This is a genomic window from Streptococcus criceti HS-6, from assembly GCF_000187975.2.
GTDB classification, from domain to species: domain Bacteria; phylum Bacillota; class Bacilli; order Lactobacillales; family Streptococcaceae; genus Streptococcus; species Streptococcus criceti.
This window is the reverse complement of record NZ_AEUV02000002.1, coordinates 461,049-518,719: the sequence shown is the minus strand read 5'-3', so window position 1 is coordinate 518,719 and position 57,671 is coordinate 461,049. Positions and strand designations below refer to the sequence as shown.

The 57,671-nt window shown below is 42.3% G+C and carries 56 protein-coding genes, 13 tRNA genes, 3 rRNA genes and 4 pseudogenes (2 of these 76 cut by a window edge); 2 read left to right on the top strand and 74 right to left on the bottom strand.

All coding sequences use genetic code 11. The features are described 5' to 3' along the window. From rpoB to pbp1b, 3 genes are all read right to left on the bottom strand, one after another. Positions 1-3,394, bottom strand: partial view of a DNA-directed RNA polymerase subunit beta gene (gene rpoB / locus STRCR_RS02625; RefSeq protein WP_004229085.1) — the 5' portion only. The gene continues 185 nt to the left of window position 1, outside the view; the window shows 3,394 of its 3,579 coding nt (coding positions 1-3,394); the start codon lies at positions 3,392-3,394; its stop codon lies off the left edge, out of view. A 1,189-nt stretch (positions 3,395-4,583) separates the two neighbouring features. After that, complete coding sequence (locus STRCR_RS02620) at positions 4,584-4,946, bottom strand: hypothetical protein (RefSeq protein WP_040804368.1); 363 nt, start codon at positions 4,944-4,946, stop codon at positions 4,584-4,586. A gap of 218 nt (positions 4,947-5,164) precedes the next feature. After that, positions 5,165-7,405: a penicillin-binding protein PBP1B gene (gene pbp1b, locus STRCR_RS02615; protein ID WP_420805015.1), complete on the bottom strand. Its 2,241-nt coding sequence runs from the start codon at positions 7,403-7,405 to the stop codon at positions 5,165-5,167. Positions 7,406-7,678: 273 nt separating this feature from the next. Between pbp1b and tyrS the strand changes: the two genes are divergently transcribed. Beyond that, the gene (gene tyrS, locus STRCR_RS02610; protein ID WP_004226960.1) at positions 7,679-8,935 is read left to right on the top strand and encodes a tyrosine--tRNA ligase; all 1,257 of its coding nucleotides are present in this window, start codon (positions 7,679-7,681) and stop codon (positions 8,933-8,935) included. Between the two features lie 438 nt (positions 8,936-9,373). Here the strand turns inward: tyrS and STRCR_RS02605 are convergent, their stop codons facing one another. From STRCR_RS02605 to STRCR_RS02310, 62 genes and pseudogenes are all read right to left on the bottom strand, one after another. Next, positions 9,374-10,180 carry a metal ABC transporter permease gene (locus STRCR_RS02605; RefSeq protein ID WP_004227771.1) on the bottom strand — a complete coding sequence of 269 codons (807 nt, stop codon included), beginning with the start codon at positions 10,178-10,180 and terminating at the stop codon, positions 9,374-9,376. Continuing rightward, the gene (locus tag STRCR_RS02600) at positions 10,173-10,877 is read right to left on the bottom strand and encodes a metal ABC transporter ATP-binding protein (RefSeq protein WP_004227514.1); all 705 of its coding nucleotides are present in this window, start codon (positions 10,875-10,877) and stop codon (positions 10,173-10,175) included. Before STRCR_RS02600 ends, STRCR_RS02605 begins: the two co-directional genes overlap by 8 nt. Continuing rightward, entirely contained in the window at positions 10,877-11,320 is a 444-nt protein-coding gene (locus STRCR_RS02595; RefSeq protein ID WP_004226131.1) for a zinc-dependent MarR family transcriptional regulator, read from the bottom strand. Before STRCR_RS02595 ends, STRCR_RS02600 begins: the two co-directional genes overlap by 1 nt. A 501-nt stretch (positions 11,321-11,821) precedes the next feature. Beyond that, positions 11,822-12,208, bottom strand: coding sequence for a 50S ribosomal protein L17 (gene rplQ, locus STRCR_RS02590; RefSeq protein ID WP_004227274.1), 387 nt, complete (start codon positions 12,206-12,208; stop codon positions 11,822-11,824). 15 nt (positions 12,209-12,223) lie between these two features. After that, complete coding sequence (locus STRCR_RS02585; RefSeq protein ID WP_004226536.1) at positions 12,224-13,162, bottom strand: DNA-directed RNA polymerase subunit alpha; 939 nt, start codon at positions 13,160-13,162, stop codon at positions 12,224-12,226. A gap of 51 nt (positions 13,163-13,213) precedes the next feature. Beyond that, complete coding sequence (rpsK, locus tag STRCR_RS02580; RefSeq protein ID WP_002959353.1) at positions 13,214-13,597, bottom strand: 30S ribosomal protein S11; 384 nt, start codon at positions 13,595-13,597, stop codon at positions 13,214-13,216. Between the two features lie 25 nt (positions 13,598-13,622). Next, positions 13,623-13,988: a 30S ribosomal protein S13 gene (rpsM, locus tag STRCR_RS02575; RefSeq protein WP_004229861.1), complete on the bottom strand. Its 366-nt coding sequence runs from the start codon at positions 13,986-13,988 to the stop codon at positions 13,623-13,625. A gap of 17 nt (positions 13,989-14,005) precedes the next feature. Next, the gene (gene rpmJ, locus STRCR_RS11495; protein ID WP_002959355.1) at positions 14,006-14,122 is read right to left on the bottom strand and encodes a 50S ribosomal protein L36; all 117 of its coding nucleotides are present in this window, start codon (positions 14,120-14,122) and stop codon (positions 14,006-14,008) included. A 25-nt stretch (positions 14,123-14,147) separates the two neighbouring features. After that, positions 14,148-14,366, bottom strand: a complete 219-nt coding sequence (gene infA, locus STRCR_RS02570) for a translation initiation factor IF-1 (RefSeq protein ID WP_001040189.1) — start codon at positions 14,364-14,366, stop codon at positions 14,148-14,150. Positions 14,367-14,481: 115 nt separating this feature from the next. Further along, positions 14,482-15,120 carry an adenylate kinase gene (locus STRCR_RS02565; protein WP_004227276.1) on the bottom strand — a complete coding sequence of 213 codons (639 nt, stop codon included), beginning with the start codon at positions 15,118-15,120 and terminating at the stop codon, positions 14,482-14,484. Between the two features lie 93 nt (positions 15,121-15,213). After that, the gene (gene secY / locus STRCR_RS02560; protein ID WP_004228821.1) at positions 15,214-16,518 is read right to left on the bottom strand and encodes a preprotein translocase subunit SecY; all 1,305 of its coding nucleotides are present in this window, start codon (positions 16,516-16,518) and stop codon (positions 15,214-15,216) included. 15 nt (positions 16,519-16,533) lie between these two features. Next, the gene (gene rplO / locus STRCR_RS02555; RefSeq protein WP_004225266.1) at positions 16,534-16,974 is read right to left on the bottom strand and encodes a 50S ribosomal protein L15; all 441 of its coding nucleotides are present in this window, start codon (positions 16,972-16,974) and stop codon (positions 16,534-16,536) included. Positions 16,975-17,108: 134 nt separating this feature from the next. Continuing rightward, positions 17,109-17,291, bottom strand: coding sequence for a 50S ribosomal protein L30 (rpmD, locus tag STRCR_RS02550; RefSeq protein WP_004226678.1), 183 nt, complete (start codon positions 17,289-17,291; stop codon positions 17,109-17,111). A 14-nt stretch (positions 17,292-17,305) separates the two neighbouring features. Further along, complete coding sequence (rpsE, locus tag STRCR_RS02545; protein WP_004227507.1) at positions 17,306-17,800, bottom strand: 30S ribosomal protein S5; 495 nt, start codon at positions 17,798-17,800, stop codon at positions 17,306-17,308. A gap of 17 nt (positions 17,801-17,817) precedes the next feature. Continuing rightward, positions 17,818-18,174 carry a 50S ribosomal protein L18 gene (gene rplR, locus STRCR_RS02540; RefSeq protein WP_003001342.1) on the bottom strand — a complete coding sequence of 119 codons (357 nt, stop codon included), beginning with the start codon at positions 18,172-18,174 and terminating at the stop codon, positions 17,818-17,820. A 100-nt stretch (positions 18,175-18,274) separates the two neighbouring features. Beyond that, positions 18,275-18,811 carry a 50S ribosomal protein L6 gene (rplF, locus tag STRCR_RS02535; RefSeq protein ID WP_004226133.1) on the bottom strand — a complete coding sequence of 179 codons (537 nt, stop codon included), beginning with the start codon at positions 18,809-18,811 and terminating at the stop codon, positions 18,275-18,277. A 206-nt stretch (positions 18,812-19,017) separates the two neighbouring features. Then, positions 19,018-19,416 carry a 30S ribosomal protein S8 gene (gene rpsH, locus STRCR_RS02530; protein WP_004227018.1) on the bottom strand — a complete coding sequence of 133 codons (399 nt, stop codon included), beginning with the start codon at positions 19,414-19,416 and terminating at the stop codon, positions 19,018-19,020. A gap of 458 nt (positions 19,417-19,874) precedes the next feature. Beyond that, positions 19,875-20,060, bottom strand: a complete 186-nt coding sequence (locus STRCR_RS02525; protein WP_002959375.1) for a type Z 30S ribosomal protein S14 — start codon at positions 20,058-20,060, stop codon at positions 19,875-19,877. A gap of 17 nt (positions 20,061-20,077) precedes the next feature. Beyond that, the gene (gene rplE / locus STRCR_RS02520) at positions 20,078-20,620 is read right to left on the bottom strand and encodes a 50S ribosomal protein L5 (protein ID WP_004227682.1); all 543 of its coding nucleotides are present in this window, start codon (positions 20,618-20,620) and stop codon (positions 20,078-20,080) included. A gap of 26 nt (positions 20,621-20,646) precedes the next feature. Next, complete coding sequence (gene rplX / locus STRCR_RS02515; protein WP_004229339.1) at positions 20,647-20,952, bottom strand: 50S ribosomal protein L24; 306 nt, start codon at positions 20,950-20,952, stop codon at positions 20,647-20,649. Between the two features lie 96 nt (positions 20,953-21,048). Beyond that, positions 21,049-21,417 (bottom strand): 50S ribosomal protein L14, encoded by a 369-nt coding sequence (rplN, locus tag STRCR_RS02510; RefSeq protein WP_002959382.1) that lies wholly within the window; start codon positions 21,415-21,417, stop codon positions 21,049-21,051. A gap of 24 nt (positions 21,418-21,441) precedes the next feature. Then, a complete protein-coding gene (rpsQ, locus tag STRCR_RS02505; RefSeq protein ID WP_004226848.1) occupies positions 21,442-21,702 on the bottom strand; it encodes a 30S ribosomal protein S17 in 261 nt (86 codons plus the stop codon). A gap of 26 nt (positions 21,703-21,728) precedes the next feature. Further along, positions 21,729-21,935 (bottom strand): 50S ribosomal protein L29, encoded by a 207-nt coding sequence (rpmC, locus tag STRCR_RS02500; protein ID WP_004230098.1) that lies wholly within the window; start codon positions 21,933-21,935, stop codon positions 21,729-21,731. Positions 21,936-21,944: 9 nt separating this feature from the next. Then, positions 21,945-22,358 (bottom strand): 50S ribosomal protein L16, encoded by a 414-nt coding sequence (gene rplP, locus STRCR_RS02495; protein WP_004225809.1) that lies wholly within the window; start codon positions 22,356-22,358, stop codon positions 21,945-21,947. Between the two features lie 3 nt (positions 22,359-22,361). Continuing rightward, a complete protein-coding gene (gene rpsC / locus STRCR_RS02490; RefSeq protein WP_004226514.1) occupies positions 22,362-23,015 on the bottom strand; it encodes a 30S ribosomal protein S3 in 654 nt (217 codons plus the stop codon). A gap of 12 nt (positions 23,016-23,027) precedes the next feature. Next, positions 23,028-23,372: a 50S ribosomal protein L22 gene (gene rplV / locus STRCR_RS02485; protein WP_004228640.1), complete on the bottom strand. Its 345-nt coding sequence runs from the start codon at positions 23,370-23,372 to the stop codon at positions 23,028-23,030. Between the two features lie 15 nt (positions 23,373-23,387). Then, positions 23,388-23,663 carry a 30S ribosomal protein S19 gene (rpsS, locus tag STRCR_RS02480; protein WP_002959393.1) on the bottom strand — a complete coding sequence of 92 codons (276 nt, stop codon included), beginning with the start codon at positions 23,661-23,663 and terminating at the stop codon, positions 23,388-23,390. Positions 23,664-23,997: 334 nt separating this feature from the next. After that, positions 23,998-24,831, bottom strand: a complete 834-nt coding sequence (rplB, locus tag STRCR_RS02475; RefSeq protein WP_004229613.1) for a 50S ribosomal protein L2 — start codon at positions 24,829-24,831, stop codon at positions 23,998-24,000. A 17-nt stretch (positions 24,832-24,848) separates the two neighbouring features. Beyond that, positions 24,849-25,145: a 50S ribosomal protein L23 gene (locus STRCR_RS02470; protein WP_002959398.1), complete on the bottom strand. Its 297-nt coding sequence runs from the start codon at positions 25,143-25,145 to the stop codon at positions 24,849-24,851. Then, on the bottom strand, positions 25,145-25,768 hold the full coding sequence (gene rplD / locus STRCR_RS02465) for a 50S ribosomal protein L4 (RefSeq protein WP_004229607.1): 624 nt from the start codon (positions 25,766-25,768) through the stop codon (positions 25,145-25,147). The genes STRCR_RS02470 and rplD overlap by 1 nt, the downstream gene beginning before the upstream one ends. Positions 25,769-25,791: 23 nt before the next feature. Continuing rightward, entirely contained in the window at positions 25,792-26,418 is a 627-nt protein-coding gene (gene rplC / locus STRCR_RS02460; protein WP_004229536.1) for a 50S ribosomal protein L3, read from the bottom strand. 106 nt (positions 26,419-26,524) lie between these two features. After that, positions 26,525-26,833 carry a 30S ribosomal protein S10 gene (gene rpsJ / locus STRCR_RS02455; protein WP_002959404.1) on the bottom strand — a complete coding sequence of 103 codons (309 nt, stop codon included), beginning with the start codon at positions 26,831-26,833 and terminating at the stop codon, positions 26,525-26,527. A gap of 324 nt (positions 26,834-27,157) precedes the next feature. After that, positions 27,158-27,946 (bottom strand): acetoin reductase, encoded by a 789-nt coding sequence (locus STRCR_RS02450; protein ID WP_004226331.1) that lies wholly within the window; start codon positions 27,944-27,946, stop codon positions 27,158-27,160. A gap of 135 nt (positions 27,947-28,081) precedes the next feature. Next, on the bottom strand, positions 28,082-29,365 hold the full coding sequence (locus STRCR_RS02445; RefSeq protein ID WP_040804784.1) for an MATE family efflux transporter: 1,284 nt from the start codon (positions 29,363-29,365) through the stop codon (positions 28,082-28,084). A 34-nt stretch (positions 29,366-29,399) separates the two neighbouring features. After that, a complete protein-coding gene (gene thrC / locus STRCR_RS02440; protein WP_004229889.1) occupies positions 29,400-30,884 on the bottom strand; it encodes a threonine synthase in 1,485 nt (494 codons plus the stop codon). A 426-nt stretch (positions 30,885-31,310) separates the two neighbouring features. After that, positions 31,311-32,417, bottom strand: coding sequence for a hypothetical protein (locus STRCR_RS02435; RefSeq protein WP_004229972.1), 1,107 nt, complete (start codon positions 32,415-32,417; stop codon positions 31,311-31,313). Positions 32,418-32,547: 130 nt separating this feature from the next. Then, a complete protein-coding gene (locus STRCR_RS02430) occupies positions 32,548-33,294 on the bottom strand; it encodes a flagellar basal body-associated FliL family protein (protein WP_004227975.1) in 747 nt (248 codons plus the stop codon). 157 nt (positions 33,295-33,451) lie between these two features. Continuing rightward, positions 33,452-34,225: a hypothetical protein gene (locus STRCR_RS02425; protein WP_004227118.1), complete on the bottom strand. Its 774-nt coding sequence runs from the start codon at positions 34,223-34,225 to the stop codon at positions 33,452-33,454. 95 nt (positions 34,226-34,320) lie between these two features. Continuing rightward, positions 34,321-36,099: an acyltransferase family protein gene (locus tag STRCR_RS02420; protein WP_004226309.1), complete on the bottom strand. Its 1,779-nt coding sequence runs from the start codon at positions 36,097-36,099 to the stop codon at positions 34,321-34,323. Next, positions 36,096-36,494 carry an MORN repeat-containing protein gene (locus STRCR_RS02415; RefSeq protein WP_004230002.1) on the bottom strand — a complete coding sequence of 133 codons (399 nt, stop codon included), beginning with the start codon at positions 36,492-36,494 and terminating at the stop codon, positions 36,096-36,098. The genes STRCR_RS02420 and STRCR_RS02415 overlap by 4 nt, the downstream gene beginning before the upstream one ends. 10 nt (positions 36,495-36,504) lie before the next feature. After that, positions 36,505-36,930, bottom strand: a complete 426-nt coding sequence (locus tag STRCR_RS02410) for a low molecular weight protein-tyrosine-phosphatase (protein WP_004226622.1) — start codon at positions 36,928-36,930, stop codon at positions 36,505-36,507. Between the two features lie 45 nt (positions 36,931-36,975). Then, positions 36,976-37,974 (bottom strand): Holliday junction branch migration DNA helicase RuvB, encoded by a 999-nt coding sequence (gene ruvB, locus STRCR_RS02405; protein WP_004225173.1) that lies wholly within the window; start codon positions 37,972-37,974, stop codon positions 36,976-36,978. A 250-nt stretch (positions 37,975-38,224) separates the two neighbouring features. Further along, the gene (gene rpsI, locus STRCR_RS02400) at positions 38,225-38,617 is read right to left on the bottom strand and encodes a 30S ribosomal protein S9 (RefSeq protein ID WP_004229517.1); all 393 of its coding nucleotides are present in this window, start codon (positions 38,615-38,617) and stop codon (positions 38,225-38,227) included. Positions 38,618-38,636: 19 nt separating this feature from the next. Next, positions 38,637-39,083, bottom strand: coding sequence for a 50S ribosomal protein L13 (gene rplM, locus STRCR_RS02395; RefSeq protein ID WP_002962718.1), 447 nt, complete (start codon positions 39,081-39,083; stop codon positions 38,637-38,639). Between the two features lie 214 nt (positions 39,084-39,297). Continuing rightward, a complete protein-coding gene (locus STRCR_RS02390; RefSeq protein ID WP_004229318.1) occupies positions 39,298-39,924 on the bottom strand; it encodes a sigma-70 RNA polymerase sigma factor region 4 domain-containing protein in 627 nt (208 codons plus the stop codon). 231 nt (positions 39,925-40,155) lie between these two features. Then, positions 40,156-40,299: pseudogene (locus STRCR_RS11950) on the bottom strand (IS982 family transposase); the annotation flags it as partial. 129 nt (positions 40,300-40,428) lie between these two features. Continuing rightward, positions 40,429-40,512, bottom strand: a tRNA-Leu gene (locus tag STRCR_RS02385). Positions 40,513-40,527: 15 nt separating this feature from the next. Then, positions 40,528-40,599 (bottom strand) — tRNA-Gln (locus STRCR_RS02380). Between the two features lie 5 nt (positions 40,600-40,604). Next, positions 40,605-40,677, bottom strand: a tRNA-His gene (locus STRCR_RS02375). Between the two features lie 6 nt (positions 40,678-40,683). Further along, positions 40,684-40,754, bottom strand: a tRNA-Trp gene (locus tag STRCR_RS02370). Positions 40,755-40,760: 6 nt separating this feature from the next. After that, positions 40,761-40,841 (bottom strand) — tRNA-Tyr (locus STRCR_RS02365). A gap of 17 nt (positions 40,842-40,858) precedes the next feature. Next, positions 40,859-40,931: transfer RNA gene (locus STRCR_RS02360), tRNA-Phe, on the bottom strand. 18 nt (positions 40,932-40,949) lie between these two features. Further along, positions 40,950-41,023: transfer RNA gene (locus STRCR_RS02355), tRNA-Met, on the bottom strand. Positions 41,024-41,033: 10 nt separating this feature from the next. Then, a tRNA-Ser gene (locus STRCR_RS02350) sits at positions 41,034-41,123 on the bottom strand. Positions 41,124-41,128: 5 nt separating this feature from the next. Next, positions 41,129-41,200 (bottom strand) — tRNA-Glu (locus STRCR_RS02345). Between the two features lie 11 nt (positions 41,201-41,211). Continuing rightward, a tRNA-Ile gene (locus STRCR_RS02340) sits at positions 41,212-41,285 on the bottom strand. Between the two features lie 33 nt (positions 41,286-41,318). After that, positions 41,319-41,389: transfer RNA gene (locus tag STRCR_RS02335), tRNA-Gly, on the bottom strand. 5 nt (positions 41,390-41,394) lie between these two features. After that, a tRNA-Val gene (locus STRCR_RS02330) sits at positions 41,395-41,467 on the bottom strand. A 93-nt stretch (positions 41,468-41,560) separates the two neighbouring features. Then, positions 41,561-41,676, bottom strand: a 5S ribosomal RNA gene (gene rrf, locus STRCR_RS02325). A gap of 129 nt (positions 41,677-41,805) precedes the next feature. Then, a 23S ribosomal RNA gene (locus tag STRCR_RS02320) occupies positions 41,806-44,711 on the bottom strand. Positions 44,712-45,065: 354 nt separating this feature from the next. Then, positions 45,066-45,138, bottom strand: a tRNA-Ala gene (locus tag STRCR_RS02315). 202 nt (positions 45,139-45,340) lie between these two features. Then, a 16S ribosomal RNA gene (locus STRCR_RS02310) occupies positions 45,341-46,897 on the bottom strand. Together the 16S, 23S and 5S rRNA genes with 13 tRNA genes alongside form the textbook arrangement of a ribosomal RNA operon. 317 nt (positions 46,898-47,214) lie before the next feature. Between STRCR_RS02310 and STRCR_RS02305 the strand changes: the two genes are divergently transcribed. Beyond that, positions 47,215-48,588 (top strand): NAD-dependent succinate-semialdehyde dehydrogenase, encoded by a 1,374-nt coding sequence (locus STRCR_RS02305; RefSeq protein WP_004228228.1) that lies wholly within the window; start codon positions 47,215-47,217, stop codon positions 48,586-48,588. Positions 48,589-48,689: 101 nt separating this feature from the next. Here STRCR_RS02305 and purB read toward each other — a convergent pair whose 3' ends face one another. The 9 genes and pseudogenes from purB to STRCR_RS02265 form a co-directional block, all read right to left on the bottom strand. Next, positions 48,690-49,988 (bottom strand): adenylosuccinate lyase, encoded by a 1,299-nt coding sequence (gene purB / locus STRCR_RS02300; RefSeq protein WP_004228680.1) that lies wholly within the window; start codon positions 49,986-49,988, stop codon positions 48,690-48,692. A gap of 14 nt (positions 49,989-50,002) precedes the next feature. Then, positions 50,003-51,739: an Abi family protein gene (locus STRCR_RS02295; RefSeq protein ID WP_004230079.1), complete on the bottom strand. Its 1,737-nt coding sequence runs from the start codon at positions 51,737-51,739 to the stop codon at positions 50,003-50,005. Between the two features lie 150 nt (positions 51,740-51,889). Beyond that, positions 51,890-51,976, bottom strand: a pseudogene (locus STRCR_RS12170) (hypothetical protein); the annotation flags it as partial. Between the two features lie 33 nt (positions 51,977-52,009). Next, positions 52,010-52,621: pseudogene (locus tag STRCR_RS02290) on the bottom strand (CPBP family intramembrane glutamic endopeptidase). Positions 52,622-52,688: 67 nt separating this feature from the next. Further along, positions 52,689-53,381 (bottom strand): aspartate/glutamate racemase family protein, encoded by a 693-nt coding sequence (locus tag STRCR_RS02285; protein ID WP_004225868.1) that lies wholly within the window; start codon positions 53,379-53,381, stop codon positions 52,689-52,691. 15 nt (positions 53,382-53,396) lie between these two features. Then, on the bottom strand, positions 53,397-55,106 hold the full coding sequence (locus STRCR_RS02280; protein WP_004227721.1) for an Abi family protein: 1,710 nt from the start codon (positions 55,104-55,106) through the stop codon (positions 53,397-53,399). Further along, the gene (gene purK, locus STRCR_RS02275; RefSeq protein WP_004226714.1) at positions 55,107-56,198 is read right to left on the bottom strand and encodes a 5-(carboxyamino)imidazole ribonucleotide synthase; all 1,092 of its coding nucleotides are present in this window, start codon (positions 56,196-56,198) and stop codon (positions 55,107-55,109) included. It lies immediately after the preceding gene. Next, the gene (gene purE, locus STRCR_RS02270) at positions 56,185-56,673 is read right to left on the bottom strand and encodes a 5-(carboxyamino)imidazole ribonucleotide mutase (protein WP_004226150.1); all 489 of its coding nucleotides are present in this window, start codon (positions 56,671-56,673) and stop codon (positions 56,185-56,187) included. The genes purK and purE overlap by 14 nt, the downstream gene beginning before the upstream one ends. Before the next feature lie 289 nt (positions 56,674-56,962). Beyond that, positions 56,963-57,671: pseudogene (locus STRCR_RS02265) on the bottom strand (ATP-grasp domain-containing protein); it runs 472 nt beyond the window's last position.

The window sequence follows — 57,671 nt, the reverse complement described above, 5'->3', positions numbered from 1 at the left end:
GCAGTTCCTTAACCAAGACACGGAAGGACTCCGGCACCCCTGGTTTTGGAATTGGTTTACCCTTAGTAATAGCTTCATAAGCTTTAAGGCGGCCATTCACATCATCCGACTTGTAAGTCAGGATTTCTTGCAAGACATTTGAAGCCCCATAAGCTTCCAGAGCCCAAACTTCCATTTCCCCGAAACGTTGACCACCGAACTGAGCTTTACCACCCAGAGGTTGTTGGGTAACAAGTGAGTAAGGACCAGTGGAACGGGCGTGAAGCTTATCATCAACCATGTGGTGGAGCTTAATCATGTACATAACCCCAACAGATACACGGTTGTCAAATGGTTCACCGGTACGACCATCGTAAAGGACGGTCTTAGCATCACTAGCCATACCAGCCTCTTCAACGGTTTCCCAAAGATCTTCAGAAGTCGCCCCGTCAAAGACTGGCGTTGCAATATGGATTCCTAGATTACGAGCCGCCATACCCAAGTGGAGTTCCATAACTTGTCCAATATTCATCCGAGATGGCACACCCAATGGATTCAGCATGATATCAACAGGTGTTCCGTCAGGCAGATAAGGCATGTCTTCGACCGGAACAATCCGAGAAACAACCCCCTTATTACCGTGACGACCAGCCATTTTATCGCCGACCTTAATCTTACGTTTTTGAGCGATATAAACCCGTACCAGCATATTAACACCAGATTGAAGCTCATCACCATTAGCCCGTGTAAAGATCTTGACATCACGGACGATACCAGCACCACCGTGTGGAACCCGCAGAGAGGTGTCACGCACTTCACGCGATTTATCACCAAAGATGGCATGGAGGAGACGCTCTTCAGCTGACAGGTCTTTTTCCCCCTTAGGAGTGACCTTACCAACTAAGATGTCGCCTTCCTTGACTTCCGCACCGATGCGGATAATACCCATTTCATCCAAATCCTTGAGAGCTTCTTCCCCAACATTTGGAATTTCACGCGTAATTTCTTCAGGACCTAACTTAGTATCACGGGTTTCTGATTCAAATTCTTCCAAGTGGACAGAAGTATAAACATCTTCCTTAACCAGACGTTCACTCATGATGACCGCATCTTCGAAGTTGTAGCCTTCCCAAGTCATGTAAGCGACGATTGGGTTGCGACCCAAAGCCATTTCACCTTTTTCCATGGAAGGACCATCAGCGATGAAGTCACCTTTTTCAACCTGATCGCCAACCTTAACAAGAGTGCGTTGATTATAGGCAGTACCAGAGTTAGAGCGACGGAACTTAGTAATATGATAAACATCAAGGGAGCCATCTTCACGTCGCACTTCAACCTTTTCAGCATCAGAGAAGGTTACTCGGCCGTCATGTTGAGCAATAACAGCAGCACCAGAATCATGAGCGGCTTGATATTCCATGCCTGTCCCAACGAACGGTGCCTTAGGATCAATCAATGGTACAGCTTGCCGCTGCATGTTGGCACCCATGAGGGCCCGGTTGGAGTCATCGTTTTCCAAGAATGGGATACAAGCGGTTGCAACCGCAACAACCTGTTTAGGAGAAACGTCTACAAAATCAACCGAGCTAGCTGAAAATTCTTGGTTGTTCCCTTGGTGACGCCCCATGACAATTTCTTCTGCAAAAGTGCCATCTTCATTCAGCTTTGAGTTGGCCTGAGCGACGGTGTATTCATCTTCTTCATCCGCAGTCAGCCAAACGATTTCATTAGTCACCTTACCAGTTGACCGGTCAACCTTGCGGTATGGTGTTTGGATGAAGCCGTACTTATTGAGGTGACCGTAAGAAGACAGATTATTGATCAAACCGATGTTTGGTCCTTCAGGAGTCTCAATTGGACACATCCGGCCATAATGGGTATAGTGCACGTCCCGCACCTCATAGCCAGCTCGGTCACGGGTCAAACCACCAGGGCCTAAAGCTGACAAACGACGTTTGTGAGACAGCTCAGAAAGCGGATTGTGTTGGTCCATGAATTGAGACAATTGAGAAGAACCAAAGAATTCCTTAACTGCAGCCGTAACAGGGCGGATATTGATAATTTGCTGTGGCGTCAGAGCTTCATTGTCTTGAACAGACATGCGTTCGCGCACGTTACGTTCCATCCGAGTCAAACCGATACGGAATTGGTTGGCTAACAGTTCACCCACAGCACGAATCCGGCGGTTACCCAAATGGTCAATATCATCAACCTTACCAAGCCCATCAGCCAAATTGAGGAAATATGACATTTCCGCCAAAATATCAGCAGGCGTTAACGCACGGACCTTATCACCTGGATTAGAGTTACCAACGATAGTAACTACTTTGTCAGCATCCAGTGGTGAAACCACTTTGAATTTTTGCAGAACAACAGGATCTGTCACAACAGCGTAGTCATTTGGTGTATAAACGAAGCTATTAAGGCCGTTATCCAAAGCATCTGCAATAGAATCAATAACCTCGCGAGTCATAACGGTACCGGCTTCAACCAAGATTTCACCAGTTTCACCATCGACCAAGTTTTCCGCTAGAGTTTGGTTGAGCAGGCGAGTTTTGATATTGAGCTTCTTATTAATTTTATAACGACCAACGGCAGCCAAGTCATAGCGACGAGGGTCGAAGAAACGAGCAGTCAAGAGGCTACGAGAACTATCAGCTGTCTTAGGTTCCCCTGGACGCAGGCGTTCGTAAATTTCCTTAAGGGCTTCATCAGTCCTAGCATCTGCTGGATTCTTGTGGATATCTTTTTCAATAGTATTGCGAACTAATTCGCTATCACCAAAGATATCAATAATTTCATCATCACCAGAGAAACCAAGGGCCCGCACCAAAGTTGTAAATGGAATCTTACGAGTTCGGTCGATACGCGTATAGGCAATATCCTTAGAGTCCGTTTCTAATTCCAGCCAAGCCCCCCGGTTAGGGATAACGGTTGAACCGTAGCCAACTTTACCGTTTTTATCAACCTTATCGTTGAAATAAACACCCGGAGAACGTACCAACTGAGAAACGATAATCCGTTCCCCACCATTGATGATAAAAGTCCCCATTTCCGTCATGATTGGAAAGTCACCAAAGAAGACTTCCTGAGTTTTGATTTCACCAGTCTCTTTGTTAATCAAACGGAAAGTTACAAAGATCGGTGCTGAGTATGAAGCATCGTGGATACGCGCTTCTTCCAAACTGTACTTAGGCTCCTTCAACTCATAACCAACAAACTCCAATTCCATGGTATCGGTAAAGTTTGAAATCGGAAGTACATCTTCAAAGACTTCCTTGAGACCATTCTCCAAGAAATCTCGGAATGAATCCGTTTGGATTTCAATTAAATTTGGTAGATCAAGAGCTTCCTTGATTCTTGAAAAACTTCGACGGGTGCGATGTTTCCCGTATTGAACGTCATGTCCTGCCAAGTTTCTATCTCCTTCATCGTAAGATACAAAGACTTTCTCAGCTCAAAGCTAAGTTAGTCGAGGTCAATTAACAGCTTATTCATCACCTACGAGTTCTTTTATGGCATAATTTTTAGAATCTTTATATTTGCGTTACATTTATAAAAATCCCCAAAATTAGGCACAAAAAGAGCAGCTAAATCTGACTAGAAAAGTTTGATTTAACTGCTGTATCGCTTGATTGGACAATATTTCAATCAAGTTAGACGACAAATAGTTATTATTATTATAACCAATTTAGGCACAAATTGCAAGTTTGTTTTGTTGATAGAGACCGCTTAAAGCTAGATGTTAATTTTCAAAGTGAGTTCTAAGCAGCCGTAAAATCTGGACATTAGACTGAAACAGAAAAATAAAGCAGAACTTAGAAACTGTATTCACAAGTTTAAATTCTTAGCGTCAGCTGGAAAAAGTTTGGAAAAAAGTATTCCAGCCTTCTATTTTTACAATAATAACAGTTTGACGCAGTGGTTGGGAGAAAGACTTGTTGGCACTGCCAAGAAGTCTTTCCCCTGCACAGTTCATTAGGTGCTTTAGCACCAATGAACCACTGTTGATTGGAGGTCCTGATCTGGGACGTTGTCTTATTTCTAGGCACCCCCTTAAACAGTCCACTGGACTGTTTAACGACTCCGCAAGTGTTAGCGGCCATCCTAATCAACTGTGCGGAGGTGGGACAACGAAGTCAATTTATATAAAAAATCGACTTCTGTCCCACTCTCAAAACAGACAGTTGCCGCTGTGGTAAAAAAGACGGTTGACCCTATTTAAGTCAATCGTCGAGGGGATTTTCAAGACCCTAGGCTTGAAAATGAGCAATGGAACTCCGTTAGGAGGTCGCTTGCGTCCCTGCCACATCAGACTAACTGTCAAAAAAATGTGAATACAAGTTCTTACTTTGAGACATCTCAGAGACAGTCATTTTATTGTACACTTTTTGACAGGAATGCAACACCAACGACCTCATTATGACTGCTTTTTAGCCAAAAACAGAACTTAGTCTGAGACTAAATTCTGTTGAATTTAAGTGCTTTTCTGATACTAAACGCCTGCCCTAGAGCTCTGGAATTAGCCTAACAGTTTAGATTCTGAATCGCCTCCGCTGAAAGCGCAAGCCATTACAAAGCTGTCAATTAAAATGACTCGTTCTTTACCACTTGAAAGCTCGCAAATCCTGACGGATAGTCTCAATCTTATCAGCATCTAGACCATTTCGCTTTTGAGCAGCGTCATCCAGCTTCTGCAAATAAGCAATAAAGCTGTCCACCAGATGGTCATATTGGTAGTTACTCAAATGCTTAAGCTGCTGACCGATGAACTGAACAGCCTGGTCAAATTCTTCAGCTTCAACCAAGCGGTCCAAGTAATCATTACCGCTAACTTCTTGACCTTCTTCATTCTTCACTTGGCCCAAGTCTAACTTGATATTTTCCAGCTTGAAAACCTTATCCATTCCGGTCGATGTTCGCCTGATCTGTCTGAGTAGGTCATCATTATTAAAAACTGTTGACATAGAAAGTCACCTCCTATCCTCCAAGGCTCAACGATCATTCCTAAATCGACGAAAAATATTCTGTCTTTATTATAAATTATCCACCAAACCATGGCAAACGTTTTCTATTAGAATAACAAAGGGATCTTTTTCTCGAGGGAAAGAGCTTGTAAGTGACCAACCCTTGAGGCAAATCTTTTGAAGCCATCATTGCGCTTACCAGATGCGCATACCTACCCCTACTGACCACTAGCCGACTTCCAGGCAGCAGTCTTATCACTATCACTGCCGCCGATCATAAAGTCATAAGTAGAATCGCCAGGACCATCCTTAGCCCAGTTGCTAGTTGTAGTATCACCACTCAAATCGGTCGTTTTACCATCATGAGAAACCGAAGCAGGCTTGAGTCCAGTTGACTTGAGAACAGTCGCTTTAATAACACTGTCATCCAAGGTAAACTTTTGGCCTGGACCAAAAACAGAAGCGTCTGCCGAATTAATGGCATTGACCAGGTTGGCCATGTACTGAGCATTATTTTCATAGCCAGTATTTGAACTTAAAGGGGAGTTGTCATCATGACCAGCCCAGCCACCCAAAGTTGCTGAGGGAGTCGCTAGCATGAGCCAGACATCGCTATAATTATCAGTTGTTCCGGTCTTACCAATCCAATCCGCACCCGACATGAGGCCTGAATTAAGACCATTAAGATCATCTTTGAACTTGGTCGTCTTGCCAGAGGAAATCGGACCGCGAAGCAAGTCTGTCATAATGCTGGCAGTTGCCTTGCTGTAGACAGTTACCGGATTTTCTTGGTGCTCATAGATAAGTTTACCCTTACTATCCCTTATCGACTGAATCAAGTAGCCCTGTTGGTAAACGCCGCCGTTAGCCAATGTCTGATAAGCATTGGTCTGCTGCAGCACTGTTGTCTCAATACCACCGCCTAAAGGCAGGCTTTCAATATCGTAGTTATCAATCTGATACCCCATCTTGGTCATATAGCCCTCAACATCAACGCCCTTTTGCCGCAACATCTGATAAGTCCAATAGGCTGGAATATTCCAAGATACATCCAGAGCTTCTTGAAGCGTAACCGCTCCTGTTCCTTCATCTGTCCCGTGCATAATTTTAGTTCCGCCTGAAAAGCTGGCTGGGTAGTTGGATAGGATCGAAGCCGATCCCATCAAGCCCTGATCAATAGCAATACCATAGGCCAGAAGGGGCTTGATACTGGAACCAGGGGAACGTTTGGTATCTAAGGCATGGTTATTTTGATTAGCCCCATAATCTCGACCTCCAACAAAGCCCAGAATAGCTCCAGTCTTATTATCCATCAGGACATTGCCGACATCTACAGTCCCGCTGTTCCCAGCATCTAAGCTGCCACCTGCACTTTGGACAGCCCCTTGCATAGCCTCGTAGACCTTTTTATTGACAGTTGTTTTAATGTGATAGCCGCCGGTTTGTAGGGCTTCAGCAGCTAATTGCTTATAGTTAGCTACCGTTTTATCATTTTTCAAATCTAGGGCAGAAACATTATCCCGTTGGATAAGATAATTATACATATCTTTCTGGGCTTCATCCCAGACAGCATAGTAGAGATAATCGTGATTAACTGTGCTGGAATCCTCGCTTGCTTTAAAATCCTTACTAATATCGTAAGACTTATAGGCCCGATACTCTTTCTTAGTGAGATAGCCCGTCCGGTACATATTATACAGAACAGTCTTCTGACGAGAAAGACCATAGGTCAAATCAGCCTGAGTTTTCAGACTACCATCTGCCGCATAAGGTGAATAAACGATAGGGCTCTGGGGCAATCCGGCAATGTAGGCTGCCTGAGGAACTGTTAAATCTTTGGCAGACACGCCAAAAATACCTTGGGACGCTTCTTCGACTCCTGCAATATTTTCTCCCTTATTGTTGCGACCAAATGGCGAAACATTGAGATAAGAGGTCAGGATATCATCCTTGGTCATATAACGCTCTAAAGCCAGAGCGTAAATAATTTCCCTAGCCTTCCGCTTAAAGGTCGGATCATCACCAACGACCTGCTGCTTGATAACTTGCTGGGTTAAAGTCGAGCCCCCACTGGTAGAACCAACACCTAAAACAGAAGAGACTAAGGCCCGAAAAACGGCCTTTGGAACAACACCGTGGTGGGACTTGAAATTTTCGTCTTCCGTTGCAATAATGGCATGTTTGACATTGTCAGAAATATCTGCACTTTTGACAGGACTTCGAAAAAGATCCGTATCCACTTCAGCCAAATCTTCATCATTGGCGTAGGTGAATTTGGATACTAGGCTGACTGAACTCACTTGCTCAAGGAGGTTAGTCTTTTCCGGAACTTTAACACTGTCAATCTGACTGGCCATATAACCGACACCTACACCAGCTCCCAGCATACAGATTAGGAGAACAATAATATAGAAAAAGTCCGATACTACCTTGAGACTTCGCAAAAAGACAGCCCCCAGATCCTTACCAGAGAGCCTCTCCTCAGCTGTTACTTGCTTACCTTTAGTACCCTTGCTGAGACCGCCTTCTTTTTGTCCAATCTGCTCTGGAAGTCGCTTCTGAAACGTGCTCTTAAAAGCAGTAACAGAACGGACTAATTTTCTTCCATATTCCTTTATCTTATTAAACATAGCCTAACCTCGAGGCTATTATATCAAAATCAAAGTCAACTTGCATGGCAGTCTGTAATTCTGATATAATGGCTATACTATTATCTTTATTGGAGAGAAACTATGACAATTTTTGATGAACTTAAAGAACGTGGGTTGGTTTTCCAAACAACCGACGAAGAGGCCCTACGAAAAGCTTTTGAAGAAGAAACTATTTCCTTCTACACTGGCTATGATCCAACGGCTGACAGCCTGCATCTGGGCCATTTGGTTGCCATCCTGACCTCTCGCCGTCTGCAGCAGGCTGGTCATAAGCCTTATGCCTTAGTGGGTGGAGCAACCGGATTGATTGGCGATCCATCCTTCAAGGATGCCGAACGCAGCCTCCAAACCAAAGAAACCGTTGAGGGTTGGGTCGGCAAGATTCAAGGCCAGCTTTCTCGCTTCCTCGACTTTGACAATGGTGACAATAAAGCTATCATGGTCAACAACTACGACTGGTTCGGATCTATCAGCTTTATCGATTTTCTGCGTGATGTTGGTAAATACTTCACTGTCAACTATATGATGAGTAAGGAATCTGTTAAAAAGCGGATTGAAACCGGAATTTCCTATACGGAGTTCGCCTACCAAATTATGCAAGGCTACGACTTCTACGAGCTCAATCAAAAATATAATGTCACCCTGCAAATAGGCGGTTCCGACCAATGGGGTAACATGACAGCCGGAACAGATCTCCTGCGTCGTAAGGCAGACAAGACTGCTCACGTTATAACGGTTCCTTTGATTACGGATGCAACTGGTAAGAAATTCGGTAAATCAGAAGGCAATGCTGTCTGGTTGGATGCAGATAAAACTTCTCCATACGAAATGTACCAATTTTGGCTCAATGTCATGGATGAGGATGCCGTTCGTTTCCTTAAGATTTTCACCTTCCTATCTCTGGATGAAATCGCCGAAGTCGAAGAAAAATTCAATGCAGCCCGCCACGAACGTCTTGCCCAAAAGATTTTGGCCAAGGAAGTTGTAACTTTGGTCCACGGAGAAGAAGCTTACCAAGAAGCTTTAAAAATCACCGAGCAGCTCTTCGCCGGAAACATCAAGAGCTTGTCTGCTGCAGAACTTAAGCAAGGGCTCAGCGGCGTTCCTACCTATGCTGTTCAGGCAGACGATGACTTCAATATCGTTGAAATGTTGGTCAAGAGTGGCATCTCTTCATCTAAGCGACAAGCCCGCGAAGATGTTCAAAACGGAGCTATCTACCTCAATGGTGAGCGCCTCCAAGATTTGAATTACAAGCTCTCTGATAGCGATAAAATCGATAATGAATTGACCGTTATCCGCCGCGGTAAGAAAAAATATTTTGTTTTGACTTACTAAACTTGAAATGATAACTGAAAAGAGGCTGAGACAAAAGTTCTCAGCCTTATTTATTGTGGCTTCCAGCCAGTTTTTCTCTCTGGGAGAAACAAGAAAACCATCAGCTAAGCTGGTGGCTGATAAGGCTTCTATTTATTTGGTCAATTTTATTTGCTAGGCGCAGTGGTTGGGAGAACTCTGCCAAAAAGTCTTTCCCCTGCACAGTTCATTAGGTGCTTTAGCACCAATGAACCACTGCTGGTTGGATATCCTTATCTTGGGGTACAGTCTCATTTTCAGGCACCTCCCTGAAACAGCCCAATGGACTGTTTCATTACCGTACAAGCGATAGCGGCTATCCTAACCAACTGTGCGGGAGTGGGACGACGAAGTCTATTTATATAAAAAATTGACTTCTGTCCCACTCCCTTTTTTCTGTCAAATAATTAAAATCAGTCACTAATCTTTAATCAAGCGATCTAGAAGACTGACAATTAAAAACATCGCAATAAAAATAATTGTAATGGTAGCACTAGCTGGTGTCTCCCAGTAATAGGAGAGCACAATGCCTAACAGCATACCAACAAAACCAATACCGATGGCTGTTAGAATAACCCCTTTAAAGCTATCAGCCAGACGCATGGCAATCCCTGCGGGCAATACCATAATGGTTGAAACCAAAAGGGCACCTGCCGCCGGAATCATAAGAGCAATGGCAATTCCAGTAACAATATTAAAAGCTACTGACATCAAGCGGACAGGCAAACCATCAACGAAGGCCGTATCCTCATCGAAGGTCAGAATATACATAGGGCGGATAAAAAAGAGAGTCAGGAGCAAAACAATCACAGCGATGATAAAGAGTGCTAGGACTTGCTCCTGACTGATGGTAATAATCGAACCAAAAAGATATTGATCCAAGCTAATATTAGAGCTACTGGTCTTACTAACCACTATCAGAGAAATAGCCAAACCAAGAGACATTAAAATGGCCGTCGAAATTTCAATATAATTGCGGTAAACTCTCTGCAAGTATTCGAGAACAAGAGCAGCAATGATAACAACTAAAACCGTTGACCAAGTAGTATTCCACCCCAAGAGAATCCCAAAGGCCACTCCAGCCAAAGAAACATGACTCAAAGTATCACTCATCAGACTCTGCCGGCGGAGAATGAGGAATAAACCTAAAATCGGCGAAAAAATACTGATAGCAATAACTGCCAAAAGAGCCCGCTGCATAAATTCATACTGTAAAATCTCAAGCAATTTCAGACCCCTCCTTGCTATCATGAATATTGAAACAACGCCAAGGCAGATCCTGATTTCTCACTAGATGAATATTTCGGTCTGCATACCCCTTAACCTCTTCTGGGTCATGGGTAATCATCAGAACAGACTTTCCATGCCTATGAGCACTGTGATGCATCAATTCGTAAAAGGTCTGAGTAGTACCAGCGTCCATCCCCGTAGTCGGTTCATCAAGGACAAAAATATCAGGATCAGAGGCAAACATACGGGCAATAACTGCCCGCTGTTTTTGACCCCCACTTAAATCACCAATTTTCTTGTGTCGATTTTCCCACATCCCTACCGATTCCAAACTAACTTTAACATGTTCTTCATCGTGCTTGGTCAGTCGCCTAAACCAGCCATTACGAGGGTAGCGGCCCGACTTAACAAATTCATAGACCGTTGAGGGAAAACCCGCATTAAAACTGGCAATTTGCTGAGGCAAATAAGCTAAGCGCAGCTTCTTGCCGTCCTGATTAAACTCAGATATCTTGACCTGACCATGCTTTGGCTTGAGAATTCCCAAAGTTGCCTTGATTAGAGTGGATTTAGCTGCACCATTTTCCCCAGTCAAGGTCACAAACTCACCACTATCAAGGTAGTAATTAATCCCTTCGAGAACTGGGTCTGTATCATATTGAAAGGACAAATTTTCGACAGTAATATAGCGCATTAGTAATTAAACTCCTCCTCCAATTTGCTGATAAAGCTAGCAATAGTCTTTTGTTCATCCTCTGAAAAGCTATCTAAAATTTCATCATAGACAGACAAGGTTGATTGGTGGTGTTGATCATGTTCCTGAGCTGCTAGCTTAGCAGCATCCGTCAAGGAATAATAGGTAATCCGTGCATCAGAATCATCCTTAAGTGTTTCTAAGAGATTCTGTTTAATCATGGCTTTAACCGCCTTCGTAATAGCAGCTTGACTAATCCGCAAACGTTTCGCCAGATCAGAATTTGTCAGGCGTTCATGGGATAGGAGCATCAGAATATGTTCCTGCGTATTCGTCAATTCTAAATCAGATTGGCAGCGCCCCAACAATAATTCATTTTGGTGTTCAGCTAGTAACAAAATTTTATTAAAAAAACTGTCCAGCTGTCTCGCTAATTCAGACATAAGAAACTCCTTAACTAGTTAACAATTAACATCATAACATTTAAAAAATCTCTGGTCAAGGTCAGAACCCTAAAACCTATCACAAAAACTCCCAGCCTAACATCCAATCTACCGGAATCAATCTGAGACAAAGTCTGCTGATTTCATGCGATTTCCTAAAATGAAATGCCACTTTCAATACACCTAGAGTCACTCTGAGAGTTTAGCCAAGTTAATCCACGATTCCAATAAAAGGAATGATCCCCACCCAGCGATGGAATCGCGAGTCGCATCTCCTAATAGCATCCGGTTAGGCAAAGCTTTACTATACAAAAACGCCTGCTTACGAAATCACTCTAAACCTTTAGAAGAATTTCGTAAACAAGCGTTACGCTTTGTTCCTACAAAAATATGATGAGTGTTCCCGCTGAAGGAATGAGCCCTCCAGCGGTAGACCAGAGCTAGACTAAGATATCAGCAAATGGATATCCATCATCATAACACTCAACAAAATTGATGATCTTATACAAGTTCAATAATTGCCATTGGTGCAGCATCGCCACGGCGTGGTTCAGTCTTCAAAATACGAGTGTATCCACCATTGCGTTCTGCATAACGTGGAGCAATTTCACCAAAAAGTTTTTGAAGAGCAGTTGTTGAAGTGTATTCATCATTTGCTTCATCATAACTTTCAGATGCAATTTCGTTACGTACGAAAGCTGCTGCTTGACGACGGGCATGCAAATCACCACGTTTACCAAGAGTAATCATTTTTTCGACTGCTTTGCGAAGTTCTTTTGCACGAGCTTCAGTAGTCACAATTGATTCATTGATCAAAAGGTCTGTAGTCAAATCTCGCAGCATTGCTTTACGTTGTGAGCTAGTGCGTCCTAGTTTACGGTAAGCCATTTTATCCTCCTATATTTATTTATCATTTTTTAGCCCAAGACCAAGTTCTGCCAATTTGACCTTGACTTCTTCAAGACTCTTACGTCCCAAGTTACGAACTTTCATCATTTCAGGCTCTGTTTTTTCCGTGAGATCAAATACAGTATTGATTCCTGCACGCTTCAAACAGTTGTATGAACGGACAGATAAGTCAATTTCTTCGATAGTACGGTCCAGCACTTGGTCATTTGAAACACTTTCAGTTTCCTTCATAACCTCAGTTGTCTTCGCAATCTCAGTCAAATCGGTAAAGAGATTCAAGTGTTCAATCAAGACACGTGCTGAAAGGCCGAGAGCATCTTCAGGAATAATTGTCCCGTTCGTCATAATTTCAATGGTTAATTTATCAAAGCCATCATTGCTACCAACGCGAGCTGGTTCAACTTGATAATTAACCTTTTTGACAGGTGTGTAGATTGAATCTACTGCCAAAGTTCCGACAGGTGCACTATCACTCTTATTGCCTTCTGCTGGGACATAACCACGATTCTTAGCAACGGTCATTGTTGCTTTTAGGGAATGGCCTTCAGCAATAGTGAAAAGATAGTGGTCGGGATTTATAATTTCGATGTCACTATCAGTCAAGACATCTCCAGCAGTGACTTCTGCCGGTCCTTGAACATCCAGTTCGATTGTTTTTTCGTCTTCGACGTAAGATTTTACAGCAAGTCCTTTTACATTAAGGATAATCTGCATCACATCTTCACGAACTCCAGGAATTGTATCAAACTCGTGAAGTACTCCATCAATCTTAATTGACGTTACCGCTGCACCTGGAAGTGAAGACAGAAGTACGCGACGAAGAGAGTTGCCTAGAGTTGTTCCGTAGCCACGTTCAAGTGGTTCGATAACAAACCTGCCATAATCTTTATTTTCATCAATTTTTGTTATTGTTGGTTTTTCAAACTCAATCATTTAAATGCTCCCTCGAAACGATGTAGTGTACAGTTAGTAAATTAGTTACGATTATACACGACGACGTTTTGGAGGACGAGCACCGTTGTGTGGCACAGGAGTCACATCACGAATTGCAGTGACTTCAAGACCTGCAGCTGCAAGAGCACGAATAGCTGATTCACGACCAGAACCTGGACCTTTAACAGTAACTTCAACTGTCTTCAAGCCATGATCTTGGGCAGATTTTGCAGCAGCTTCAGCAGCCATTTGTGCAGCGAAAGGTGTAGATTTACGAGAACCTTTAAAGCCAAGTGCACCCGCTGATGACCACGCCAAAGCGTTACCATGCACATCTGTAATCATAACAATAGTGTTGTTAAATGTAGCGTGAATATGAGCAACACCAGATTCGATGTTTTTTTTCACACGACGTTTACGTGTTGGTTTAGCCAAGATTTTACCTCCTTATTTTGATTACTTATTTTTTCTTGCCAGCAATCGCAACGGCTTTACCTTTACGAGTACGAGCATTATTTTTTGTGTTTTGGCCACGGACAGGAAGTCCGCGACGATGACGAATTCCTCGATAAGAACCGATTTCCATCAAACGTTTGATGTTCATGTTTACTTCACGACGAAGATCACCTTCAACTTTGATGCTATCAACTTCACGACGGATAGCGTCTTCTTGGTCAGTCGTTAAATCTTTAACACGGATATCTTCTGAGACACCTGCTGCGGCCAAGATTTTTTGTGATGTTGTCAATCCGATTCCGTAGATATAAGTTAACGAAATCACTACGCGCTTATCGTTTGGAATATCAACTCCAGCAATACGAGCCATGTTTTCTCCTTTCTATATTATCCTTGACGTTGTTTGTGTTTTGGATTTGATGGACAAATAACCATAACACGACCGTTACGGCGAATAACCTTACAATATTCGCAGATTGGCTTAACCGATGGTCTTACCTTCATATCTTAATCCCTCCAATTCATTCGATTATTTAAAGCGGTATGTGATGCGTCCACGCGTTAAGTCGTATGGGCTCATTTCAACAGTGACACGGTCTCCGACCAAAATACGGATGTAGTTCTTGCGGATTTTCCCTGAAACTGTCGCCAAAATTTGGTGACCATTTTCAAGCTCAACTGTAAACATAGCATTTGGCATCGTTTCTACAACTTTGCCTTCAATTTCAATCACATCTTCTTTTGCCACGCAAAAGTACCCCCTAAATTTCGATTCGATTCCCTTGAGCGCAAGGGTAACAATTATAAGTCAGACTATCTTATGATATCACAAGTAAATCACTTGCGCAAGTAAGATAGCCAAATTATTTCAAGCCTGAAATTGTTTGGCTGACGTCCTTGAAGACATTATCAATTTCTTGATCTCCTTGAATGTCATGAACAAGATTTTGTTGGCGATAGTAGGCAATAATGGGCTGACCTTGAGCAATATTCACTTCCAAACGACGTTTAACTGCTTCAGGCTTATCATCCTCACGTTGGTAGTAATCTTCTTCCTTGTAATCTGCAGGTGGATTGAAAACCTTATGATAGGTTTCGCCCGTTTTACGATTAATGATTCGGCCGCTCAAACGTTCAACCAACTTGCTTGATTCAATTTCGATATTGATAACAGCATCTAACTTAAGATCCAATTCTTTCAAAATCGTATCCAAAACTTGGGCTTGTTCAAGTGTTCGTGGATAGCCATCAAGCAAGAACCCCTTTTCCTTAACATCAGCTTGACCCAAGCGTTCCTTGACAATACCGTTAGTAACCTCATCCGGCACTAAGTCCCCCTTATCCATGTAGGACTTGGCCAAGAGACCGAGCTCTGTTTGGTTAGCAATAGCGGCCCGGAACATGTCGCCTGTTGAGATATGAGCAATACCAAATTTTTCCACAATTTTCGCTGCCTGAGTACCCTTCCCGGCACCTGGCAAGCCCATAATTAAAAGATTCATAATTGTCTCCTTATTTTGTTTTTAAATAAGCCTGCTAGCTTAGCAAGCTTATTAAAAGACAAAATAGAAAGGCTGACTAAGTCAACCCCTATTCTATTCTGCATTCATAAATCCAACATATTTTTTCTTCAGAAGATAACCTTCCAATTGTTTCATTCCTTCAATACCAGTTGAAATCAAGATGAGCAAACTTGTACCCCCTAGAGCAACGGTTGAAGATAAGTTAAACATTTGTTGGGCGATAATTGGAATCAAAGCAATAAAAGCCAAGAAAAGAGAGCCAATAGTAGCTAACTTCTTCAAAAGCGATGATAGATACTGCTCCGTTTCCCGTCCCGGACGGACACTTGGAATATAAGCCGCATTCTTTTGCAAATTCTCAGCTGTCTTCTCTGGATTAACTTGTACAAAGGTGTAGAAGAAAGAGAAAAGAGCAATCAGAACAGCGTAGATAGCCATCCCTGTAGGGGATTGGTAAGAAAAGAGCTCTTGCAAGTTGTCCAACCAAGGAAGGTTGATATTGGTACTTTGAAGGAAGGTAATAATCGAACTTGGTGCTGCCGTGATCGAACTTGCGAAGATAACAGGGATAACACCAGCAGGATTAACCTTTAGCGGCAGATAGGAGCTTGTTGGAGCCCCCTGTACCAGCTTGGTATATTGAATTGGAATTTGATATTCAGCTTGTTGAACGAACGTTGTAAAGAAAACAATAATCAGGACTGCAAAAATCAAAAGTCCGACATAAATGAAAGAATTTGTCATTTGCCCTGATTCAATATTTACAAAATATTCGTTATAGATAGATTTAATAGCACTAGGAATTTGAGCGATGATACCAGCAAAGATAATCATCGACACCCCATTACCAAAACCTTTATCAGTGATTTGATCCCCCAGCCAGGTGACAATTACGGTACCCGTGGTTAAAATCAAACCTACCATGGCAAAGGTCCTAGGATTTGGATTAGCTAAAAGCTTTGAACTAGCAAGAATATTAAAACCTGCTGTAATCGAAACCGATTGGATAAAAGCCAAAACCAAGGAAATATAACGCGTTGCTTGATTGAGCTTACGCCGACCAACTTCTCCCTGCTTACTCCATTCCACAAAGCGCGGATAAATGTCCATCTGCAAAAGCTGAACAACGATGGAAGCTGTAATGTACGGGCTAACCCCCAATGCGAAGATTGAGAAAGACCCCATAGCACTACCGCTAATCAGGTTGAGCATATTCAGGAAAGGTAAATCCTTCATATTCTCAAGACTTGTCGCATTGACTCCTGGAACCGTGATGTAAGCACCAATTCGGAAGACCAAGATCATGAAAATTGTAAAGAAAATTTTTCTTCTTACATTTTTCAGCCTCAATGCTTCAAATAATAATTTAAAGAACATAATGAGTACTCCTCATTAGATGACTTCGATTGAACCACCTTTAGCGGTAATAGCTGCTTCGGCAGATTTTGAGAATTTAGCTGCTTTAACAGTTAATTTCTTGGTCAGTTCACCATTACCTAGAATCTTAACGCCTGATTTTTCAGCACGGACAATTCCAGCTTCTTTCAAAACAACTGGTGTTACTTCTGTACCATCTTCAAAGACGTTCAATTGATCAAGGTTCACCAAAGCATATTCTTTCGCATTGATGTTCGTAAAACCACGTTTTGGCATACGGCGGAACAAAGGTGTTTGTCCACCTTCAAATCCCAAACGAACCTTGCCACCACTACGTGCTTTTTGACCTTTTTGACCACGTCCTGCAGTCTTACCATTTCCTGATGAAGTCCCACGACCGACACGGTTGCGAACCTTACGGGAACCTTGAGCTGGTTTCAATTCATGAAGTTTCATGTCTAATTTTCTCCTTTTTTTGTAAAATGCTAGCGCCCTTGAGGAGGGAAAAGGACTCTCCCCAAAAACTCGCCTATACATTATCTCTTAATTTAGTATAAGTCGCAAAGAAAAACCTTGCGACTTACCGTCTTTTATTTTACATCTTCAACAGTTACCAAATGGGAAACTGCTTTGATCATACCGCGGACAGCAGAGTTATCTTCTCGTACAACTGAGCTGTTCAATTTGCCAAGTCCAAGAGCAACAACTGTCTTGCGTTGTTCTGGCTTACGACCGATTGGAGACTTAGACAAAGTAATCTTAATTTTAGCCATGTTTATCCCCTTTCTTATCCTAAGTCAGAAACTGAAATACCACGAAGAGCAGCGACTTCATCGGCACGTTTCAATTGCTTCAAACCTTCAACAGTTGCACGAACAATGTTGATTGGAGTGTTCGAACCAAGTGACTTAGAAGTCACATCCGAAACACCGGCCAATTCCACAACGGCGCGGACAGCACCGCCAGCGGCAACACCTGCCCCTTCAACAGCTGGTTTCAGCAAGACACGAGCGCCAGCGAAGTTTGAATAAACTTCGTGGGGAATTGTTGTACCAACCATAGGAACATTGATCAAGTTCTTCTTAGCATTGTCTACTGCTTTGCGAATAGCTTCTGGAACTTCTTTAGATTTACCAGTACCAAAGCCAACACGTCCATTGCGATCACCAACCACTACAAGAGCGGCAAACCGCAAGTTACGTCCACCCTTTACAGTTTTAGAAACCCGGTTGATGGCAACGACGCGTTCTTCGAATTCATTTGCATTGTCTTTAAATGCCATGTTTAGTGTCCTCCCTATTAGAATTTCAATCCGTTTTCACGAGCTGAGTCAGCCAAAGCTTTCACACGTCCGTGATAGAGATATCCACCGCGGTCAAACACCACTTCAGAAATACCTTTAGCTACTGCGCGTTCAGCAACAAGTTTACCGACAACAACGGCTTGTTCTGTCTTAGTTCCCTTAGAAACTTCTTTATCAAGAGTTGAAGCACTTGCGAGCGTTACACCCGCTACGTCATCAATCACTTGAGCGTAGATGCCTGTATTAGAACGGAAGACGTTCAAACGTGGGCGATCAGCAGTTCCAGAGAGTTTTCCGCGAACGCGACGATGGCGCTTTTGGCGGATTTTGTTTTTATCTGGTTTCGAAATCACAATTTTCACCTCTTAAATTTCTATGATGAGTTAGTTTTAGCCAACTCTCCTCAATTTAGAGAATGACAGATAACAGAGAATCTGCACCTGACACCATCTATTATTTACCTGTTTTACCTTCTTTACGACGAACATATTCACCAACGTAACGAATACCTTTGCCTTTATAAGGTTCTGGCGAACGAAGCCCACGAATATAAGCCGCTGTTTGACCAACTACTTCTTTGTTGATTCCCTTAACAACGATTTGAGTTGGACTAGGCAATTCAAACGTTACATCCTTAGGAGCTTCAACTTCATCTTGGTGCGATTTACCAACAGAAAGCACAAGCTTAGAACCTTGTAGTTGGGCACGATAACCGACTCCACGCATTTCAAGTTCCTTTTGGAACCCTTCTGAAACACCGACAACCATATTATTAAGGTTAGCACGAGTTGTTCCGTGGATGGTCTTCATTTCTTTAGAATCATTAGGACGGTGAAGTGTTACTTCATTACCTTCAACTTTAATTTCAATATTATGGTCAAACTCACGAACGAGTTCACCTTTAGGTCCTTTTACAGTTACAACGTGGTCCTTATTAGTGATTTCAACACCAGCAGGCAACACAATAACTTTATTACCAATACGTGACATAGTTTTTGTTTTCTCCTGTTAAATTATCAGGCCGCCTTGTCAGGCGACTAGTTTTCACGGGGTGCTCATGATACAAAGGGCGTCAAAAACCAAAGTGAAAATAAGAAACTTGACGCAGAAACTCAGGTTTCTAGGAAAGTTTATCTTTTTCACACAGGTTTTAGCCCGTGTTCAAATGAGCAAGTTTGTTGGCACCTCTTACGAGATTACCAAACGTAGGCAATCACTTCTCCACCAACATTCTTTTGGCGAGCTTCTTTATCGGTCAAAAGACCTTCAGAAGTAGAGATGATTGCAATTCCAAGGCCATTAAGGACCTTTGGAAGTTCTTCACGTTTCGCGTAAACACGAAGACCCGGTTTTGAAATACGTTTCAAGTTTGTGATAACACGTTGACCGTCTTGTCCATATTTCAAGAAGACACGAACGATTCCTTGCTTGTCATCCTCAATAACTTCAACATTTTTTACAAAACCTTCACGTTTAAGAATTTCAGCAATTCCTTTTTTAATGTTTGATGCAGGAACTTCAAGTACTTCGTGACGAGCTTGGTTAGCGTTACGAATACGTGTTAAAAAGTCTGCAATTGGGTCAGTCATAACCATTTTAATTTTTCTCCTTACTAGTAGTTTGAAAACTCACTTGCTAGTTAAAATATGATACAAAGGGTGCTAAAAGCTATCATGAAATAGGAAACTTGGTGTAGAAGCCTCATTTTCTAGAAAACTCTACCTTTTCCCACAGACCTTCACCTAGATTCACATCAGTCAACTTTGCATCACACTGTTTGAACTCGTGCTAAGCTCTTTGTGAAAAAGACAGATTTTCCTAGGCGCAAGTCGCCTGTGTCAAATCTCCTATTCTCACTGTGAGCTTTTACCGCACTCATATCATGTTATTTGAGTTCGAGCTACTACCTGTGCAAAAAAGAGACGCATCTGTTCTAGCTTTAGCTAGATTACAGATGTGGCCACCTTTAGGTGTAAAATTTCCTAGAGTCTTTAGACTCTTCGTCAATTTTCCTATTTTTGCTTTGATAGCTTAACGCTCTCACATCATATTTTTACCAAGATGCTTTTGTTACGCCGGGGATTTGACCTTTGTAAGCCAATTCACGGAAGCAAACACGGCAAAGTTTAAACTTGCGGTAAACTGAATGTGGACGGCCACAACGTTCGCAACGAGTATAAGCTTGCGTAGAGAACTTCGCTTTGCGGTGGTTCTTAGCAATCATAGATTTTTTAGCCATTATATTTACCTCCTATTTTATTTTGCAAAAGGCATACCAAGGCCTGTGAGCAATTCGCGTGACTCTTCATCGGTATTAGCTGTTGTAACAATAACAACATCCAGACCACGGACCTTATCAACATCATCAAAGTTGATTTCTGGGAAAATCAATTGCTCTTTAATACCAAGTGTGTAATTTCCGCGTCCATCAAAAGATTTTGTTGGAACCCCATGGAAGTCACGGACACGTGGAAGTGAAACAGTTACCAATTTATCCAAAAATTCATACATGCGTTCACCACGAAGAGTAACCTTAGCACCGATTGCTACCCCTTCACGAAGGCGGAAACCGGCGATTGATTTTTTAGCTTTGGTAATCAATGGTTTTTGACCTGAGATAAGAGCCAATTCAGCAGCAGCTTTTTCTAGGTTCTTTGCATTGTTTACAGCATCACCAACACCCATGTTGAGAACAATTTTCTCAACTTTTGGAACGGCCATGACTGATGAGTAGTTAAATTTTTCTGTCAAAGCAGGAACTACTTCATTAGTGTATTTTTCTTTAAGACGATTAGCCATTATATACTTTCTCCTTTCCTTCGTGATTAATCAAGCACTTCGCCTGATTTTTTGTTGTAACGAACTTTCTTGCCGTCAACAACCTTGTAACCAACACGCCCAGCAACGCCATTTTTATCTAAAACTTGAACGTTTGAAGCGTGGATTGGTGCTTCAACTTCAACGATAGCCCCTTGAGGGTTTTCGTTGTTTGGCTTTTGGTGTTTCTTTACAATAGCAACACCTTCAACCACAACCTTATTTACTTTTGGAAGCGCCTTGAGAACTACAGCTTCAGTGCCTTTGTCCTTACCAGCAATAACGCGAACCTTGTCGCCTTTTTTTACAAACATTGAGTATTTCTCCTATTATTTCTTACGCCCTCTACACTAGGGCACCCTAGATAACTAACTAGGGGACTAAGTTTGTTTTTCTATTGAGGCAGGAAATTAAAGAACTTCCGGTGCCAAAGATACGATACGCATATAGCCGTTTTCACGCAATTCGCGTGCAACCGGACCGAAAATACGTGTTCCGCGAGGAGTTTTATCATCACGGATCAAAACTGCTGCATTTTCATCGAATTTGATATAAGAACCATCAGCACGACGAGCACCAGATTTTGTACGAACGATAACAGCTTTAACAACGTCACCTTTTTTTACAGCCGCACCTGGTGTAGCTTGTTTTACAGAGGCAACGATAACGTCACCGATGTTAGCGAATTTACGCCCCGAACCACCAAGAACTTTGATAGTCAAGATTTCACGAGCACCGCTATTATCAGCAACTTTCAAGCGACTTTCTTGTTGAATCATGTCAAATGTCTCCTTTTAGTTTGATTAGATAATAACAGCTTCTTCCACCACTTCTACAAGACGGAAATGCTTTGTAGCTGACAGTGGGCGAGTTTCCATGATGCGGACGATATCGCCTTCTTTAGCAGTATTGTTTTCATCATGTGCTTTGTATTTTTTAGAATAGTTGATACGTTTACCATAGACTGGGTGGTTACGTTTTGTTTCAACTACAACAGTGATTGTTTTGTCCATCTTGTCTGAGACGACACGTCCAACAAGGGTTCTGCGTTGATTACGTTCCATTATTAGAATACTCCTTTCCCAATCTATTATTTGTTTTCTGCTTGCACCGTTTTCACACGTGCAATTTGCTTTTTGACTTCGTTCAAGCGAGCAGTTTGATCAAGTTGACCTGCAGCTGCTTGGAAACGAAGATCAAAAAGTTCTTTTTTAAGTTCGCTTTCTTTTTGAGCAAGTTCTTCTTGAGACAAGCCACGAAGCTCAGCAACAAACTCTTTGATTTCTTTAAGTTTCATGTCTTCTCCTTATTCTGCTTCGCGTTTTACGAATTTAGTCTTAACCGGTAATTTGTGGCTGGCCAAACGAAGAGCTTCACGAGCCACTTCTTCTGAAACATCAGCAATTTCAAACATGACTTTACCACGTTTAACTGGTGCAACCCAACCTTCAGGCGCCCCTTTACCAGATCCCATACGTACCCCGATAGCTTTTGCGGTGTATGATTTGTGAGGGAAGATTTTAATCCAAACCTTACCGCCACGTTTCATGTAACGCGTCATTGCGATACGGGCAGCTTCGATTTGGCGGTTGGTAATCCAGTGGCTAGTTGTTGCTTGCAAGCCATATTGGCCGAAAGCTACTTTCTTACCACCCTTAGCTTCACCACGCATTTTTCCACGGAATTCACGACGGTGTTTAACACGTTTAGGTACTAACATTTGTTATTTGCCTCCTTTAGTGTTTTTTCGAGCTGGAAGCACTTCACCACGATAGATCCAAACTTTAACACCAAGTTTTCCGTAAGTAGTGTCTGCTTCTTCCCAAGCATAGTCGATATCTGCGCGCAGCGTATGAAGCGGAACGGTACCTTCTGAGTATCCTTCTGCACGGGCGATATCTGCACCGTTCAAACGACCAGATACTTGAGTTTTAATCCCTTTTGCTCCAGCACGCATGGTGCGTTGAATAGCTTGTTTTTGTGCACGACGGAAAGCAACACGTTGCTCCAATTGACGAGCAATGTTTTCACCAACTAGGTGTGCGTCCAAATCTGGTGTTTTAATTTCGACAATATTGATGTGCACTTGTTTTCCAGTCAATTTGTTCAATTTAGCACGAAGAGCATCAACGTTAGCGCCACCTTTACCGATAACCATACCTGGCTTTGCAGTATGAAGTGAAACGATAACTTTATTCACTGCACGTTCAATTTCAATTGTTGAAACTGAAGCATCAGCCAATTCTTTCTTGATGAATTTGCGGATTGCCAAATCTTCATGAAGGTAATCTGCGTATTCTTTTTCAGCATACCATTTCGCATCCCAATCACGGATGATTCCGACGCGCATACCATTTGGATGTACTTTTTGACCCACGATTTTACCTCCTTATTTTTCTGCAACAACTACGGTTACGTGAGTTGTGCGTTTGTTGATTGGCGACGCTGAACCCTTGGCACGTGGACGGAACCGTTTCATGGTTGGTCCTTCGTTGGCAAAGGTTTCAGATACGACCAAGTTTGCTTTTTCCAAACCAAAGTTATTTTCCGCATTTGCGATAGCTGAATTCAAAACTTTTTCAACCACACTTGCAGCTTTATTTGGAGTGAATTTCAAGATTGCGATTGCATCAGCAACGTCCTTACCACGGATAAGGTCAAGAACAAGACGTGTTTTACGAGGTGAAACACGCACTGTACGAGCCATTGCTTTAGCTGAAGTAATTTCTGCCATTGTGTCCTCCTCCTATTAACGAGTTCTCTTATCGTCTGTTGCGTGACCTTTGTAAGTACGTGTTGGTGCAAATTCACCAAGCTTGTGACCTACCATGTCCTCTTGGATGTAAACTGGTACGTGTTTACGTCCATCATAAACAGCAATTGTATAACCGATAAAACTTGGGAAAATCGTTGAACGACGTGACCAAGTTTTGATAACTTTCTTCTTTTCTTCGTTGGCTTGAGCCTCAACCTTTTTCATCAAGTGCTCATCAACGAAAGGTCCTTTTTTAAGACTGCGTCCCATTTAGTATTTTCTCCTTTAAATAAGTACCACAGCGGCTTGAGCGCAAGGGAGAAACCCAAGAATTAGCCAATTCATTGTCCTGCCCAGATGATTGATAATTTCGCTGTAGCCCTGCTACAAGAAACTGGAGTCAACTCTGCGCGAAATCAGCAGTATCAACCAAGCATTCAAATTGAGTTTTTCCCCTGATAAACCCTACCGAGCTGGCGGAATGTTCATAACTGACCGGCGCAATAGTTGACGGTCAAACAGCGGCGTTTTTTAACTTGCTATTTTCCTCGTCAACTGCGCGGGAGTCTCGCTACGAAGTTTTAACAAACTTCTGCCCGGCCGCTTATTTTTCGTTACGACGACGAACAATAAGTTTATTTGATTTAGCCTTCTTGCTACGTGTCTTAAGACCAAGCGCAGGTTTACCCCAAGGAGTAGATGGCGCTTTACGTCCGACTGGCGCTTTACCTTCACCACCACCGTGAGGGTGATCATTAGGGTTCATAACTGAACCGCGGACAGTTGGGCGAACGCCTTTCCAGCGATTGCGTCCAGCCTTACCAAGGTTAATCAATGATTGTTGTTCATTACCAACAACCCCAACGGTCGCACGGCAAGTTCCAAGAATCATACGAACTTCGCCAGATTGAAGACGAACAAGAACGTATTTACCTTCTTGACCAAGTACTTGAGCTGACGCACCAGCCGCACGAACAAGTTCTCCGCCTTTACCAGGTTTCAATTCAATGTTGTGGACGATGGTACCAACTGGAATATTTGCCAATGGCAAAGCATTACCAACTTTGATATCAGCATCTGGTCCAGATACGATGCGTTGACCAACTTCAAGACCCTTAGGGGCAATGATATAAGCTTTCACACCGTCAGTGTAGTGAACAAGAGCGATGTTAGCGGTACGATTTGGATCGTACTCAATTGTTTTAACAACGGCTTCAACACCATCTTTATTACGTTTAAAGTCGATAATACGATAGTGGCGTTTGTGCCCTCCACCGTGGTGGCGAACCGTGATACGGCCATTATTGTTACGACCAGCAGTCTTGTTCAACGAGACAAGCAATGATTTCTCAGGAGTGTTTGTAGTGATTTCTGCAAAATCCAAAGAAGTCATATTACGACGGCCATTTGTTGTTGGTTTAAAAACTTTAATACCCACCTTATTTCCTCCTTAGATTATTCAGCTTCAGCTGCGAACAACTCAATTGCTTTTGAGTCAGCTGTAAGAGTAACGATAGCTTTTTTAGTTTTACTTGTAAATCCTGTGTAACGGCCAACACGTTTTTGTTTTGGCTTCACATTTACAGTGTTGACACTGGCAACTTTTACACCATCAAAAGCAGCTTCGATAGCTTGCTTGATGAGCAATTTGTGAGCACGTGTATCAACTTCAAATGTATATTTTCCGTTTTCCAAGTCAAGCATTGACTTTTCAGTGATAACAGGTTTTTTGATTACGTCATACAAGTTCATTATGCAAGAACCTCCTCGATTGTAGAGATAGCTTCTTTAGTAACAAGAAGTTTGTCTGCATTTATGATATCAAGAACACTTGCAGTTGCTGCCGTAGCAACAGTTACGTTGGGAAGGTTGCGAGCCGACAGAGCAGCAGCGTTATTTCCTTCTTCCAAAACAACAAGTACCTTTGAATCAATGCCAAGTGCGCTAAGAACCTTTGCAAATTCAGCAGTTTTTGGTGCTGCAAACGAAAGAGCGTCCACAGCAACCAGCTTTTCTTCAGCGACTTTAGCTGAAAGGACTGATTTCAAAGCAAGGCGACGAACTTTTTGTGGGAATTTGTAAGCGTATGAACGTGGAGTTGGACCGAAGACAACGCCACCACCACGCCATTGTGGTGCACGAATAGAACCTTGACGCGCACGTCCATTTCCTTTTTGGCGCCATGGCTTACGACCACCGCCAGATACTGCCGAGCGGTTTTTAACCGCATGAGTACCTTGGCGAAGACTAGCACGTTGGCTGATTACGACGTCGAATACTACTGATTCGTTTGGTTCGATACCGAAGACAGCGTCGTTCAATTCAACTGTGCTAACCTCCTTACCAGTTTGGTCAAATAGTTTTACGTTTGCCATTATAACTGTTTTCTCCTTTCTTATTATTTAGCAGCCTTTACTGCCGTCTTGATAGTGATAAGAGATTTCTTAGCACCTGGGACATTACCTTTGATCAAGATAACGTTTTTCTCTGGGATGACTTGTGCAACTTCAAGGTTTTGAATAGTTACACGGTTACCACCCATGCGTCCAGCCAAGTGTTTATTCTTGAAAACACGGTTAGGGGCAACAGGCCCCATTGAACCAGGACGGCGGTGATAACGAGAACCATGCGCCATAGGACCACGCGATTGACCGTGACGCTTGATAGCACCTTGGAAACCTTTACCTTTAGTTGTACCAGTTACATCAACAACATCTCCAGCTTCGAATTGTTCAACGGTCAATTCTGAACCAACTTCCAAGCCTTCAATGTTTTTGAATTCACGAATGAAGCGCTTAGGAGCTGTGTTAGCTTTCGCCACATGGCCTTTGGCAGGTTTGTTGCTCAACACTTCACGCTTGTCATCAAAACCAACTTGAACTGCAGCATAGCCATCAGTTTCAACAGTTTTCACTTGAAGCACAACATTTGGTGCCGCTTCGATGACAGTAACAGGGATAAATTCACCAGATTCAGTGAAGATTTGAGTCATTCCCACTTTTTTCCCTAAGATTCCTTTTGTCATGAGAAAATATTTCCTTTACTTTATTTTTTAAAAAGTTTTTTATGAGCGTTTTTCGTGCTCAAAAAAGTTTTTAACGAGCGTTTTTTATGCTCCAGATAAAATCAAATTAAAGTTTGATTTCAACATTGACACCGCTTGGAAGATCCAGCTTCATCAAAGCGTCAACAGTTTTTTGCGTTGGATTCACAATGTCAATCAGACGTTTGTGGGTACGCATTTCAAATTGTTCACGTGAATCTTTGTATTTATGAGTCGCGCGAATAACAGTGTAAAGACTGCGTTCAGTTGGCAACGGAATTGGACCAGCAACTGATGCACCTGTACGGGTTGCAGTTTCTACGATTTTTTCTGCCGCAGTGTCAAGTGTGCGATGTTCGTACGCTTTCAAGCGAATACGGATTTTTTTATTTGCCATCTTTTCTCCTCTCGTCTATTTACGATAATAGGCTAGCTCCTCAAGAAAACCGACAGGCCGCCGCGTGGCAATGCAGCCGAGCGTGTCGCAACCTCTTGCATCATAGCTAAGGCTGTAATTTACAGCACCATAATATAATAGCAGAAATACCAAGGCTTGACAAGGGGTTTTGCTTCATTTTTTTGAAATTTTCAGGAGGAAATCCATTATCATTATATACAATCTATTCTTGACCAATGTTGTTCACTATACCTTATTTTTATAAAAACAAAAGAGTCCTTCACTAGGACTCCTTAAAGATTACAGTTAATGTTAGTAATAGCTTTAGATGAATTGAATACCACCATCAATTTGAACGGCTTGACCAGTCATATAGTCAGATTTAGGTGATGCTAAATAAGAAACATAGTTAGCAACATCAGCTGGCTTTTGCACACGACCCATGGTAATCATCTTAGAATATTGCTCCAAGTACTGACCTTTTTGCCCTCCTTTAAGTTCAACCATCTTTTCATCAATCAGATCCCACATATCTGTCCCAACAATCCCTGGACAGTAGGCATTAACCGTTATATGCTCCTGTCCCAGCTCTTTTGCAGCCGCTTGTGTTAAACCACGAACAGCAAATTTGGTTGATGAGTATGCTCCCAAGAGATCGAAAGCAACATGACCGGCGATACTCGAAGCATTGATAATCTTACGAATTTTTTCCCCATCATTTTGTTTACGGAATTGCTCTGTTGCAACCTGTATTCCAAAAAGAGTGCCAAAAACATTGATTTTAAAAATCCTATCAAAATCTTCTGCTGTTTCTTCTTGAAGAGTCTTAATTTGGGCAATTCCAGCATTGTTGACATAGACATCTAATCGACCGAACTCCGACACCGCCTTTTCAACAAACTTAGAATGATCTTCTTTTTTGGAAACATCCCCTACAACAAAACTCGCCTTATAGCCTTTAGAGGTCAATTCATCAACTGTAGCCTTAGCAGTTGCCTCATTCAAATCTGCAACAACAACTGCAAATCCGTCTTGGCAAAGTTGACTAACAATCCCCTTACCAATCCCTTGACCTCCACCTGTGACGACTGCAACACGATTTTCGTTTGCCATAATGGTACTCCTTTCGCTTTTAAAAACTAAACTCAAGCTGAAGGCTTCTCCAGCTCCTATCCAACAACCATTACAGCAACATTCTATACATTATAGAAAGCGCTGTCAACAGCTAGAGGTCCCTCTTCATATAATTTAATTCTTCAAAAATTTTACGTTTTTATAACGTAAATAGAGAAAGGCAAATCGAAAGGCATTATCAGCCAGAGTAGCCAGCCAAACCGCTGACAAACCATAACCCAACGCAACCACCAATAGGTAACCCAGACCTATTCTAATAATCCACATACCAAAGCTAGTAGCATAGAAAGGAAGGTTAGCTTTTCCCAGCCCCTGCCAAACTGCTGTATAAATTAGTGTCCCAGCCGTGATTAAACTCCCGACAAAAGAATAAAAAATGACAATTCCACTGTAAGCTATGACACTACCATCACTCGTAAAAAGGCCTGACAGATGATTCCCTAGAAGAAAGATTAGGCCGCCAACGATTAACATCAAAAAAGCTGCTAGCCAATAGGTTTCACGAACAATCTGCCTCAAAGCCTGATAGTCCTCTTGACCTAAGCTGTGGGCAACCAATATAACTGTTGCTGTGGCCACGCCCATACCCGGCATATAATTAAATTGGGTTAAAGTCTCCCCGATAGCATTACCAGCAACAGCCTTGGTTCCCAGACCAACAATCAAGCTGACAATAATCACATCTCCTGCCCGCATCATTAACCTTTCTCCTGAAGCAGGCAGAGCCAAATTCAGCAAAGCCTTATTCCAAAGGCGACTTGCCCTGAACTCTCGCACATCCAATTTTGCTGAAGACCAAAGCAGCAGCGTTCCAATCAAACGCGACAAAACCGTCGAAAAAGCCACTCCTGATATTCCCCAATGACAGACAAAAATAGCAATCGAAGAAAGCAAAGCATTTAGGAGATTGGAAAAAAGGCTAACATACATAGAAACCTTGGGACGTCCTTGAGCCCGTAAAATATTCCCCAAAACCGTCATCAAGCCTAGAAATAGAACTCCCCCGCCAACAATAGCCAAATAAGTTCCACCTGCCTGAGTTACATTTCTTTGTGTTCCCAACAAACTTAAGAGACTAGAGCCGGCAAAGATTGAAAAAAGCCCCAAGAGGACCGTTAAAGCCAAGGTCAACAAGAGAGCGTCCCAACTATTTCGCCGAGCCAATATTGGCTCCTTAGCTCCTAAATTTTTAGCAATTAAACTAGCAACCGCACTGCCTAAGGCAATCAAGACCGCCTGATAGATAGCTAAGATATTATTAGCAACCGACACACCCGAGACGGCAACAATCCCAACTTGAGCCACTAGATAGTTATCAACGACTCCCATCAACATCTGGAGGAAATTCTCCACCATAGCTGGTAGAGCCAAATTCATAATATTTTTTTGATAATTCATTTGATAAATAAATAAAAAAGCCACACGGCTTTTTCTAAACTCCTAGATAATCTTCAACAGCCTGTTGCATATCAGCTGTTGCAACAACCGTCTTGTGACGGACTTCAGCCGTTTCTAAACCGTCAACTGCCTTGGGTACCGCTACACCTGATAAATGATGTAATTCTTCCACCGCCTTGAAGTCATCTTCAACATCCTGACCGCCAACAGCCGACACAGCCACGCGCGGAAATTTATAAGGACTGGCCGTCGAAGCGATGACAACCGGAGTCTCATCACCAGATTCTTTCTTATAGGCGTGGTAAACTGCAGAAGCAACTGCCGTATGAGGATCTTCAATATAAGCAGACATATCATAAACCCGCTTAATTTCAGCAGAAGTTTCTTCTTCCGTGGCAAATCCAGCCTCAAAGAGATCCAAAATCTCAGGACGAACGGGCTCTAGTTGGTACTCACCTTTTTCTGCCAGACAATCCATCAAAGTCTTAGTTTTAACCGCATCATTTCCTAAGAGGTGGAAGATCAAGCGTTCCAGATTAGACGACACCAGAATGTCCATAGAGGGACTAGAGGTTACCTTGAAGTCCCGCTTTTTATCATAAACCTTGGTCGCAAAAAAGTCTGTCAAAACCTTGTTTTCGTTTGAAGCACAAATCAGCTTAGCAATCGGAACCCCAATTTCTTTCGCATAGTAGGCCGCTAGAATATTACCGAAGTTTCCCGTGGGGACTGTTACATTAATCTTTTCACCATTTTGGATATCCCCCGCCTTGATTAACTGGGCATAAGCGTAGACATAGTAAACAATCTGCGGTACCAGACGACCAATATTCATAGAATTTGCAGAAGACAGCTGCATCTTCTTATCTAGTAGCTTTTGCCTCAGTTCCTCATCGTTAAACATCCGCTTAACATCGGTTTGAGCATCATCAAAATTGCCTTCAATCGCAACCACGTGAGTATTAGAACCCTTTTGCGTAGTCATCTGTAATTCCTGAATCTTGCTGACACCGCCCTTAGGATAAAAGACAATAATTTCTGTTCCAGGTACATCTGCAAAACCAGCCATGGCTGCTTTACCTGTATCACCAGAAGTCGCTGTAAGGATGACAATTTTATTATCAATCCCTTGCTTCTTAGCCGACGTTGTTAAAAGATGAGGTAGAATCGACAAAGCCATATCCTTAAAGGCAATGGTTGAACCATGAAAAAGCTCCAAATTATACTGATCCCCCAACTTAACCAAAGGAGCAATCTTTGGTGTATCGAACTTACTGTCATAAGCCTTAGCAATGCAAGCATCTAATTCAGACTCCGTGAAGTCATCCAAAAAAGCCGATAGCACTAATTTCGCCACCTCTTGGTAAGATGAGTCTTTTAACTGATTAAAATTAAGCTCAACCTCAGGCAAGTTCATAGGAGTAAAAAGTCCCCCATCGCTTGCCAGACCATGCAAAATTGCCTGACTAGCTGTCACCTGATTTTGAGCATTCCTAGTTGATTGATAAATTAAAGTCATAATTTTTCCTCTTCTAAAAAGATGAAAACTCGCAATAATCACTGGCCATTGGCCCAATTAATTTCTTGAGCTCTTGAACACAATTAGCTGCTTTTTCCAAGCAAGTTTCTAGCCAACTTGGCCTTGGTCAATAGTCTTTGAAACATTATAACATAATTGTCAGAATATTTGGCAGTCATTCTAGTTTTAAATGAGAAAATGTTCATTCTGTTAATTCTCAAAACTAAAGACTGTTGTACCCTTTTTCATGGAACCCTCAGCTCTTAAAAATGATGCCATATTTAAAAACAAAACTTAGTTAATACTGAGACTGAGCTCTGCTGAGTTTAAGTGATTTTCTAACACTAAATTTCCGTTCTAAATCACCTAAACACTCTAAGCGTTTAGCCAAATAGAAAAGAGTCTAAATAGCTCAGACTCTTATTTCTATTTAAGATTTAAACTGACAGTGTGCCCTTTAGCATCCGTTAAAGTCAAACCAGATGAGGTCTTTTTGTAAGATACCTTTTCACCTTTTTCGAAACTAGTCAGTTCACTATCTGAATTGACCTTGGTCATTTCAATTTTACCGCTAACGCGATCAACCTTTCCCTCAAATAAAGTGCCCGATACCTGTCCTTTATCAGAATCATAGTCTAGGCCTTCATTTTCCACTTCACTAGAGAAAGTCTTCTCAAACCCCTTCTGATCTAGACTAGCTTTTTTAATCAAACTATTCATCAGGTAGTTCCACTCATCATTTGAAAAATCATCCTTATAGTCAGAATAATAAGAACTAAAGTTAGATTTTACTTCATCATAGAAGTCGTCATAATTCACATCATAACTAACAGTTGCCTTGACCTTATCATCCTTAATAGTTGTTTCAACCTTGGCATTGTCAGTAAAGCTGGAGTAGCTAATAGTTCCCTTGTCAAAATTAGTATCTTTCAGCTCATCTTCTAAGTCTTTCTGCATACTCTTAACTTGATAGGTTCCGTCAACATTTCCTGATAGTTGGCGATACAAGAAGATGCCACCAACAAGTAAAATAATAGCAGCAACTGCCCCGACAATACTCCAAACAATTCGTTTAGTCCGACCAGGTTTGGCTTGAGGAACCACGACATAGGCACCTTGAACAGGAGCACCGTTAGGAGTTGCTGGGTTAACCATCATGTTAGGATTCTGATAAATCGGCGCTGTTCCAACAGGATTCCCTACCGGAACATTATTGGTGGCTTGAGGCGAAATTTGTTGGGATTGAATAAACGGCTCTTGCGACTGAGGCTGAGAATTTTGAACTTGATTATTGACAAAATTTGGAGAATATTGAGGATTTTGAACCCGATCGTTAGCTGGATTCTGAGACATCTGTGGTGACCCAGCAATCGTATTTTGGGGAGCCACTCCTTGATGAGGAAGTGGTTGATCAAAATTAGGTTGACTAGCCTGATTTCCTTCTGTCCGTAATTCTGACTGCAGACCTGCGTGATTATTGAGGGACTCTGATTGAGCAGCCTCTGAATACGTGCTAAACTCTTCTGTTGACATAAAAACTCCCGTTAAGATTATTTTAAGTTAATCCTACCATGCTTTACTTAAACTGTCAATCACATTTGAAAGAAAATTTACTGAAACGTAAGAAAAAAACCAACCCAACGAGGTCAGTTTTCAAGCCATTTTATTTCTTTTCAAGCTTAAGTGTATCGCTATCACCACTATCTGTTAAAGTAATACCTGAACTTGTTTTCTTATAAGAAGTTGTCGAACCTTTTTTGATACCTTTTAAATCTTTGAAAATACCATCATCATCGTTAGTCTGTAATTCACTATTATAGTTTGTGACTTCGATTTTCCGTGACCAACGATTAACCTTCCCCTTAAAGATTGTTCCTGATACAACCCCAGTATCTGAGTTATAGGTTAGACCATCTTCCTCAGCAGATTCCTCTATCGTATCGTTGAAGTCGCTAATAACAGCTTCTTTTGATGGTATTTGGGATTTCACAAACTGTTTTTGTTCACTTGAAAAGCCAGCCAATTGACTTTCAATAGTGTCTTGATAAACCTTGTAAGCTTCATCTGTATCAACTTTATAAGTAACCCTAGCGACAGCTTGATCGTCTTTGACCTTAATATCAACATCCATGTCCGTAAAGATTTTGCTGTAATCAATATCACTATCTGTATTCTTTTCTTCAATTTCCTTTTGGAATGCTTTTTCTAGAGAAGCTGCATGATAGTTCCCATCAATATTACCAGATACATACCACCAAGCTGAGCCCCCACCTGCAATTAGAGCAATAGCAGCTAGGACTGACACAATAATAATAACAACCAATTTGGCATTCATTTTATTTTTCGCCTGCATCGGTACCTGCCCCGGAGCCATTCCTGACATTGGACTTTGATTTATTTCTTGTGACATGACGATCTCCTTTTTAGTTTTATTTAAGTTAAATTCTAACATCTCTTCTTGCTGCTGTCAATAAAAATATCAAAAAATCAATATACAGCCAATCCCAGCCACAGCCTTACTAACTCCAAACCAGAAAGAAAAGAGCTCCAGATGGACCTCTTTTAACCTAGTCTTTTCTCAACTGGATATCCTTGTCAGCTTCCAAATTAATACCGGTTGAAGTTTTCTTAAAGGCTAGTGATTCACCCTTTTTAAAAATATCCAAAGCATTGGTACTTTGCTTATCATCACTGGCAACTAAGCCACCCTTGTCATAATATTTCGTAATATCAATACTATGAGTCCAGCGGTTGACCTTACCTTCAAAAATGGTAGCAGTCGCTGTACCTGATTCTTCATCAAAAGTAAAGCCAGATTGCTTAGCTAGAGCTGCTGTCTGTTCGTTGAACTGCTTGATAAAATCTTCTTCAGTCGTAACTGTACCATACTGTTGCAAATCATCCAGACTAATTCCTGGGTGTTTTTGAATGTCAGCTTCCAACATATTCTTGTATTGGTTATAGGCTTCCTTGCGGTCAAAACTGATAGTTTCTGTTGCTACAGCCTTATCATTTTTGATCTTGACCTTCACCTTAAAATCAACATACTGGCTCACATCAATCTTTGTTTCAGAGTCACTAACATCTTCATTGCTCTTTACAGAATTTTTAGATTCTTCTTCTAGGGTTACTGCTCGGTAATTCCCATCAATATCGCCAGACAGATAACGATAAGCAGCCCCGCCAGCTCCCAGTAAAATTAGAATAAGGAAGAGCGTCCAAAAAATCTTCTTTCCTTTTGACTTTTTCTTAGTTTTTTTGTGGGACTGCGTCCGAGAATCCCTGCCTCTTCGACTAAAACTCTGCTCTTGTGCAAATTCTTGATTAAATTCTTCTGACATGTTCACTCCTATTATTCGTGCTAAAAGCCAGCTTATCATCTAAGCCGGCCACTGTCAACGATAATTTCCTATGTTTTTTAAATGTAATATTTTTGTTACTGACCCTTGGCTGGTTTTCTAGCAGCATCAGCTACAGCATCCTGAATCGTTTGTACATAAAGATCAGCTCCATTAGTTGACTGAGAATAGTGAACACCATCAGTCCCTCCCCAAATATCAGGGTTATCCTGAGCAGTTTGGTACCAATCTGCCACACTAATATACGCATTATCCTGAGCTAACTGAAGCTCATAATCACGTACGGCAGACATCTTAGTATCTTCTTGAGAATCATAAGGCGTCACCAAAACTAAACGATGACCGTCTGGTAAAGCATCTAGAAACTGCTGAATGTCATCCTGATAATTATCTGGTGAATTAACACCAACAGCTAAGACTACCGTCTCTGGCAAGGTATTGGAATCAATATTCGTTTTGAAGGTTTCATAAGCTGCATCAAAACTCCGACTGACCGAAGCGTCCAATAAAGCATTAGGCATCTTACTAGTAAACGTATCTTGAGAGCGAAGAGCCACCGAATCACCAATAATCAAAACATTATTCATAGCATTGGCATCACCAGCTGTCCGCTGATTGGTTAAATTCATTCCAGTGTCTGCTTGAGTAAGTGAATCTACCAAGACACCTGATTCAAATTCCCCTAATTTTGGGGCCATAAAAGTGATTAATAAACTAGCCACAGCCAAGGCTCCTGCCAATCCCTTAATCCATTTTTTATAAGGAATGATATTGAGCTCGGTCCCCAACATTTTAGGCTCTTTACCCGCAATCATTGGCTCAATAACATAGAAAGAAAGAGCCGCGAAAACTGTTGAAAGGACAAAGGTCAACAAACTTGCCAACCAATTTGGCATTAACTGGGAGAAGATGATGTAAAAAGGCCAGTGAAAAAGATAAATACCATAACTGATATCCGAAAAGAAGGTAATAACCAGAGGTTCATCCACATCAGGAATTTTATCATGCAGGGCTCTTGCCGCATAAATCATGAGGCAGGCAAAGAGACTTGCCAGAGCAAAACCAAAGAGGTAAGTCAGTTTTCCTTCATAATTCAAGATAAAACCAAGTAAAAGAAGCAGGACAAAACTACCAATAAATTGCAACAAGATACGCTGTAAGGGCCAGCGTTCCACATTTTTTCGGAAACGCTTAGTCGTATCTGTTACTCCTGACATAGTAGCATAAATGGCACCTAGGTAGAAAGGAAAGCTGTGACTAAAAGTTGAAAAATAATTAAAAGAAACATCGGTAAGGAAACTACCGACAAACATGGTCAAATAACCTAGCAAAAAGAGGCCAGTCGAAGCCAAAAAGATAGCTCCGCGGAAGTTTCCCTGTGAAAGCTTCCGCTTTGATAGCCACCAGATAAGAACGCCCCAAAAGATATAGAAATGCACTTCAACCGCCAAACTCCAAGTATGAAGAAAGAGATGGGGGGTGAACTGATTTTCATAGTTACTTCCGATAAAAATCTCATACCAATTGGTCATAAAACCAAAAGCCGCAACAATTTGCTTACCGATACTGGCGATAAAATCATTTCTGACCAAGAGGGTAAAGGGCATGGTAACCAAAATCATAATCACCACTGGTGGAACAATCCGATAGAAACGCCGCTTGAGAAATCCCAACAAGTCAATACTTTGTTTGCGATGATACTCATCAATCAAGAGAGCCGTAATTAAGAATCCTGAGAAGGCAAAAAAGACATCAACCCCGATAAAACCACCGGGCAATGCTTTCCTAAAAAAGTGGTAGACCAGAACCAATAAAAGTCCTGTTACCCTGACAAAAGAAAACCACTTAATCCTCATTTTTGATAAATTCCTTGCTTAAACCTTCCACTGTATTTCTTCCCATCAGCTGTCGTCAGGGTTCCCTTACCATTAGCCTGACCCTTACTAAATTCGCCTTTATAAGTCCAGCCACTTTTAGCCTTAAAAGTCCCCTGACCTTCAAATTGTCCATTGACGAAATCTCCTTCGTACTGATCCCCGTTTTTATAAGTGAGGTTACCTTCGCCATTCATCTTATTATTTTTAACACGACCGACATAGACAATCTTGTCCTTATCAAACTTTAAAGTCTGATGAGAACCAAAAGGCATTTTCAAAATAGAGAGGGCACACAAAAGGATAACAATAGCAGCAGCTATTTCCAATCGCTCTCTGGTCAGCTGACTCAAAAAATCTTTTATTTTCTTTTCCATTAGACACTCATTAATTTAATTTTTCTATCCAAGATCGACAACCAGCTTTTACTAACTGATAGGTCTCTTCAAAATTTCCTGTAAACCACGGATCCGGCACACCACCCTCAATAAAAAATTGTATTTTAGAAGCTGGTGCCTGCGGAAACAAGGCGCGCAAATCTTTGATGTTTTGTTGATCCATCCCAATAACAAAATCAAAAACCTCTATATCTACCTGAGAAATTTGCTGAGAAGTTTTATTCTTACTATAAGGCACACCGTACTGTTTAAAGATAGCCTGAGTCCCCCGATGAATCGGATTTCCATGCTCCCAAGAAGAGGTTGCACGACTCTCAACATAAATTTCAGCAGGATCAACCATAGACTTCATGATAAATTCCGCCATGGGACTGCGACAAATATTTCCAAGACACACAAAACATATTTTTTTCATAGCGCTATTATATCATAGAGAACGCGAATTCAAGGAGACCAAAACCTAGTTAATTTTCTGGTCAATACCCAAATGTTCATAGGCCTTGGCAGTTGCCATCCGACCCGAGCGTGTCCGCATGATGAAGCCCTTTTGAATCAGATAGGGCTCATACATATCCTCGACTGTCTCCCGCTCTTCAGCAATATTGATAGCCAAGGTCCCCAGACCAACCGGCCCACCTCCATACATTTCAATCATCGTTCGAAGGATTTTCTGATCAATATAGTCCAATCCTTCTTGGTCAACATCCAGCATGGTCAGAGCCTTGTCAGCGATTTGAGCATCAATGAGACCATCTCCAACAATTTGAGCATAGTCCCGCACCCGTTTTAGAAGCCGGTTGGCGATCCGAGGAGTTCCCCGGCTGCGTTTGGCCAATTCAAGGGCCGCTTCATGGGTAATATCAGCCTCAAAAATCTCAGCCGTTCGTTCAACAATCTCAGTCAAATCAGCTTCTTTATAGTACTCCATATGGCCATTGATACCAAAACGAGCCCTCAAAGGATTTGAAAGCATACCTGCGCGAGTCGTTGCTCCAATAAGCGTAAAAGGAGGTAAGTCCAGATGAACACTTCTACTTGACTCGCCAGCCCCAATCATGATATCAATGTAAAAATCTTCCATGGCACTGTAGAGGACTTCTTCAATAGCCATGGGCATTCTGTGAATTTCATCAATAAACAGGACATCACCTGGTTCCAAGTCATTAAGAATAGCAACCAAGTCCCCAGCTTTTTCAATAGCTGGGCCAGAGGTTTGCTTGAGATTGACTCCTAACTCATTGGCAATCACAAAAGCCATAGTTGTCTTTCCAAGACCAGGAGGGCCAAAGAGTAAAACATGATCCAAGGCTTCATCCCGCAGCTTAGCTGCCTCAATAAAAATGGCCAATTGATCCTTAACCTTATCCTGCCCAATATATTCCTTGAAAGTTTGAGGCCGTAGCGTTCGCTCGACCTGTTCCTCGCTCTCCATCATTTCATCATCTAAAATTCTAGCCATATTACCATTATATCACAAAAGATAAGCTCTCAAATAGGGGAGGTCTAAAGTTTTTTATCACATTCTTAATGGAAATAGTTTGTAAAATCAGCTACTCCAGTCTAAAAAGATTACTCAACTTCTTACTCACCATCCAGACTATATGCCTTTTTCCCTGATGGATACTGCCTTATCTAGTAAAAATTAAAAATATATAAAACACCCATAGGGCAAACCCTTGGGTGCTTTGAATATTGATATAAAGCTGTTCTTAACGTTTTGAGAACTGACTAGCTTTACGTGCTTTCTTAAGACCTGGTTTCTTACGTTCAACCATACGGGCATCACGAGTAAGAAGTCCAGCGCGTTTGAGTGAATCACGAAAATCTGGATCTACTTGCAGCAATGCACGTGCAATACCATGACGGATTGCACCTGACTGACCTGCATAACCACCACCAACAACGTTAACAAAAACATCGTATGAACCAATAGTTGATGTAACTGCAAATGGTTGGTTAATAACGAGACGAAGATCAGCGTGTGGAATGTATTCTTCTACATCTTTGTTATTAACAGTAATTTTACCAGTACCTGGAACCAAACGAACGCGTGCAACAGCGTTTTTACGACGACCAGTACCTGCATATTGTGCTTGTGCCATTAATTATGCTCCTTTCCTCTTAGATAAGACCTGAAATATCAAGAACTTCTGGTTGTTGTGCAGCATGCGTATGTTCGCTACCTACGAAAACTTTCAACTTCATGCCTTGTGCGCGTCCAAGAGTATTATGCGGAAGCATACCCTTAACTGATTTTTCAATCAAGCGAACAGCATTCTTAGAACGCAACTCACCAGCAGAGATTTGCTTCAACCCACCTGGATACATTGAGTGAGTATAATAAATTTTATCAGTCGCTTTTTTACCAGTTAATTTAACTTTTTCAGCATTGATAACAATGACAAAATCACCTGTATCAGTGTGAGGGGTAAAGGTCGGTTTGTTTTTACCACGAAGTACGCTAGCAACTACTGCAGAAAGACGGCCAAGTGGGACATCTGTAGCATCAACAACGTACCATTTACGTTCAACTTCACCTGGCTTAGCCATGTATGTCGTTTTATTCATGATTTCTCCTATAGATCGTTTTTGTTTACAATGTGGATGTTCCGGTCCACAGATTATTTCCAAAGCTTTCCGGGGCTTCTGAAATGGGGTAAACAATACCAGCTACTATCTTATCAATTCCAAACAGCTAAGTCAAGTAGTTTTCCTTTACTTTCTACTAAATTTTTCTAAGTTATCCATAGTCTATAAGTAAGCAAGGCCATGGATATCTCTTCTAATCATCGTTGTCAAAATCTTTAAATTCAACCTTAATATCTTTGATAAAAGCTCGTTTCCCTTTAAATGAATTGCCTCTCATTAACAATAAAATTTTCGCATAATCCTCGGGGCACAATTTACTTTTGAGCTCTGCTAATTTGTCTTTCAGAGCACAGTAATCAGCTGGGTCCATCTGCTGGGAAGGAATCATATGCCCCAATTCAGAGATTTCTTCATAAATCATTTTATCAAAAGCCCGTTTCTGACTCTCTTGCTTACGAATATTATCCAAAACATAACTTCTAAACTTAGTTTTGAAATAAGCTCTCAGCTTTTCTTCATCATTTGCAAGCGCTGGAAACCTTTCTAGTAATTGATAAAGAATAATCCGCGCTTCTTGCCTCCAGTCATCATAAGTCCACAATTTAATATAATAATCTCTTGCTAACTTATTAACAGTTTTTTCAACTTGTCCAAACGCACTAACAAACGAAGAATCATCCATATCCAATACCTCTTTCAAACAGAATAATAAACCAGCAGCAACAATCTCTTTTGCTGTCACTTCCTCAAATTCTTCTTCCTCTTCCGGTGGCAAAGCAGAAAGTTTGTCAAAAATATCTTTGAGTTTTTCTTTATCCATATAAAATCTCCTTCAATTTCTTTTGCTTAATTATAATAAGAAATTTAAAAATACGATAGCGACATCGATGTCACTATGAAAGAAATTGAATAACAAATAGATCGAATACCCTTCTTTAAATAAGGCACACTCCCACAGCGACCTTATATCTATTTATCCGTAAAATAAACAAAAAAACAAGGAAAAGCTTAAGAAAAAATAAAAAGAGTATAAAACTCCCCGTGGTGCCAGTTAAAAACCTAGATTATAAGCAAAGATAGCCTGCTCTAACCAAAGCCCCACCCCCTTTGAACTTCTCATTAATGGTCTTTCGATGTTAAACTCCGAGCACAAAACTGAAAACCGTGTTTCATAGGAGGAACGCATGGCTTTTAATGTTCCACACTGTATTGTGATGGCGTTTAGCGGTATCATTTAAGTGGTTCATTTGGATGACTTCTGTTCGTTGAGAACTAAATGAAAAACAAAAAAAGAACCTCAATTGAGAATTGAGATTCTAACATATACCGGCGGCCGGGGTCGAACCGGCACGTCCGTGAGGACACTGGATTTTGAGTCCAGCGCGTCTGCCAATTCCGCCACGCCGGCTAGTATATTTTCAAACTGGGGTAGCTGGATTCGAACCAACGCATGAGGGAGTCAAAGTCCCTTGCCTTACCGCTTGGCTATACCCCAAAATAGGCGAATGATGGGGATCGAACCCACGCATGCCAGAGCCACAATCTGGTGTGTTAACCACTTCACCACATTCGCCATAAACACGGGCAGTAGGAATTGAACCCACACTGAAGGTTTTGGAGACCTTAGTTCTACCTTTAAACTATGCCCGTAAGCAATGGAAGGGGAGGGATTCGAACCCCCGAACCCGAAGGAGCGGATTTACAGTCCGCCGCGTTTAGCCTCTTCGCTACCCTTCCTTAATAATATTAAATTATGGCGCGAGACGGAATCGAACCGCCGACACATGGAGCTTCAATCCATTGCTCTACCAACTGAGCTACCGAGCCTTCCTACCCTATCAGGTATTGCGGGAGCAGGATTTGAACCTACGACCTTCGGGTTATGAGCCCGACGAGCTACCTAACTGCTCCATCCCGCGATGATATTAAAGGAGGATGTGGGATTCGAACCCACGCGTGCTCTTACACACCTGACGGTTTTCAAGACCGTTCCCTTCAGCCGGACTTGGGTAATCCTCCAACAATAGTCCGTACGGGATTCGAACCCGTGTTACCGCCGTGAAAAGGCGGTGTCTTAACCCCTTGACCAACGGACCTTTGTTGCTAATGGGCACAAGTGGACTCGAACCACCGACCTCACGCTTATCAGGCGTGCGCTCTAACCAGCTGAGCTATGCGCCCAAACTCTTGTTTGGTTTATAATTTTCATTATAAAGCGGGTGACGAGAATCGAACTCGCGACAACAGCTTGGAAGGCTGTAGTTTTACCACTAAACTACACCCGCTAAAATGGGAGTTAACGGGATCGAACCGCTGACCCTCTGCTTGTAAGGCAGATGCTCTCCCAGCTGAGCTAAACTCCCTCGCGGGGCTTAGCTCAAACTGGTCCCTGTCGTGCGCTAACGCTTCGACAAAGTCGAACTTCCGTCCTCCTTAGCTGAGCTAAACTCCCTATCGCTAAGCGACTCCCTTATCTCACAGGGGGCAACCCCCAATTACTTCAGGCGTGCTAGGACTTAACTGCTGTGTTCGGCATGGGAACAGGTGTCTCTCCTAGGCTATCATCACTTAACTATGAATGGGTTAGGTGGGAAACGTCGTTTCCTGATTCCCCAACCCAAACAATCCTCTGGATTGTTTGTGCACTCAAAATTGAATACCTATCTATTGTACCAAGCTCAACCTCTCGCTGTCAATACCTTTGGATAAGTCCTCGAGCGATTAGTATTGGTCCGCTTCACATGTCACCATGCTTCCACTCCCAACCTATCTACCTGATCGTCTCTCAGGGCTCTTACTGATATAAAATCATGGGAAATCTCATCTTGAGGGGGGCTTCACACTTAGATGCTTTCAGCGTTTATCCCCTCCCTACATAGCTACCCAGCAATGCTCTTGGCAGAACAACTGGTACACCAGCGGTAAGTCCACTCTGGTCCTCTCGTACTAGGAGCAGATCCTCTCAAATTTCCTTCGCCCGCGACGGATAGGGACCGAACTGTCTCACGACGTTCTGAACCCAGTCTCGCGTGCCGCTTTAATGGGCGAACAGTCCCAACCCTTGGGACCGACTACAGCCCCAGGATGCGACGAGCCGACATCGAGGTGCCAAACCTCCCCGTCGATGTGAACTCTTGGGGGAGATAAGCCTGTTATCCCCAGGGTAGCTTTTATCCGTTGAGCGATGGCCCTTCCATGCGGAACCACCGGATCACTAAGCCCGACTTTCGTCCCTGCTCGAGTTGTCGCTCTCGCAGTCAAGCTCCCTTATACCTTTACACTCTGCGATTGATTTCCAACCAATCTGAGGGAACCTTTGGGCGCCTCCGTTACCTTTTTAGGAGGCGACCGCCCCAGTCAAACTGCCCGTCAGACACTGTCTCCATTGACGTTTAGCCAATCGGGTTAGAGTAGCCATAACACAAGGGTAGTATCCCAACAGCGCCTCTGCCGAAACTAGCGTCCCGGCTTCTATGGCTCCTACCTATCCTGTACATGTGGTACAGATACTCAATATCAAACTGCAGTAAAGCTCCATGGGGTCTTTCCGTCCTGTCGCGGGTAACCTGCATCTTCACAGGTACTAAAATTTCACCGAGTCTCTCGTTGAGACAGTGCCCAAATCATTACGCCTTTCGTGCGGGTCGGAACTTACCCGACAAGGAATTTCGCTACCTTAGGACCGTTATAGTTACGGCCGCCGTTTACTGGGGCTTCAATTCATACCTTCGCGTTACCGCTAAGCACTCCTCTTAACCTTCCAGCACCGGGCAGGCGTCACCCCCTATACTTCATCTTGCGATTTCGCAGAGAGCTGTGTTTTTGATAAACAGTTGCTTGGGCCTTTTCACTGCGGCTGACTTTAAGCCAGCGCCCCTTCTCCCGAAGTTACGGGGCCATTTTGCCGAGTTCCTTAACGAGAGTTCGCTCGCTCACCTGAGGCTACTCGCCTCGACTACCTGTGTCGGTTTGCGGTACGGGTAGAGTATACATTAACGCTAGAAGCTTTTCTTGGCAGCGTGACATCACTCACTTCACTACTAAACTTCGCTCCCCTTCACAGCTCAACGTTACAGAACTAAGCATTTAACTCAGTTCACGCCTCACTGCTTGGCCAGACACGTCCAATCGTCTGGTTGAGTTAGCCTTCTGCGTCCCTCCTTCACTCTATACTCTAGTACAGGACTATCAACCTGTTGCCCATCGGATACACCTGTCGGTCTCTCCTTAGGTCCCGACTAACCCAGGGCGGACGAGCCTTCCCCTGGAAACCTTAGTCTTACGGTGGACAGGATTCTCACCTGTCTTGCGCTACTCATACCGGCATTCTCACTTCTATGCACTCCAGCACTCCTCACGGTATGCCTTCATCACACATAGAACGCTCTCCTACCATCCCTTTCGGAATCCACAGCTTCGGTAAATTGTTTTAGCCCCGGTACATTTTCGGCGCAGGGTCACTCGACTAGTGAGCTATTACGCACTCTTTGAATGAATAGCTGCTTCTAAGCTAACATCCTAGTTGTCTGTGCAACCCCACTATCCTTTTCCACTTAACAATTATTTGGGGACCTTAGCTGGTGGTCTGGGCTGTTTCCCTTTCGACTACGGATCTTAGCACTCGCAGTCTGACTGCCGACCATAAATACTTGGCATTCGGAGTTTATCTGAGATTGGTAATCCGGGATGGACCCCCTCACCCAAACAGTGCTCTACCTCCAAGATTCTCAATGTCGACGCTAGCCCTAAAGCTATTTCGGAGAGAACCAGCTATCTCCAAGTTCGTTTGGAATTTCTCCGCTACCCACAAGTCATCCAAGCACTTTTCAACGTACTCTGGTTCGGGCCTCCAGTGAGTCTTACCTCACCTTCACCCTGCTCATGGGTAGGTCACCTGGTTTCGGGTCTACATCATTGTACTCACTCGCCCTATTCAGACTCGGTTTCCCTACGGCTCCGTCTCTTCAACTTAACCTCGCACAATAACGTAACTCGCCGGTTCATTCTACAAAAGGCACGCTCTCACCCATTAACGGGCTCGAACTTCTTGTAGGCACACGGTTTCAGGTTCTCTTTCACTCCCCTTCCGGGGTGCTTTTCACCTTTCCCTCACGGTACTGGTTCACTATCGGTCACTAGGGAGTATTTAGGGTTGGGAGATGGGCCTCCCAGTTTCCGACGAGATTCCTCGTGTCTCGCCGTACTCAGGATCCTGCTAGGCTTATAAACGATTTCAAATACGAGGCTGTTACTCTCTTTGGCGACCCTTCCCAGAGTCTTCTTCTATCATCTATAAGTCCTCATTGCAGTCCTACAACCCCAGAATGTAAACATCCTGGTTTGCCCTCTTGCCCTTTCGCTCGCCGCTACTCAGGCAATCGCTTTTGCTTTCTCTTCCTGCAGCTACTGAGATGTTTCAGTTCACCGCGTCTTCCCTCAACTAATCTTAACAATTAGTGATGACAACCTGTAGTTGCCGGGTTCCCCCATTCGGATATCTCTGGATCTCTGCTTACTTACAGCTCCCCAAAGCATTTCGTCGTTAATCACGTCCTTCATCGGCTCCTAGTGCCAAGGCATCCACCGTGCGCCCTTATTAACTTAACCTTATTAATTAACTCATTAAATATTTACAGCGTTTCGGTTTATTTTCTTGTTACTATTTGATAGATATTCAATTGTCAATGGACAAGTGCATGATATCAAGATCCGGTGCGACCTGTCGCAAAACTTGCGTAGAATAAGGAGACAACCAACGACGTGTCGCTAAGACACTAGGTGGTTTTGACTTATTCCTAGAAAGTTTAGGATCGTATTCTAATATCAGCTTATCTAGTTGAACACGAGATTAATTTCTTAGGAAAAAAGATAAATCTCCTTGTGTGCAAGACACACTGCGTCGATTTCCTATTTTTCTACAGAAATTTCGGCAAGCCGAACATCTCTTTGTATCCTAGATAATGGAGCCTAGCGGGATCGAACCGCTGACCTCCTGCGTGCAAAGCAGGCGCTCTCCCAGCTGAGCTAAGGCCCCACAAAACCTCTGAAAACTAAATAGACACTCCCCAAAACGTGCTTCCGTAGCTAAATAAGGGTACCATTAACCTTATCGGCTAAATTGTACTCGGGCTAAAAGCTTGTGATTTAGATAAACCACCTTGTATGCAAGCATACTGCCTTGGTTTCCTAAAATCAAGTCGCTTTTAAACGCCCTCCGTTACTTAGTTTTTCCTTAGAAAGGAGGTGATCCAGCCGCACCTTCCGATACGGCTACCTTGTTACGACTTCACCCCAATCATCCGTCCCACCTTAGGCGGCTGGCTCCCGAAGGTTACCTCACCGACTTTGGGTGTTACAAACTCTCGTGGTGTGACGGGCGGTGTGTACAAGGCCCGGGAACGTATTCACCGCGGCGTGCTGATCCGCGATTACTAGCGATTCCGACTTCATGGAGGCGAGTTGCAGCCTCCAATCCGAACTGAGATTGGCTTTCAGAGATTAGCTTGCCGTCACCGGCTTGCGACTCGTTGTACCAACCATTGTAGCACGTGTGTAGCCCAGGTCATAAGGGGCATGATGATTTGACGTCATCCCCACCTTCCTCCGGTTTATTACCGGCAGTCTCGCTAGAGTGCCCAACTCAATGATGGCAACTAACAATAAGGGTTGCGCTCGTTGCGGGACTTAACCCAACATCTCACGACACGAGCTGACGACAACCATGCACCACCTGTCACCGATGTACCGAAGTAACTCCCTATCTCTAGGGATGGCATCGGGATGTCAAGACCTGGTAAGGTTCTTCGCGTTGCTTCGAATTAAACCACATGCTCCACCGCTTGTGCGGGCCCCCGTCAATTCCTTTGAGTTTCAACCTTGCGGTCGTACTCCCCAGGCGGAGTGCTTAATGCGTTAGCTCCGGCACTGAGTCCCGGAAAGGACCCAACACCTAGCACTCAGCGTTTACGGCGTGGACTACCAGGGTATCTAATCCTGTTCGCTACCCACGCTTTCGAGCCTCAGCGTCAGTTACAGACCAGAGAGCCGCTTTCGCCACCGGTGTTCCTCCATATATCTACGCATTTCACCGCTACACATGGAATTCCACTCTCCCCTTCTGCACTCAAGTTTAACAGTTTCCAAAGCAAACATTGGTTGAGCCAATGCCTTTAACTTCAGACTTACTAAACCGCCTGCGCTCGCTTTACGCCCAATAAATCCGGACAACGCTCGGGACCTACGTATTACCGCGGCTGCTGGCACGTAGTTAGCCGTCCCTTTCTGGTAAGATACCGTCACTTGAGTAACTTTCCACTCTACTCAACGTTCTTCTCTTACAACAGAGCTTTACGATCCGAAAACCTTCTTCACTCACGCGGCGTTGCTCGGTCAGGGTTCCCCCCATTGCCGAAGATTCCCTACTGCTGCCTCCCGTAGGAGTCTGGGCCGTGTCTCAGTCCCAGTGTGGCCGTTCACCCTCTCAGGTCGGCTATGTATCGCAGCCTAGGTAGGCCTTTACCCTACCTACTAGCTAATACAACGCAGGTCCATCTGATAGTGGTGCCATTGCACCTTTCAAGTCATTAACATGAGTTAATCACTATTATGCGGTATTAGCTATCGTTTCCAATAGTTATCCCCCGCTACCAGGCAGGTTACCTACGCGTTACTCACCCGTTCGCGACTCTTCTTCCTTGTGAGTGCAAGCACTCGGTAAAAAAGAAGCGTTCCACTTGCATGTATTAGGCACGCCGCCAGCGTTCGTCCTGAGCCAGGATCAAACTCTCATTAATGCTAGTTTGTCCGGCTAAGCACTCTGGCTTATCCGTTTATTGTTCCTTGACAGGTTAATCTCTTAACCCGCACGTCTTGGTTCGTCTCTATTCAGTTCTCAAAGGTCTTGTCCCCTGTCGAGGACAGCTCCTTTATTCTAGCAAACACCTACCGCTCTGTCAATACTTTTTTATTAAATTTTTTTATTTTAAAAAGTAGTGCTAGGCTAAAACTTACCGTTCTTAGGATTTGCTCTCTTAAGATCTTTTATGGCAAATCCTTGAAAACGGTTTCTCGGGTGATATAATAAATATATATCATAAAAGGAGGAAGCATTATGGCTTATAAAACTACCTACCCTTACACTGACGAGGTTTTAAAATCCTACAACAATGTCACAGATCAAGACATCGAAAATGCCCTAGCTGCAGGTCACGCCCTCTATAAAACTTGGCGCGAAAACGATCAGCTACACGAACGCAAAGCTATCTTGCATAAAGTAGCCGATCTTTTGCGGCGAGACCGCGATAAATATGCTGAAATTATGACCAAGGACATGGGTAAGCTCTTTGTTGAAGCCCAAGGAGAAGTGGACCTCTGTGCAGCTATTGCTGATTATTATGCTGACAAAGCGGAAGAATTCTTGAAACCACAGCCTCTGGAAACTGATACGGGTGATGCCTACTATATTAAACAGGCCACTGGGGTACTTTTAGCTGTTGAACCTTGGAACTTCCCCTTTTATCAAGTCATGCGAGTCTTTGCACCTAATTTCATGGTAGGAAACACCATGGTACTCAAACATGCATCCATCTGTCCAGGCTCTGGCCAAGCTTTTGAAGACTTGGTTAATGAAGCAGGCGCTCCTCAAGGCTCTTTCAAGAATCTTTTTGCTAGCTATTCACAAGTTTCCGATATTATTGCCGACCCTCGGGTGACTGGGGTTTGCTTGACTGGTTCCGAACGGGGAGGTGCCTCCATCGCTGCTGAAGCCGGGAAGAACTTGAAGAAATCTTCTATGGAATTGGGAGGTAATGATGCCTTTATTATCTTAGATGACGCTAACTGGGATGACCTCAAGGCTCTCCTGCCTGATGTCCGCCTCTATAATGCCGGTCAAGTCTGCACCTCATCTAAACGCTTCATCGTTTTAGAAAAAGATTATGATAAATTCGTGAACATGCTAGTTGAAGCCTTCAAAACAGCTAAGTGGGGTGACCCGATGCAAGCCGACACGACACTGGCTCCTCTATCATCAGCTTCCGCCAAGGAAGAAGTCTTAGATCAAATTAAACTAGCCGTCGACAATGGTGCTAAGGTCGCCTTTGGTAACCAGCCGATTGATCACCCTGGTTACTTTGTCATGCCAACCATTTTGACAGATATCACCAAAGAAAACCCTATCTATAATCAAGAAATTTTCGGTCCTGTTGCCTCGGTTTACAAGGTAGCTACCGAAGAGGAAGCCATTGCTTTAGCCAATGATTCCAGCTACGGTCTCGGCGGTACGGTATTTTCTAGCAATCCTGAACATGCAGAAAGCGTTGCTGCTAAGGTCGAAACTGGTATGTCCTTTATCAATTCTGGCTGGGCTTCTCTGCCTGAACTGCCATTTGGCGGTATTAAAAATTCTGGTTACGGTCGTGAGCTGAGTGAGCTTGGTTTTGATACCTTCACTAATGAACACCTCATTTATACACCAAAGAAATAAATTGTCATTATCCTTAACCGGCCGATTGCCTTGATGTCAAGGGATTACAGCTATTAAAAGAGAGATTGAAAATCCAATCTCTCTTTTGTTTTCTTCTATGATTAATCTTCTAGACCGATACGTTTGAAAATCTCATCCACACGTTTGGTGTAGTAAGCTGGATTGAAGATGTCGTCGATTTCTTCTTGGCTCAGGCGGGAAGTAACCTCCGAATCTGCTTCAAGTAATGGTTTGAAGTCAACCTGGTTATCCCAAGACTGGGCAGTCTTAGGCTGGACAAGGTCGTAAGCCTCTTCACGGGTCATGCCTTTTTCGATCAAAGCTAGCATGGCACGCTGGCTAAAGATGAGGCCAAAGGTCGATCCCATATTGCGTTTCATATTTTCTGGAAAGACCGTCAGGTTCTTGACGATATTGCCAAAACGGTTGAGCATGTAGTCAATGAGAATGGTCGTGTCAGGTGCGATGATGCGCTCAGCCGAGGAGTGCGAAATATCACGTTCATGCCAGAGGGACACATTTTCATAGGCCGTCACCATGTGACCGCGGATGACACGCGCAAGTCCCGTCATATTTTCAGAGCCGATCGGGTTGCGCTTATGGGGCATGGCAGAGCTGCCCTTTTGGCCCTTGGCAAAGAATTCTTCCACTTCGCGCTGTTCAGACTTTTGCAGACCGCGAATTTCCGTTGCCATGCGCTCGATTGAGGTGGCAATACTAGCCAGCACTGCAAAGTATTCTGCATGCAGGTCACGCGGCAAAACTTGGGTTGAGATTTCCTGAGCACGGATACCTAATTTGTCGCAGACATATTTTTCCACAAAAGGCGGAATATTGGCAAAATTACCAACAGCACCAGAGATTTTTCCAGCCTCAACACCAGCGGCAGCATGCTCAAAACGCTCAATATTGCGCTTCATTTCGCTGTACCAAGTCGCCAGCTTAAGACCAAAAGTCGTTGGCTCCGCATGGACACCGTGGGTACGGCCCATCATGATGGTGAACTTGTGCTCCTTAGCCTTATCAGCGATGATAGCCAAGAAATTGTCCAAATCCTTGCGGATAATAGCATTAGCCTGCTTGTAGAGGTAGCCGTAAGCCGTGTCCACTACATCTGTCGAGGTCAAGCCAAAGTGCACCCACTTGCGCTCCTCACCCAATGTCTCAGAAACCGCGCGGGTAAAGGCCACCACATCGTGACGGGTCTTTTGCTCAATCTCCAAAATGCGGTCGATATCAAAATCCGCCTTCTCACGAATCTTGGCTACATCTTCCTTAGGAATCTCACCCAGCTCAGCCCAAGCCTCATCAGCGAGGATTTCCACCTCCAACCAAGCACGGTACTTGTTTTCTTCACTCCAAATGTTCGCCATCTCAGGGCGTGAATAACGGTTGATCATTTTGAATGTCTCCTTTAATTAAATAAATCTAAAATATCCAAAAAGAGAATTTTTATATTTTTGAATTCTTCAATTTTTAATAGTTGTTCAATTCCTTCATTGTAATCTATTTCTAAATTTGAATCGAACATTCTCATTAATGTTTCCCTAGCATTAGAAGCTTCCATAAAGAAAATCCCAAATTTATCTCGAATTTCCTTTGATTCTGACCACTGCGATGGAGCCTCATTATCTCTTTTAAGGGGTTTAGTTGCAATATCCATACACATATCTAAATGCCACTTCGCATTCTCACTTAAATTAATACGAATTTGCTTGCCTTCCCCGTATAAAATATTATAAATTGTGTCTCCATCCTCACCTCTATATTCATAGCCATGTTCTTTGACATAATCAAACATATTAATTGCTTGAGGAATGAGTATATTTAAAATATTTTGTTTATCCTCTTTGTCAAGTTGAGGATGAGTATTAACGCAGTCAATTACTTTATGGAAATTGACATTCTTTGGAGCATTGCCAAATAGTACCCTTAATTCATTTTTAAACTTTTCCTTTGAATCTTTACCTTCCGTTAAATAGCAGACCATAAAATAAAAATATACAAATGAACGGAGAGTCTGGTTATTTAATAATTTCTGAGTCCAAAAAACTGCAATTTGTTGAGGACTTGTTACTTGTCCTTTCAATATCAATTTAATTGGAGAACGAACTAAATGAAAAACACTTGTTTTCTTACTGGTATCTATATAAAATGGATCTCCTCCAAAAATATGTGAATTTTCTTCTAACAAATAATTAGGATTGCTTTTTTCATCAAGAATTGCGGATAAAAATGAATTTCCATGTGCAGAAATATTACGAACTAATTTTAATTCTGAAAGATAGTCTCTTACTTTCTCCCAGTCAGTGTTTCCGCCATTTGTAAAATCAGGATACTCAGCAGTGATAAAATCAATAAAATCTAGTAAGTCTCCAACTGTAAATTGATCCATCAACATATCAATTGGTGCAGATTCTAATTTTGGAATTTCATCAGTTGTTACATCATATTGAAGACGGAGATCCCCAATATCTCTTAATAAGTAATTTTTACGTAAATTTTTAAGCGAGTTTTTAATTAAATTTTTAAAATTGTTATCACCGCTAGAGTCAAGCTTAATAAATAAGTCACTCTCTGTAATACCCAACTCTGAGGCTCTATCTTCAATCCTAGATTTTACATCATTTTCAATAAAGAGCACCCATTTCATGATAAATTCTTTAAACATTAAGTCATAGTCAATGATAGCTTTGAAATCAGAGATTGTAATTGGTTCTTCAATAACGTTAGATAATACAGAAATCTCATTAAATGTAGAATATCTAAAATTATTCAACTTTAAAAATTCCAAGAAAGATGATTCATTAGTCAAATTAGGAGAAGGAGTTAGTTTGGAATTTAATATCTGATAAAAATCTAGATCACTAGTCTCTTGTTCCTCCTCTGTCTGATCAGTAATACAAACATTTTTAGCAAATTGTACAGACTGTCCTCTAACTAGCAAATCATTTCCTGACCCAGTAGCTGACCGGCGTTGAAATGAAAAGCTGACTTTAAAACCAACTCTATATTGGGATAAGTCACTGGAAAAAAACGGAATATTCCTTTTAACCTTATAAGTCTCATTTTCAATGTATCGCACTTCATCAAAAGTTATAATACCGTAATATGTTGATAACTTACTTATGGTTCCCTCTAAATTATCCATATATTTCTTATTCTCCTACTTATACTGTTGTATCACATTGACCTACACAGATTCACCAAAAGTTACTTTTTCCTAGTTGATACGACCTTACACTCTCAACTATTTCAGTATAAAATTGGACAAAGAATCTATTACAATTTCCATGATATCCTAGAAATCCATCCCTTCCCCAAACTCTCTCACACTATCCGGTTCATCACTAAGCACCGTGATGTGCCCCATTTTGCGGTTACGTTTCCCACAACAGTCATATTTAACATCTAGCTTCTACTAAATTACCATAAACGCAGCACATAGGCCTGAAAAAATATTAGCTGCCGCATGGATAACCCAGCTTGGAATAATGGAACCTTGGCCCTTTTGTTCATTGATATAGCCCATTCCATAAGCAATGATAAATGTGAACACTGTTATCATGATTGTAGAACCAATATCTACCGCTTTAAAAAATATGAGACCATGTACTAAAGCAAAACACAAGGACTGAATGCTATTAGCCAAGGGAAAGGCCAGTTTTTGCATAAGGCGTTTCAATAAGAATCCTCTAAAGAACAATTCTTCCGGCAAAGCGGTATTAAATATCCCATAAATGAGAATAGCGGGTAACACTTTAAAACCACCACCTCGAAAAACGGTTGTGGCCGTTGATGTTCCCTTTAAGCGGAATAAAACAAAAAGAGAAAGGAGCAAAAATCATACTGTCATCATCAGTAGAGGCACAAATACTTGTTTAAAATCATGTTTACTGACTTTCTTAAAACCCAGCCATTCTAAAAAAGTAGAGTGTTTTCTTTCTGTAGCAAACCAATAAATAAATGGAATAGTAGCAAATATTACTATTTCTAAAAGGCTGCTGATGACTTTTGAGATGAATAGTTCCATGTGTTAACCTCCTGATACCTATCATACCATTTCAGCATCTGCTGTCAAAATGGTCACCCGTCCTAATCTACTCATTTACCGCCAATTGTGCGGCTTTCTCTGCATGGATAGCTGTTGTGTCATAGAGAGGGAGCTCTGTATCTGCTTGTTTAACCAAGAGACCAATCTCTGTGCAGCCTAGGATAACGGCTTGGGCGCCAGCATTTTTCAAATCATCAATGATGGCAAGGTAGGTTTGCTTGGAACTGTCTTTAATGTCTCCCAGACAAAGCTCATCATAGATGATTCGGTTGACCTCGGCAATGCCGGTTTGGTCTGGAATCAACACCTCAAGCCCTGCTTCAAGCAGTTTGTCCTTGTAAAAATCTTGAGTCATGGTGTACTTGGTGCCCAAGAGACCCACTTTTTGAATGCCATTTTCAAGCAAAGTCTCGGCAGTCGCCTGCGCAATGTGCAGAATCGGAATGGTAATTTTTTCCTGAATCTGCGGAGCCACCTTGTGCATGGTGTTGGTGCAGATGACAATGAAATCAGCACCAGCCTGCTCCAGCTTCTGAGCAATTTGGCTCAGTACTTCCGCACTCTTAGCCCAGTCGCCGCTGGCTTGATAGTGCTCAATCTCCGCAAAATCAACACTGTAAAGCAGAATCTTAGCCGAATGCAGACCGCCAAGCTCTTTCTTAATTGTTTCGTTGATGAGCTGATAATAAGTCGTTGTGCTCTCCCAGCTCATACCGCCGATAAGACCGATTGTTTTCATTTTTGTTCTTCTTTCTTATGAAAAAATATCTAATATATCTAAGAATAGAATTTTCAAGTTATTGAAATCTTTTATTTTTAACAACTGTTTAATACCTTCATCAATCTCAATCACTAAATTTGAATCCAACATCTTAACCAACAATTCTCTCGCTCCATACGGTTTGAAAAAATCTCCAAATTTTTCTCGTATCTCTTGACACTCTGGCAATTTCCAAGTTTCCTTTTCATCAGGATATTTTTTAGCAATATCAATAATCATATCTGAATACCACTTGTCACTTAAATTAATTCGTACAGTCTGATTATTGTAAGCAATCTCATACACAGTGTCGCCAACTACACCATCATATTCATACTGATGCTCTTTTACGTAGTCAAACATATTAATTGCTTGAGGTATTAAAATTGTCAATATATTTTCTCTGTCTTTTTCATCAAGATTTGGATTATTTTTTACGTTTTCAACAACTCTTTCAAAATTTACTTTATTAGGTGTCTCTCCAAAGAGTTCTCTTAATTCGTTTTTAAATTCTTTTTTAGCGCATGTAGCATCTGTTAAATAACAAACCATAAAATAAAAATAGAAGAAAGAACGTAAAGTTTGATTATTCAACAATTTCTGAGTCCATAAAACTGCAAATTGTTGAGGACTAGAAATATGACCTTTAGAGGTTAATTTTATAGGGGAACGGACTAAATTAAAAATACTGTAAGTCTTACTCCTATCAATATAAAACGGATCTTCTCCAAAAATTTGTGCATTCTCTTCCAACAAGTAATTTGGATTATTCTTTTTGTCAAATGCAGCTGATAAGAATGAATTGCCATGAGCAGAAATATTACGAATCAGTTTTAGCTCCGAAAGGTAATCATAAACTTTTTCCCAATCAGTAGTATTATCATTACAAAAATCAGCATACTCATTCATTGTAAAGTGAATAAAATCCAATAACTCTTTAACAGTAAATTCATCCAATATCATGTCCAGAGGAGCAACTTGTAATTTTGGAACTTTATCAGTTACAGGTTCATAATGTAGCCTTAAATCCCCTGCATCTCTCAGTAAATATTTTTTTCGTATTTTTTTAAGAGTCTCTTTTATTAATTTCTTTGCATCCTTATTACTATCAAACTTAGTTATTAAATCAGAATTTGTAATATTCAACTCTGAAAATCTATTTTCAATCCTTCCCTTAATGTCATCCTCTACAAATAGTATCCATTTCATGATAAATTCTTTATATTTTCTATCATAATCTATCAAATTTTTAAACTCGGATATTGTAATTTGATTGTCGATAAGTTCTGCTAAAACTACTACCTCATTAAAAGCAGAATAACGAAGAGCATTAGTTTTTAAAAATTTAAATAATGATAGCTCGTCAGTTAAATCAGGAGAAGGATTAAATTTAGAATTCAAGAATTGATAAAAATTGAACTCTGCTTTGGATGTATTTTCTATAGTGTGTTTAGTGACATTAACATTAGTAGCGAACTGTACCTTTTGACTTCTAACTAATAGCGAACTATTCTCCTTTACATCTGAAGAAATCCAAAAACTAACTTTATCTCCAATGTTATATTGAGAAAAATCTTCCGTAAAAAACGGAATGTTTCTTTCAATTTCAATGACATCCTGATTTATTGTTCTTTTCTCTATAAAAGCGATGATGCCATAGTAAGATGATAAACTTTTAATTACTCCTGTATATAAATTATTCACTTAAAAATCCACTCCTTCCCCAAACTCCTCAACCTCATCCGGTTCATCACTAAACACCGTGACGTGTCCCATTTTGCGGTTGTGCTTGGCTTCTGATTTGCCATATAGGTGGAGGTGAGCGCTAGGTTTTTTGGAGACGTATTCTTCTGCTTGCTGGACGTGCTGGCCAAGGACGTTGAGCATGACGGCTGGAGCATGGAGATGGATTTGAGGAAGGGGTGCACCGAGCACGCCTAGGATATGGGTGTCAAATTGCGAAAAATCGCAGGCTTCGATGGAATAGTGCCCTGAGTTGTGAGGGCGCGGGGCGATTTCGTTGACAATGATATCATCGGCTGTCGCAAACATTTCCACGCAGAGGGTTCCTGAGAGATTGAGCTTCTCGGCAATTTGCACTGCCATGCTCTTGGCCTTTTCAGCCAGTTGATTTGAGATACGGGCTGGAACAATGGTTTTTGAGAGAATGTTGTTACGGTGGATATTTTCCTGAACAGGGAAAACCGTCACGTCCTTGCCATTGCCTGATATGATGACCGAGATTTCAAGATCAAAGTCCACAAACTCTTCCAAGACACACTCGGCAGCGTTAGCTAATTGGCTAGCGGCAGCTAAATCATCCTGTGATTTGATGACGACTTGACCGTGGCCATCGTAACCGCCTGTGGCCGTTTTCAAGACATAAGTCTTGCCCAAATCCAAATTCTCCAAGTCTAGGCTGGAAGTCACGACCTTATAAGGAGCGACCGCCACACCAGCCTTGTTGGCGAGGAAGTCTTTTTCAAAGATACGGTTTTGCGAAATGCGCAGCAGGTCAGTCCCCTGCGGCAGCTGACCGTCCTTGATGACCGCGTCCAGTCCGTCGGCATCGACATTCTCAAACTCATAGGTCAGCACATCGCAGCGCGCTGCCAATTCTCGTAAAGCATCCACATCGTCGTAAGATGCCACAATCATGTCAGACACGCGCGAAGCAGGACAGTCCGCCGTCGGATCCAGTGTCACCACCTTGTGGCCCATGTAAACCGCTGCAATAGCCATCATCTGCCCCAGCTGGCCGCCGCCAATAATACCAATGGTTTTAGTTGAGCTCATCTGTTGAAGCCTCCGCGATTTTTCCTTGTTCCTCTGCAAAATCTGCAAGCAGTTTCGCCAAGTCTTGGTCTTCAATGGCCAAGATACGTAGGGCAGTAAGAGCAGCATTAGTAGCTCCCGCTTCTCCAATGGCCATAGTTGCCACAGGTACGCCGCCCGGCATTTGCACGATAGAGTAAAGCGAGTCTAATCCTGAGAGGGCGCGTGATTTGACAGGCACACCGATAACAGGCAGCGTTGTTTTGGCTGCTACCATACCCGGCAAGTGCGCTGCACCGCCAGCACCTGCAATGATGACCTTGATGCCGCGGTCGCGTGCTTCTTGAGCGTGTTTGAACATGAGGTCTGGTGTGCGGTGAGCAGAGACCACTTTTTTCTCATAAGCCACACCGAATTTGTCCAAAACCTCGGCAGTTTTTTGCATGGTGGCCCAGTCGGATTTTGAGCCCATAATAATAGAAATAATTGGTTTCATAATAAGATACAAAGGGACGTTTCAGTTTACCGAAAATTTCCGTAGAAGTAAAATAATCCAGTGGATTATTTTAGCCTTGAGCCTTACAACCCAAATGCGAGAGGGAAAACTAACGACGACGCTTGCGTCTAGGCAGTTTTATCTTTTTTCCTAGGAAATTAGTCCCGTGTTCAGTTCCTTTCGTTTTTTATGTTATAGCGACTTTTGGTTATTTGCGAAAATCCCGTAGAAAAGAATAAGTAACCTAACGAAATGTTCCTTTTCCCTTTGAATAAATGGAATCTTTTACTCAAATATCTTTTAGAGTGGCTGCTTTTACACTGTAATGTTTAACAGTATTATTGACCAGTTTTGTGACACTTCCAGGATTTATCAATAATCGGATTGTAATAATGGCAAGAGGAATAAAACTCAAAAAGTCTTTCCAAGCTGGTGTTAACACCTCCTCACTATCACTTTTTAAAAGCCAGTGCCCTATGGTTTGTAACATCTTTCTCCTGCTCTTGGTTCTTTCAGCAGTGCCAATTATCAATGCCAACAAACTGTGTGTTTTTACTCCAGGCTTTCCTATACAGATATCAGGCTGAGAGCAGCTGCCCTTGCCTAATTCTATCATCATTTTCGGGAAATTAACCCCCGCTTTATAAGCATTCGCAGGTTCAACCATTCTGGGATTGCACTCTATATAATAAAACTGATGACGAGCACGTATAAAATCCAAAGTTAGACTGCCATGCCATTTTAAATACCTTCCTAACTTTTCAACATGTTTTTTCGTTATTTCAGATCCTATACTTAATCTAGCAGCAGCTGAACCGCCAGCACCAGATGCAATCTTTATACTTGAATGAACTGCAAGTAATTTCCCGTGATTAAATATTGCTTGAACTTGCCCATATTCTCCTTTTATATCTTGCTGAACCATCCATTTTTCATCATTGGCTAATAAAACGTTCGCAGCTCTTGCCAAATCTTCCTTACTTGTAATTTTATAAACC

Coding starts and splice junctions, on each gene's coding strand:
- rpmJ (WP_002959355.1), bottom strand. CDS start 14,122: ATGAAGGTAAGACCATCGGTTAAGCCAATCTGCGAATATTGTAAGGTT.
- STRCR_RS02620 (WP_040804368.1), bottom strand. CDS start 4,946: ATGTCAACAGTTTTTAATAATGATGACCTACTCAGACAGATCAGGCGA.
- rplQ (WP_004227274.1), bottom strand. CDS start 12,208: ATGGCTTACCGTAAACTAGGACGCACTAGCTCACAACGTAAAGCAATG.
- purE (WP_004226150.1), bottom strand. CDS start 56,673: ATGAAACCAATTATTTCTATTATTATGGGCTCAAAATCCGACTGGGCC.
- rpmD (WP_004226678.1), bottom strand. CDS start 17,291: ATGGCTAAAATTAAGATTACTTTGTCTAAGTCTCCAATCGGTCGTAAG.
- STRCR_RS02410 (WP_004226622.1), bottom strand. CDS start 36,930: ATGAAAAAAATATGTTTTGTGTGTCTTGGAAATATTTGTCGCAGTCCC.
- tyrS (WP_004226960.1), top strand. CDS start 7,679: ATGACAATTTTTGATGAACTTAAAGAACGTGGGTTGGTTTTCCAAACA.
- STRCR_RS02585 (WP_004226536.1), bottom strand. CDS start 13,162: ATGATTGAGTTTGAAAAACCAACAATAACAAAAATTGATGAAAATAAA.
- STRCR_RS02435 (WP_004229972.1), bottom strand. CDS start 32,417: ATGTCAACAGAAGAGTTTAGCACGTATTCAGAGGCTGCTCAATCAGAG.
- rpmC (WP_004230098.1), bottom strand. CDS start 21,935: ATGAAACTTAAAGAAATCAAAGAGTTTGTTGCTGAGCTTCGTGGCTTG.
- STRCR_RS02415 (WP_004230002.1), bottom strand. CDS start 36,494: ATGGAAAAGAAAATAAAAGATTTTTTGAGTCAGCTGACCAGAGAGCGA.
- rplE (WP_004227682.1), bottom strand. CDS start 20,620: ATGGCTAATCGTCTTAAAGAAAAATACACTAATGAAGTAGTTCCTGCT.
- ruvB (WP_004225173.1), bottom strand. CDS start 37,974: ATGGCTAGAATTTTAGATGATGAAATGATGGAGAGCGAGGAACAGGTC.
- rplN (WP_002959382.1), bottom strand. CDS start 21,417: ATGATTCAACAAGAAAGTCGCTTGAAAGTTGCTGATAATAGCGGTGCT.
- rpsE (WP_004227507.1), bottom strand. CDS start 17,800: ATGGCATTTAAAGACAATGCAAATGAATTCGAAGAACGCGTCGTTGCC.
- rplP (WP_004225809.1), bottom strand. CDS start 22,358: ATGTTAGTACCTAAACGTGTTAAACACCGTCGTGAATTCCGTGGAAAA.
- rplO (WP_004225266.1), bottom strand. CDS start 16,974: ATGAAACTTCATGAATTGAAACCAGCTCAAGGTTCCCGTAAGGTTCGC.
- rplM (WP_002962718.1), bottom strand. CDS start 39,083: ATGAATAAAACGACATACATGGCTAAGCCAGGTGAAGTTGAACGTAAA.
- rplD (WP_004229607.1), bottom strand. CDS start 25,768: ATGGCAAACGTAAAACTATTTGACCAAACTGGTAAGGAGGTTAGCACA.
- STRCR_RS02425 (WP_004227118.1), bottom strand. CDS start 34,225: ATGTCAGAAGAATTTAATCAAGAATTTGCACAAGAGCAGAGTTTTAGT.
- rpsJ (WP_002959404.1), bottom strand. CDS start 26,833: ATGGCAAATAAAAAAATCCGTATTCGCTTGAAAGCGTACGAACATCGC.
- rplF (WP_004226133.1), bottom strand. CDS start 18,811: ATGTCACGTATTGGTAATAAAGTTATTGTGTTGCCTGCTGGTGTTGAA.
- secY (WP_004228821.1), bottom strand. CDS start 16,518: ATGTTCTTTAAATTATTATTTGAAGCATTGAGGCTGAAAAATGTAAGA.
- rpsS (WP_002959393.1), bottom strand. CDS start 23,663: ATGGGACGCAGTCTTAAAAAAGGACCTTTCGTTGATGAGCACTTGATG.
- rpsM (WP_004229861.1), bottom strand. CDS start 13,988: ATGGCTCGTATTGCTGGAGTTGATATTCCAAACGATAAGCGCGTAGTG.
- STRCR_RS02430 (WP_004227975.1), bottom strand. CDS start 33,294: ATGTCACAAGAAATAAATCAAAGTCCAATGTCAGGAATGGCTCCGGGG.
- rpsQ (WP_004226848.1), bottom strand. CDS start 21,702: ATGGAACGTAATCAACGCAGAACCCTTGTTGGACGTGTCGTCTCAGAC.
- rpsH (WP_004227018.1), bottom strand. CDS start 19,416: ATGGTTATGACTGACCCAATTGCAGACTTTTTAACACGTATTCGTAAC.
- STRCR_RS02600 (WP_004227514.1), bottom strand. CDS start 10,877: ATGCGCTATATTACTGTCGAAAATTTGTCCTTTCAATATGATACAGAC.
- STRCR_RS02450 (WP_004226331.1), bottom strand. CDS start 27,946: ATGGCAAACGAAAATCGTGTTGCAGTCGTCACAGGTGGAGGTCAAGGG.
- STRCR_RS02525 (WP_002959375.1), bottom strand. CDS start 20,060: ATGGCTAAAAAATCTATGATTGCTAAGAACCACCGCAAAGCGAAGTTC.
- STRCR_RS02285 (WP_004225868.1), bottom strand. CDS start 53,381: ATGAAAACAATCGGTCTTATCGGCGGTATGAGCTGGGAGAGCACAACG.
- rplV (WP_004228640.1), bottom strand. CDS start 23,372: ATGGCAGAAATTACTTCAGCTAAAGCAATGGCTCGTACAGTGCGTGTT.
- STRCR_RS02470 (WP_002959398.1), bottom strand. CDS start 25,145: ATGAACTTGTATGACGTAATCAAAAAACCTGTTATCACTGAAAAGTCA.
- rplC (WP_004229536.1), bottom strand. CDS start 26,418: ATGACAAAAGGAATCTTAGGGAAAAAAGTGGGAATGACTCAAATCTTC.
- STRCR_RS02295 (WP_004230079.1), bottom strand. CDS start 51,739: ATGGATAATTTAGAGGGAACCATAAGTAAGTTATCAACATATTACGGT.
- purB (WP_004228680.1), bottom strand. CDS start 49,988: ATGATCAACCGTTATTCACGCCCTGAGATGGCGAACATTTGGAGTGAA.
- STRCR_RS02565 (WP_004227276.1), bottom strand. CDS start 15,120: ATGAATCTTTTAATTATGGGCTTGCCAGGTGCCGGGAAGGGTACTCAG.
- rpsI (WP_004229517.1), bottom strand. CDS start 38,617: ATGGCACAAGCACAATATGCAGGTACTGGTCGTCGTAAAAACGCTGTT.
- rplX (WP_004229339.1), bottom strand. CDS start 20,952: ATGTTTGTAAAAAAAGGCGACAAGGTTCGCGTTATTGCTGGTAAGGAC.
- STRCR_RS02595 (WP_004226131.1), bottom strand. CDS start 11,320: ATGTCTGAATTAGCGAGACAGCTGGACAGTTTTTTTAATAAAATTTTG.
- purK (WP_004226714.1), bottom strand. CDS start 56,198: ATGAGCTCAACTAAAACCATTGGTATTATTGGCGGCGGCCAGCTGGGG.
- STRCR_RS02390 (WP_004229318.1), bottom strand. CDS start 39,924: ATGGATAAAGAAAAACTCAAAGATATTTTTGACAAACTTTCTGCTTTG.
- STRCR_RS02420 (WP_004226309.1), bottom strand. CDS start 36,099: ATGAGGATTAAGTGGTTTTCTTTTGTCAGGGTAACAGGACTTTTATTG.
- thrC (WP_004229889.1), bottom strand. CDS start 30,884: ATGACTTTAATTTATCAATCAACTAGGAATGCTCAAAATCAGGTGACA.
- STRCR_RS02445 (WP_040804784.1), bottom strand. CDS start 29,365: ATGAATTATCAAAAAAATATTATGAATTTGGCTCTACCAGCTATGGTG.
- STRCR_RS02305 (WP_004228228.1), top strand. CDS start 47,215: ATGGCTTATAAAACTACCTACCCTTACACTGACGAGGTTTTAAAATCC.